This window comes from Roseicyclus amphidinii (genome assembly GCF_030163755.1).
Taxonomy (GTDB): domain Bacteria; phylum Pseudomonadota; class Alphaproteobacteria; order Rhodobacterales; family Rhodobacteraceae; genus Roseicyclus; species Roseicyclus amphidinii.
Genome location: NZ_JASJOE010000005.1, coordinates 56045 through 109398 on the forward strand (window position 1 = coordinate 56045; position 53354 = coordinate 109398).

Here is a 53354-nt window from a genome sequence, read left to right on the forward strand (position 1 = left end):
GTGCCGCCGGGTTTGCGCAAAAGCCCCGCCATCAGGGGGCCCGCCGTGCCGCATGCGCGTCCAGCGCCACCTCGAAGGCCTCGGCCGTCCAGCCCTCGGCGAGACCACGCGCCACAAGCGCGGCCTGCGTCTCGGGGGCCAGCCCGCCCACCGGCGGGTCGGTGTCGAGATTGGTGGGAAAGGAATACCCCTCCGCCCCCGCGGCGATCGCCGCCTCCAGAGCCGCCCCCGAAAGCACCCCCTCGGAGGTCAGCCGCGCCAGCGCCGGATAGAGCGCCCGGCACATCGCCATGCGGTCCACCGCCTCCATCGCCCGCCCGAAGGCCGAGGAGACCTGCAACAGGTTCGCCATGCGGTGAATGCCCTCCGACCGGTTCTCGCCCGCCGCGTGGTAAAGCGCGGGGTTGAAGAACACCGCATCCCCCTTCTGCAACGGCACCTGCACCGCGTGTTCCGCGAAATACGCCGCCACATCCGCCCGGCGATAGGCCATGTAGCCCCCCGGCACGAGCTGCGAATAAGGCAACAGCATCGTCGGCCCACTTTCGACCGGCATGTCGCAATGCGCGACCGCCCCTTGCAGCGTCATCACCGCCGAGAGCGCATGCACATGCGCGGGGAAGCGCGCGGCGACATCGGCCGTCTGGAAGCCGAGATGATAATCCCGGTGCGCGCTCTGCGGCTTGCCGCCCGGACGCACCAGGTTCACCTGCGCCGTCATCTGGGAAAACGGCCCCAGCCACGCCTCGCAAACGGCGGCAATGACGGGGTTCCCGTAATACAGGGCGAACCCCTCCGGATCGGCAAGGCACTGTTTCTGCAGGCTGTTCCAGATCCGGTCATTCGCCCCCGCGGCGGCGAAATGATCGCCCTTGCCCTGCCCGGTGGCCTTTTCCTCGGCGATGATGCGCAGAAACACCTCGGTCGCGCGGTCCACCGGCCCGGTATCGGCATAGGCCGATTTCAGCACCAAGACCCCCGGCCCCTGCCCCAGCACCCATGCCCATTCCGCCATCAGCGCCTGCCGCGCCCCGGCCTCCTCCAGCCGCCCGCGCAGCGCGCCCATGTCGTAAAGCGGCACGTTCTTCACAACCCCGTCCGCATGGGCCAGCGCGCCCGCCTCCAGCACCCGGCCCGTCAGCGCCGCCAGCTCCTCGAGCGTGCCGCTCTCCTGATCGAAATATCCCTGGTCGAGCATCCTTGCCCCTCCCGTTCAAACGGTCCCGCCGAGCGAGCCTTCCAGTTCCACCATCTCCTGCCCGCCGGCCATCAGGTCCTGCAGCTCCTCGGGCGTGATCTGCCCGCGCTGCGCGGTGCCCAGCGTGCGGCCCCGGTTGAGCACCGTGAACCGGTCGCCCACCGCCAGCGCGTGCCGCACGTTATGGGTGATGAAGACGATCCCGATGCCCGTCTTGCGCACCTTGTCGATGGTCGCCAACACGTTCGCCGTCTGCCGCACGCCCAGCGCGCTGGTCGGCTCGTCCAGGATCAGCACCTTGGCCCCGAAATGCACCGCGCGCGCAATCGCCACCGTCTGCCGCTCCCCGCCCGACAGCGTGCCGACCGCCTGGTCGGGCGAGCGCAGGTTGATGCCCATCTTGCGCATCTCCTCCATCGTCACGGCGTTGGCGGTCTTGAAATCCATGAACTTGAACGGCCCGACGCGGCGGATCGGCTCCCGCCCCATCCAGAAGTTGCGCGTCACGCTCATCAGCGGGATCATCGCAAGATCCTGGTAAACCGTGGCGATCCCCGCCTCCATGGCATCCCTCGGACTGTCGAAGGACATCGGCCGCCCCTCGAACAGGATCTCGCCGCGGGTGGGCTTGTGAACGCCCGACATCGTCTTGATGAAGGTCGATTTCCCCGCCCCGTTGTCGCCCAACAGGCAATGGCACTCGCCGGGCCGGATATCGAAACTTACCCCGTTCAGCGCGATGACCGGGCCGAAATGCTTCTCGATGCCGCGCATCTCGACGATGGGATCGTGATCGAAACCGGACATCAGCGTTCCCCCGTGATGATGCGGCGAATGTAGGTGTTCAGGATGACGGCAAAGAGCAGGATCACCCCCAGGAACACCCGGAACAGGCTCGACTCGACCCCGGCAAAGAACAGCCCCTGCTGCACCACCCCGAAGATCAGCGCGCCCAAGGCCGCCCCGATGACCGAGCCATAGCCACCGGTCAGCAAAGCCCCCCCGATCACCACCGCGATGATCGCCTCGAATTCCTTGAGCAGCCCGCGGTCCGCCCCCGCCGAGCCGAACTCCATCACCTGGCAGGTGGCGAAGACACAGGCGCAGAACGCCGTGAACATGAACATCAGGATCTTCACCCGGTTCACCGGCACGCCCACGTAACGCGCCGCCTGCGCGTCGCCGCCCGCGGCGAAGACCCAGTTGCCGAACTGCGTCCGCGTCAGGATCACATGCGCCACCGCGACCAGCGCCAACGCCCAGACGATCAGCATCGGGATACCGTCCACGATGGGCTCGCCCGCCCGCGTGCCGCGCTCGAAGACCGCGATCATCTCCATCTCGGCCAGCCAGTCGAAGACGAAGCCGAGGATCTTGCCCCCGAAGACCGGCGCAAGCCAATCGCCCTCCGCCGCGTCCGAGATGCCGCCGATGATGGTCTGCCGCTCGATCAGCTGCGGGAAGAAGATGGTGAAGCCGCGCAGGATGAAGAGGAAGGCCAGCGTCACGATGAAACTGGGAAGGCCCGTGCGCACCACGATCACCCCGTTCAGCGCCCCCACCGCGACGCACAGAACGAAGGTCAGCAGGATGGCGATCCAGACCGGCCATTGCAGCGTGACCGAGATCAGCGCGATGGACATGCCCGCGAAGCCGATCATCGAGCCGACCGACAGGTCGAACTCGCCCGCGATCATCAGCATGCAGGCACCGACCGCGATGATCATGAACTGCGCCGAGACCGTCGACCAGTTGAGGATGCCCTGCGCGTTGAACATGCCGCTGTCGGCGGCAAAGGCGATGAAGAAGACGAAAACCGCGATCGTGCCCACGATGGCGCCCAGCTCGGGCCGGATCAGGGCGCGGCGCAGCCCCGAGATCTCCTTGACGCGTTCGTCCTTTGCCGGGGCCAAAGCCGCCCCCTGCCCTGCCTCGGACATGGCCGTTCCTCCCTCGAGTGTCACACGGGTAAAGGGGGGCGGGCGCGCCCGTCGCGCACCCGCCCGTCAGATCAGCGGTATTCGCCCGCGAACTGCTCCACCATCTCCAGCCCGTCGGCGGTCACGAAACCGGGGCCCGAGTTGATGTTGTTGCCCGGCAGAACGCCGAAGCGGTGGTAGTTGGCCATCACGATGATCGGCAGGTAGGCCTGCAGGTAGGGCTGCTGGTCGATGCCCCACTGGATCACGCCGTCGCGGATGCCCTGCACGATGTTCTCGCCCAGGTCGAAGGTGCCGAAGTAGATGTCACCGGCAAGGCCCATCTCTTCCAGCGCCAGGATCGTCGGGTCGGCACTGGTCGGGCCCAGCGTCAGAACCGCGTCGGTGTCGGGGTTGGCGTTCAGGTAGGCCATCACCCGGTTCTGGATCTCGCTCGGGTCCTGCCCGCTGTCGATCATCTGGTTGCCCAGATCCACGCCCAGGCCATCGGCGAAGCCCTGGCAGCGCTCGGTCGACGAGGGCGAGGAGATGTAGTGGTTCACGCACAGGAAGCTGCCCACGCCATCCCCCGCGGCCCGCAGACCGGCGGCATAGCCCGCGTCATATTCCGGCTGGCCCACATACATCAGCGCACCCACCTCGCGCGCCTGGTCCGGCGTGCCCGAGTTGATGATGATCACGTCGATGCCCGAATCCACCGCGGCCCGGATCGGGCCGGACAGCACGTCGGGGTCGGCCAGCGTGGTGATGATCCCGTCCGGCCCGCTCGCCGCGGCCTGCTCGATGATGCGTGCCATGTCGGCAAGGTCACCGGTCGGCGGGTTGCGGTATTCCACCGTCACGCCCATCTGCTCGCCGGCCAGCGCCAGGCCGTTCTTGATCGTGTTCCACCAGCTGTCGCTGTCGGGCGCGTGGCTGACCAGCACGTAACGCTCGCCCTCCGCCTGCGCGACCGTGGCGCCCATCAGCGCCGAGGCCGCAACGGCCGTCGCCGCCATCGTCTTCCAGAATGCGTTCATGAGTTCCTCCCTAGATGTCCTGGCTGCATGCGGAACGCTCACCGCCACGCCATGCGGGGGACGTTAGACCCGAATCAAGCATTTTGCAACCGGTTGCAATAATCCGTCGAAACGGCACTATCCGGGGCGCTCCGGGCGTGTATAACTCACCCCGTATCAGTACGAGACGGAGGCCATATGGCAGTGACCCTCAGGGATGTCGCGGATCGCGCGGGGGTGTCGCGCTCGGCCGTGTCGCGCACCTTCACCGAGGGGGCCTCGGTCTCGCCCAAGACGCGGGCCAAGGTCGAAAAGGCCGCCCTCGAACTGGGCTACAGCCCGAACGCGCTGGCCTCGTCGCTCACCACGGGCCGGACCAAGCTGATCGGGCTCGTGTCCAACAACTTCCACAACCCGCTTTTCCTCGAGGTCTTCGACCTCTTCACCCGCGGCTTGCAGGACCGGGGCCTTCGCCCGCTGCTGGTCAATCTCAGCAATGAAACCGATCCCCAGAACTCCGTCCGGATGCTCCGGCAATATTCCGTGGACGGGGTGATCGTCGCCTCCTCCACCCTGCCCCCCAGCTTCGCCGAGGCCTTCAAGCAGGCGGGCGTCCCGGTCGTCCATTCCTTCGGCCGCTTCTCCACCTCGCCCAATGTCCATGTCGTCGGCATCGACAACGTCGCCTGCGGGCGCATGGCGGCCGAGGCGCTGATCGCCCGCGGCTACCGAAAGGTCGCCTTCCTCGGCGGTCCCGAAAAGGCGACCTCGACCCAGGACCGCGCGCTCGGCTTCTTCGGCGCGCTGCGCGAACACCCCGAGATCGAGGTCTCGATCAGCTACGCCTCCGCCTATTCCTTCGACGCGGGCCGGGTCGAGATGACCCGCCTCCTGATGCAGGACCCGGCGCAGGCGTATTTCTGCGGCGACGACGTGCTCTCGATCGGCGCGCTTTCGGCCATCGAGGAGGCGGGCCTGAGCTGCCCCGAGGATATCGGCATCATCGGGCTGAACGACATGGACATGGCGCGCTGGCAGAACATCGACCTGACCACGATCCGCCAACCCATCGCCGAGATCATCGGCGCCTCCATCGACCTCGTGGTCGGCACCATCGAACGCCCCGACCGCCACCCCGAGACGCGGCTCTTCCCCTGCCGGGTGGTGGAACGCGGCACGCTGCGCCCCGTGCATCAGGGCGCAGCATAAGGCAATATTACCCGAAACGGTGCGCAAACCGCGTATGCACGCGGTGTGCACGCCCTGTGTACGCGGTGTGACGTGGCCCTAACGGAACATCGGCGGCCTTGCGTCGGTCCACGCACCATCCGCCCTGGCCGAGGCGACCGAGGCGTAAACGGCGGCCATCGACCGCACCCCGTCCTCCGCCGTGGGCAGCGCGCCATGCGCCTCCCCCCGGATCGCGGCGGCAAGGTCCACGTAGATATTCGCCACCGCCAGCGGGAACCCCTCGGGATGCGCAATGGCCACGCGAGACAGCCGCGCCGCCTCGTCCGACAGCCCGCTTTCGCCCTTCTCCATGATCTGCGTCCGCCCGCCCACGGGCGTGTAGAACACCTGGTTCGGCTGCTCCGACGCCCAGCGCATCCCACCGGTTTCCCCGAAGATCTGGATGTCGAACCCGTGCTGCCGCCCGATGGCGACGGAGGAGGTCCAGAGCCGCCCGACGGTGCCGCCGGACATGCGGAAATTGACCATCGCGTCATCTTCCAGCACGCGGGACGGGATCGTCGAGGCGAAATCGGCCGAGACCTTATCCACCTGATCCCCAACGATAAAACTTGCCATATGCAGCGCGTGGATGCCGCAATCGGCGAACTGCCCCGAGACACCCGCCATCGCCGGATCGTAGCGCCAGCGCACCCGCGGATTGTCCGCGTCCGTCGCATCGCCGTGGTGGCCGTGGCTGAAATTCGTGACCACCAGCCGCACTTTCCCGACCTGCCCCGTGGCCACCATGTGCCGCATCTCGCGCACCATCGGATAGGCGGAATAACAGTAATTGACCGCGCAGATGCGCCCCGTGGCGCGGGCCACGCGGACGATCTCCTCCCCCTCCTCGACCGTCATGGTCATGGGCTTTTCGCAGAGCACGTGAAAGCCCGCCTCGAGAAACGCCTTGGTGATCTCGAAATGCGTGGAGTTCGGCGTCGCCACCGTCACGAGATCGACGCGATCCGCGCGCCCCCGCTCCCCCTCCAGCATCTCGCGCCAGTCGCCATAGGCCCGATCCGCCGCCACGCCCAGCCGCTGCGCATAGGCTCGGCCCTTCTCAGCGTCGGCGTCCAATGCCCCGGCAACCAAGGAAAAATTCCCGTCCGCCTGCGCGCCAAGCCGGTGCGCCGGCCCGATCTGGCTGCCTTCGCCGCCGCCGATCATGCCCCAGTTGAGTTTCATCGCCTGACCCCCTCAGAACCCGATGCTGTGCAGGTAGTCGCGGTTCGCCCGCGCGTCGTCGATGGGCGAGACATCCAGCGTCGGATCGCAATCCTGCTCGACCGTGCACCACCCTTCGAATCCCGCATCCAGCAGGATCTGCCGCACGGCGGGGAAATCCACGTCGCCCTGCCCGAGGTTGCAGAAAATCCCCTGCCCGCAGGCGTCGTAGAAGCCAGTCCCCTTGGCGATGGCGTCAGCCTTCACGACAGGGTCGATATCCTTGAAATGCATGTAGGAAATGCGGTCGATGTGGCGCCGCATGAAGGCCACGGGGTCAAAGCCCGCGTAGGAATGATGGCCGGTGTCGAAGCAGATCTTAAGGATATCTTCGGGAATCTCGTTCAAAAGGCGTTCAAGCTCCGGCTCGAAATCCATGAATCCCGCCGCATGCGCATGGATGCCGACCGTCAGACCGTAGTCTTCCGCGCCCATCTTCGCCACATGGGCGATCCGGTCGCGGAACGCCGCCCATTCGGCGGCCTCCATCTGCTCGGCATCGCCGGGCCGCCCCGCCGTCGGCGCGCGCCGCGGCGAGATACTGTCGATCAGCACAAGGTGCTGCGCGCCATGGGCAACCAGCGCCTTGCAGGTGCGCACGGCCCCGTCCAGCACGTCATCCCATTGATCCGGATCGTGAAACGCCCGGAACACCACGCCCCCGATCAGCTCCAGCCCATGCTCGTCCAGCGCCTCGGCCAGCACGGCGGGATCCTCGGGCATGAAGCCCACCGGCCCCAGCTCGATGCCGGTATAGCCCGCCTCGGCGCAGTCCTTCAGGACCGACCGCCAGGGCGGGTTGCGCGGGTCATTGGCGAATTCGACGCCCCAGGAACAGGGGGCATTGCCGATGCGGATCGTCATGGAAGCGGAACCTTTCAGGCTGCGGGAACGGGATGCCAGCGGCCATCCTCGGCCGAGGCGAAAGCGGTGTCGATGACGCGGGCCACGGCCAGCCCCTCGCGGAAGGTGGGCCAGACCGGTTCGCCGGACTGGATCGCCTGCAGGAAATCCCGCGCCTCGATGATGATCTGGTCCTGGTAGCCGGTGCCATGCCCCGGCCCCTGGCAGAAGGGCAGGTAATCGGGATGCGCGGGCCCGGTCAGGATGCGGGTGAAGCCGCGCGTGGCCTCCGGCCCTTCGGCGCGGTAGAGGTGGACGGCGTTCTGATCCTCCTGGTCGAAGCGGATCGCGCCTTTTGTGCCATGGATTTCATAGGCATAGCCCATCTTGCGCCCCGTCGCCGCGCGGCTGAAATAGAGGTGCCCCATCGCTCCGCCGGCGAAGCGCACCATCATCTGCCCGTGGTCGTCATTGTCGACCGCGACACCGCCGCGGGTGGGGTGGATCGTCTCGACCCGCGCCGACAGCTCGGCGATGGGCCCCATCAGCGCCAGCGCGCAATTGACCATGTGCGGCGAGAGATCGCCCATGCAGCCCGCCGCCCGCCCGAAACAGCGCCAGTTCGCGGGCGCCTCGGGATCGCCGAGGAAATCCTCGGTATGCTCGCCCCGGAACCACGTCACCTGACCTATCGCCCCTTCGGCCAACAGCTGCCGGACGAACTGCGTCGCGGGCGTGCGGACGTAGTTGAAGCCGATCATGTTGGGCAGACCCGACGCCTCGGCGGCGGCGACCATCGCCTCGGCATCCGCCAGCGAGGCGCCCAGCGGTTTCTCGCAAAACACCGGTTTCCCGGCGGCAAAGGCCGCCTCGGCAATCGCGCGATGCGTCGCTTGCGGGGCGGCGATCACCACCGCCTCGACGCGCGGATCGGCCACCACCTCCTGCCAGTCGCGGCCCGCGCGCGCGAAGCCATAGGCGGCGCGGTAGCGCTCGGAGGAGGCCGGCGAGGAGGCCGCCACCATCTCAAGCCGCGGGCGCAGGGGCGTGTCGAAAACCGCCCCCACCGCGGCCATCGCCACGGCATGCGCCTTGCCCATGTAGCCGCCGCCGATCAGGCCGATGCCGATCTCGGTCATGCGCTCCCCTCCCCCTTGCACGTGGCCGGTTGCAACCGGTTGCAAAATTCGTATCCTGAGTCGGCGCGGCACGCAACGGGCAAACCGGAAAGGCCCGCGCAAGGGAGGGACAGGATGAGCGACGCGGGCACCACCATCAGGCTCACGACGGCGCAGGCCATCGTGCGGTATCTCATGAACCAGTTCATCGAGATCGACGGCGTCGAGACGCGGATCTGCGGCGGCGGTTTCGGGATTTTCGGGCATGGCAACGTCCCCTGCCTGGGCGAGGCGCTGTATCCGGTGCAGGACGCGCTGCCGCTTTATCGCGGGCAGAACGAGCAGAGCATGGGCTTTGCCGCGGCGGCCTACGCGAAATACCACCTGCGGCGGCGCTTCATGTTCTGCACGGCCAGCGCCGGGCCGGGCACGGCGAACCTGTTGACGGCCGCGGCCTTGGCCCATGCCAACCGCCTGCCGATGCTGATGCTGTGCGGCGACACCTTCCTGACCCGCCTGCCCGACCCGGTGCTGCAACAGCTGGAGCATTTCGGCAACCCGACGCTGGGCGTGAACGATGCGTTCAAAGCCGTCTCCCGCTTCTGGGACCGCATCACGCATCCCGCGCAGGTGATCCAGTCGCTGCCCGCGGCGCTGGCCACGATGCTCGACCCCGCCGATTGCGGACCTGCCTTCCTCGGCCTGCCGCAGGATGTGCAGGGCTGGGCCTATGACTACCCGGTGGAGTTCTTCGCCCGCCGCGTTCACCGCATCCGGCGGCAGGCCCCCGATGCGGCCGAAATCGCGGATGCGGCGGCGCTGCTGGCCCAAGCGAAACGGCCGATGATCATCGCGGGCGGCGGCGTGCAATATTCCGGCGCGGTGGCCGAGCTGACCGCGCTGGCCGAGGCGCATGGCATCCCCGTGGTCGAGACCATCGCGGGGCGCGCCAACATGCTGGCGACCCACCCGCTCAACATCGGCCCCATCGGCGTCACGGGGTCGGACAGCGCCAACACCATCGCGGAGGAGGCCGACGTGATCCTTGCCGTGGGCACGCGGCTGCAGGATTTCACGACCGGCTCCTGGACGGCCTTCGCCCGCGACGCGCGTCTGATCGGGTTGAACGTGGGCCGCCATGACGCGATGAAACACCTGTCGCTGCCGGTGGTGGGCGACGCGAAACTGGCGCTTTCCGCCTTGGGCGCGGCGATGGAGGGCTACAGCGCACCGGCGGAGTGGACGGAAAAGGCGCAGGTCGAACGCAAGTCGTGGGACGCCTATGTCGAGGCCAATGTCGCCCACGGCAACCGCCCCAACTCCTACGCGCAGGCCATCGGCGTGGTGAACGCGCTCTGCGATGCCCGCGACCGGGTGGTGACGGCGGCAGGCGGCCTTCCGGCCGAGGTCACGGCGAACTGGCGCACGCTCGATATCGGGACTGTGGATGTCGAGTTCGGCTTCTCCTGCATGGGCTACGAGATCGCCGGCGGCTGGGGCGCACGCATCGCGCAATCCGAGGTGGAGCCGGAGCGCGACACCATCGTCTTCGTCGGCGACGGCAGTTACCTGTTGATGAATTCCGACCTCTATTCCTCTGTTCTCACGCGGAAAAAGCTGATCGTGCTGGTGCTGGACAACGGCGGTTTCGCGGTCATCAACAAGCTGCAGAACAACACCGGGCAGGAGAGCTTCAACAATCTTATAAAAGATTGCCCCACGGTGCCCGAACCCTTCGCGGTGGATTTCGAGGCGCATGCCCGCTCCATGGGCTGCGACGCCGTCACCGTCTCGAACCCCGCCGAGCTGGGCGAGGCCTTTGCCCGCGCCAAGGCATCCGACAAGACCAGCGTGATCGTGATGCAGGTCGACCCCTACGAGGGCTGGACGACCCAAGGCCACGCCTGGTGGGAGGTCGGCACGGCGCAGGTTTCCGACAGCGAAAGCGTGAACGAGAAACACGCCGAGATCGAGGCCACCCGCGCCCGCCAGCGGCAGGGGGTGTGAGATGCGTCTGAGCGGCAATCGTTTCGTCATCATCGGGCGTGCGGGGATGGATTTCTACCCCGACCCGCCCGGCACCAAGACCGAGCACGCGACGCAATTCTTTGCCTGTCTCGGCGGGTCTTCGGCCAATATCGGCGTGGCCATCGTCAAGCTGGGCGGCAGCGCCGATCTGGTGACCTGCGTGTCCGACGACGCCATCGGGCGTTTCGCGTTGAACGAGCTGGATCGCTACGGCGTGGGCCGCGCCCATGTCCGCAGCGTCGGCGGCGAGGCGCGCAATTCGCTGGCCGTGGTGGAAACGACGATAGAGGACCACCAGTCGGTCATCTACCGCAACGGGGCCGCCGATTTCGAGATGACGGCGGCCGATGTCGAGGGCGTGGATTACGCCGCCTATGACGCGCTGATCACCACGGGCACGGTCTTTGCCGCCGAGCCGTCGCGCAGCGCCGCCTTCCGCGGCTTCGAGCTGGCGAAAGCGGCGGGGCTGCCCCTGATCTTCGACATCGACTACCGCCCCTACTCCTGGCCCTCTCCGCAAGTCGCCGCCGAGGTCTATTCCCGCGCGGGCGCGATGTGCGACGTGATCGTCGGCAATGACGTGGAATTCGGCTTCATGGCCGGTGACTATGACCGCGGCCTCGACAAGGCGCGGGAGCTGGTGGCGCGGGGCGCGCGCCTCGCCGTCTACAAGATGGGCGAGAAAGGGGCGGTGACGATCACCCCCGAGGGCGAGATCACCACCGGCATCTACCGCACCGATGCGCTGAAACCCACCGGCGCGGGCGACAGTTTCATGGGCGGTTTCGTCTCGGGCCTCGCCGCCGGGCTGCCGGTGCGCGACGCCGTGCTGCAAGGCTCTGCCGCCGCCGCGATGGTGGTGGCGCGGGTGGGCTGCGCGCCCGCGATGCCGACCCGTGCGGAACTCGATCACTTCCTCAGCGCGCCGGCCGCGCCGGTCCCCGCCTGAAAGGACACGCCATGCATATCGCCCCCTATGACAACCGGAACCAGCCCATCGTCGACGTGAACGACCCGCTGGTGCCGCTAACCTATTTCAACATCGTGAAGCTGAAGGCGGGCGAGTATTTCGACTACCGCGTGCCGGGCTACGAGACCTGCGTGGTGCCCGCGACCGGGACGGTGACGGTCGAGACCGCGGGCGAGAGTTTCGCCGAGATCGGCAACCGCGGCGCGGATGTCTGGGATGGCGAGCCCGAGGGGGTCTATGTGCCCACCGACACGGCCGCGCGGATCACCGCGCTGACCGATACCGAGACCTTCATCGCGGGCGCGCAATACGCCGAGACGCTGAAACCTTTCGCCGTGCGCAGCGCCGATCTGGACCTCGTGCAATACGGGTCGGACGACACCAAGACGCATCGCAAGATCAAGCATATCCTCGGCGCGGGACATCACGACCGGGTCGGGCGGCTTCTTGTATCAGAACTGTTCACCGTCGGCGCGGGGGGCTGGTCGGGGTTTCCGTCGCACAAGCACGACACGGACAGGTTGCCGGAGGAAACCCGGCACGACGAATGCTACAACTTCCGCTTCAAGCCCGATTACGGATCGGGTCTGCAGATGCTGCAGCGCGTGGATAACGAGCCGGGCGACGCTTATCACATCGTCAACGGCTCGACGGTGCTGATCGACAAGGGGTATCACCCCTGCTGCGTGCTGCCGGGCTACGAGATGTATTACTTCACCATCCTCGGCGGTCTCTCGCAGCGCAGCCTGAAGCAGTATTTCCAGCCCACCCATGCCGAGCAATTGCACACGATCCCCGGTATCATGGACATGGTGGCGAAGTTCAAATGACGCTGGCCACGCTTTCGCAGGTCCTGCAGCCCGCGCTGCGCGACGGCTACGCGGTGCCCGGCCTTGTCTGCCTCGGCTGGGAGGACATGCGCGCCTTTGCCATGGCGGCCGAGGCCGAGCGCGCGCCGGTGATCCTTCAGGCCGGGCCGAGCTGCCGGGCGCATACCCCCCTGCCCGTTCTGGGCGCGATGTTCCGGCACCTGGCGGACAGCGTGGACGTCCCCATCGTCGCCCATCTCGACCATGGCTACACGCTGGAGGAATGCCGCGAGGCGCTGGAAAGCGGCTTTACCTCGCTGATGTATGACGGCTCGCGCAAGCCGCTGGCGCAGAATATCGAGGAGACCGCCGCGGTGGCCCGGATGGCGCATGACGCCGGCATCTCCTGCGAGGGGGAGATCGGTTTCGTCGGCTATTCGGGCGGCGAGGGCTCGGCGGGCACCGACCCCGAGGAGGCCGCGATCTTCGCGCGCGAGACGGGCGTCGATGCCATGGCGATCAGCGTGGGCAACGTGCATCTGCAGACCGACCACGAGGGCGGTCTGGACGCGGCGCGCATCCGCGCGATCGAGGCGGTGACGGAGGTTCCGCTGGTCATCCACGGCGGCTCGGGCGTGCCCTATGCGCAGCGCCTGTCGCTGGCCACCGGCTCGCGCATCGCCAAGTTCAACATCGGCACCGAGTTGCGCATGGCCTTTGGCGCGGCGCTGCGCGAGGCTGTCACCGCCGACCCGGCGCGCTTCGACCGGGTGGCGATCCTGAAAGAGACACACGCCCCGGTGATGGAGGCCGCACGGGCGGTCATCCGCGGGCTGGGCGCAAGCGGAAGGGCATGAGATGCTGAGGATCGGTTTGTTGGGCTGCGGGCGGATCGGGCAGGTCCATGCCCGCTCCATCGGGGCGCTTGGCGAGGCGCGCGTGACGGCGGTGGCCGACGCGATGCCCGCGGCGGCGGGGGCCTTGGCGGCCAGCACCGGGGCCGAGGTGCGGGACGTCGAGGCGATCCTGACCGCGCCCGACATCGACGCGGTGGTGATCGGCACGCCGACCGACAGCCATTTCGGGCAGATCATGGGCGCGGCCAAGGCCGGCAAGGCGATCTTCTGCGAAAAGCCGGTCGACATGTCCGTCGACAACATCCGCGCCTGCATGGAGGCCGTATCAGCGGCGGGCGTCCCCTTCCTGACCGGGTTCAACCGCCGTTTCGACCCGAATTTCGCGGCGCTCCGCGCGCGGCTGAGGCAGGGGGCCATCGGCGCGGTGGAGCTTGTCTCCATCACCTCGCGCGACCCCGCGCCGCCGCCGGTCTCCTATATCGAACGCTCGGGCGGGCTGTTCAGGGACATGATGATCCATGATTTCGACATGGCGCGCTTCCTGATGGGCGAGGAATTCGTGCGGCTGCACGCCATGGGCTCGGCCCTTGTCGACCCCGCCATCGGCGCGGCGGGCGACGTGGACACCGCCGCGGTGATCCTGACCACGGCAAGCGGCAGGATCTGCCAGATCTCCAACTCGCGCCGCGCGGCCTATGGCTATGACCAGCGGATCGAGGTGCATGGGGTCAAGGGCATGTTGCGCGCCGAGAACCAGCTCGAGACGACCGTGGAACTGGCGACCGAGGCGGGTTTCGCCCGCGACCCGGCGCAGCATTTCTTCCTCGAACGTTACGAGGCCGCCTATCTCGCCGAAATGCGCGCCTTCGTCGAGGCGGTCAGCGCAGGCACACAGCCCGATCCGGGGATCGAGGACGGGCTGCGCGCGCAGATGCTGGCCGATGCGGCGACGCAGTCGCGCCAGACGGGGCAGCCGGTGGACCTGCCTTCGGGTTAATCCTCGCCCTCGGGACGATGGGCGATGACCAGGTTCCACGCCAGGTAGCCGCCGATGGCGGCGAAGAGATAGGCCCAGACCGTGTTGCCCGCGCTCCATTCCACGCCTGCCCATGCAAAGGGTGCCGCAACCACGAGGTAGCGGCGCCAAGCGGGCCGGAAGAACGGGTGTGACGGGTCGATCAGGCGCATCGGCATGGGTCCTTTCGCCCGGCCACTGTGCAGAGATGCGCCGGGCTGGCAAGCCCGCCCGCCGCTGTCCAAGCCCTGTCAGGGCAAAAGCATGTCGCGCAGATCGCGGCTGCTGTCGCCCGCGTCGCGGAAATCGAGCGCGGTGTGGATGTCCACCAGATGCGAGCGCATCAGCGTCTCGGCCTCGTCGGGCTTGGCGGCGGCGATGGCGTCGATCAGCCGCTCGTGGCACTGGCTGTCGCAGCGCGCCCGCTCGCGGTGCCAATAAAGCGCGATGATGAGCGCCGAGCGCGAGACCAGTTGATCGACGAAGCCCAGAAGCGTCTTCTGGCCCGAGATGCGGGCAATCTCGGTATGGAACAGCCCCGACAACCTGAGCGAGCGTCCGTAATCGCGCGCCTCGAGCGCCTTGTGTTCCTCGGCGCTGTGGCGGCGCAGCAGCTCGATATCGGCGGGCGTGGCGCGGCGCGCGGCCTCGCGCGCGGTGCGCGGCTCGATCAGTTCGCGCGCCTCGAACACCTCCTGCGCGTCGGAGGGGGTGGGCTTAGCGACGCTGGCGCCGCGGTTGGGCACCAGCGTGACCAGCTGGCTGTGGGTCAGCGCCTGCAGGCCCGCGCGCACGATGGTGCGCGAGACGCCGTAGATCTCGCACAGCTCCGCCTCGGCCAGCCGCGTGCCCGGCGGCAGGCGGTGCTCGTGGATCGCGCGTTCGACGCCGACGAAGACCGGGTTGGACCGGCTGTCATGGCGGTCGCGCGCCTCGTCGAAGCGCGGGTCATGTTTCATGGTCCCGATATGGTGCCACCTGAGATTGTATGCAATCCGAATCTCCGCACGCCACGCCAAATGGGCCGATTTCGCCACGCTCTTGGGCCCCTCGCGTCACGGGACCGATGCGATATCAAGCGCAGCGCCCGTTTTTTTGCCCGATTTTCAGGCAGCGTATGCAAACAGCTCATAAATTGTATACGATATCGAGATTGATGGTCGCCGAACCGCCTCCTGCGCCCTCTTGTGTCCGCAGCACTCCGGTTGCCGCCGGTGGGCCCATCGACACCAACAGGAGCATCCCATGCGCACCTCCCTTCTGAGAACGACGGCAGCCGCGGCCCTTGCCGCGACGATGACGCTTGCCGGCCCCGCCCTGGCCGAAACGACCCTGACCATCGGCATGACCGCCGCAGACATCCCGCGCACCAGCGGCCAGCCCGACCAGGGCTTCGAGGGCAACCGCTTCACCGGCATCCCGATGTATGACGCGCTGACCCATTGGGACCTGTCGTCGGAAACCGACCCCAGCGTCGTGATCCCCGGCCTTGCGACCGAATGGGTGGTGAACCCCGAGGACCCGACGCGCTGGACCTTCACCCTGCGCGAAGGCGTGACCTTCCACGACGGCTCGCCCTTCAACGCCGAGGCGGTGGTCTGGAACGTCGAGAAGGTGCTGAACGACGCAGCCCCCCATTTCGCCCCCGACCAGGTCGGCGCGACGACCTCGCGGATGCCGACGCTGCGCTCGGCCAGCGTGATCGACGAGTATACCGTCGAGCTGGTCACCTCGCAGCCCGACGCCTTCCTGCCGCTCAACATGACGATGCTCTTCATGGCCTCGCCGACCCATTGGCAGGCGCTTTACGACGCGGTCGACGCCTCGGTCACCGACCCGGCCGAGCGTGCCGCGGCGGCCTGGACGGCATTCGCCTCGGACCCCTCGGGCACCGGCCCCTTCATGGGCGACCTTCTGGTGCCGCGCGAGCGGTTCGAGATGGTGCGCAACCCCAACTACTGGGACCCCGCCCGCACGCCCACGATCGACCGCGTGGTCCTCGTGCCGCTGCCCGACGCCAACGCGCGCACCGCGGCCCTGCTGTCGGGTCAGGTCGACTGGATCGAGGCCCCCGCCCCCGACGCGATCCCGCGGATCGTGGCCGAAGGCAACGTGATCTACTCCAACCCGCAGCCCCATGTCTGGCCCTGGCAGTTCTCCTTCACCGAGGATTCTCCGTGGCTCGACCGCCGCGTGCGCCATGCCGCGAACCTGTGTGTGAACCGCGAGGAGTTGCAGGTTCTGCTGGGCGGCTACATGGGCATCCCGCAGGGCACCGTGAACGAGGGGCATCCGTGGTGGGGCAACCCCGGCTTCGAGATCACCTATGACCCCGACGCCGCCCGCGCGCTGATGGCCGAGGCCGGTTTCGGCCCCGACAACCCGCTGGAAGTGACGGTGCAGACCTCGGCCTCGGGTTCGGGGCAGATGCAGCCGGTCACGATGAACGAGTATGTGCAGCAAAGCCTGTCGGATTGCTTCTTCGACGTGACGCTGGACGTGATCGAGTGGAACACGCTCTTCACCAACTGGCGTCAGGGCGCGCTGTCGGACGGCTCGCGCGGGGCGGATGCGATCAACGTCAGCTTCGCCACGATGGATCCGTTCTTCGCCATGGTGCGCTTCGTCTCGACCCAGACCTTCCCGCCGGTGTCGAACAACTGGGGCTACTTCGGCAATGACGAGTTCGACGCGCTCATCGCCGAGGCGCGGACCTCCTTCGACGGGGCCGAGCGGGATGCCGCACTCGCCCGCCTGCACGCCCGCGTGGTCGAAGAGGCGCCCTTCCTCTGGGTCGCCAATGACGTCGGCCCGCGCGCCATGTCGCCCGCCGTGGGCGGCGTGGTCCAGCCGAAGAGCTGGTTCATCGACATCGCGCCGATGACGATGGCCGAATAAGGCCATTGCCCCGACCGGCCGCCGCGTCCCTTCCCGCGGCGGCCGGTTCCCTTGCCACACGGACCCCGAGGGTGTCATGCTGATCTTCACGGCGCGCCGCATCGCCTACACCATCCCGATCATGCTGGGCGTGTCGCTCGTGTGTTTCGCGCTGGTCCATATCTCGCCCGGCGATCCGCTGGTCTCGATCCTGCCGCCCGACGCCTCGGTCGAGCTGCAGGAGCAGCTGATGGCGATCTACGGCTTCGACCGGTCCTATCCCGAACAATTCTTCCGCTGGCTCGGCCGCGCGTTGCAGGGCGATCTGGGCAATTCCATCGCCACCGGGCGGCCCGTCACCTCCGAGGTGATGAACGCGGTCGGCAACACGCTGATCCTGGCCGTCACCGCCACGATCATCGGCTTCACGCTGGGCGGGCTTTTCGGCTTCGTCGCGGGCTTCTTCCGCGACAGCTGGATCGACAAGCTGGCCTCGACGCTGGCGGTCGTGGGCGTCTCGGTGCCGCATTACTGGCTGGGGATGGTGCTGGTCATCATCTTCTCGGTGGAACTGGGCTGGTTCCCCGCCACGGGCGCAGGCCCCGGCGGGTCGAGCCAATGGGCCTGGGACTGGGAGCATATGAGCCACCTTGTTCTGCCTGCCGTCACCATGTCGGTGATCCCGATGGGCATCGTGGCCCGCACCGTGCGGGCGCTGGTGGCCGATATCCTGCAACAGGAATTCGTGACCGGCCTGCGCGCAAAGGGCCTTCTGGACCGGGGCGTTCTGGCCCATGTCATCAAGAATGCCGCGCCCACCGCGCTGGCGGTGATGGGGTTGCAGCTGGGCTACCTTCTGGGCGGCTCGATCCTGATCGAGACGGTTTTCTCGTGGCCCGGCACCGGGTTCCTGCTGGGGCAGGCGATCTTCCAGCGCGACCTGCCGCTTCTGCAGGGCACCATCCTGGTGCTGGCGATGTTCTTCGTGATCCTGAACCTCGTCGTCGACGTGGTGCAATCGGCGCTCGACCCGCGCCTGCAGAGGGGCTGAGCCATGGCCGTCGCACAGACCGACATCGAAACGCTGGCCACCGCCGACAAGCCCCGCGGCTACTGGAGCGGCGTGGGTCGCCGCTTCCTGAAGGACAAGGTCGCCGTCGCCGCGGGCTGCGTCGCGGGGGGCCTCATCCTGATGGCGATCTTCGCGCCATGGGTCGCGCCGCAGGACCCGTTCGACGGCACCATGATCCGCCGCCTCTCGCCCATCGGGACCGAGGGCTACCCGCTGGGCGCCGACGAGCTGGGCCGCGACATGCTGAGCCGGCTGATCTACGGCGCGCGGCTGTCGCTCTTCATGGGGGTGACGCCGGTGCTGATCGCTTTCGTGATCGGCTCGGCCATCGGGATTGCCGCGGGCTACGCGGGGGGCTGGGTGAACTCGATCACCATGCGGGTGCTCGATGTCTTCTACGCCTTCCCCTCGGTGCTCTTGGCCATCGCCATCTCGGGCGCGCTGGGGGCGGGCATCCTGAACGGGCTGCTGTCGCTGACGGTGGTCTTCATCCCGCCCATCGCGCGGGTGGCCGAAAGCGTCACCACCGCCGTGCGCAAGCTGGAGTATATCGAGGCCGCGCGGGCCAGCGGCGCCAGCGCCTTCACCATCGTGCGCGCGCATGTGCTGGGCAACGTGCTGGGGCCGATCTTCGTCTATGCGACCAGCCTGATCTCGGTCTCGATGATCCTTGCCGCCGGGCTGTCGTTCCTCGGGCTGGGCGTCAGCCCGCCCAACCCCGAATGGGGGCTGATGCTGAACACGCTGCGCAACGCGATCTACGTGCAGCCCTGGCTGGCCGCCCTTCCCGGCGTGATGATCTTCCTCACCTCGATCTCGTTCAACATGCTCAGCGACGGGCTGCGCTCGGCAATGGATATCAAGCAATGAGCGACGCGATCCTTTCGGCGCACAACCTCGTCAAGCATTTCAACGCGGGCGGCTGGGGCGCGGCCCGCAAGGTGGTGCGCGCGGTCGATGACGTCAGCTTCGACGTCGCCCCCGGCGAGACGCTGGGCGTGGTCGGCGAAAGCGGCTGCGGCAAGTCCACCACCGCGCGGCTTCTGACGCATCTACTGCCCTCGGACCGGGGCGAGGTGCGCTTTCGCGGCCGCGTGGCGGGCACCGAGGTGCCGCTCAAGGAGTTCCGCCGCCATGTGCAGATGGTGTTCCAGGACAGCTACGCCTCGCTCAACCCGCGGATGACGATGCTGGACGCGGTGGCCTTCGGCCCCACGGTGCATGGCGTGGACCAGCCCGAGGCGCGGCGGCGCGCGGGCGCGCTGCTGGAGCGTGTGGGCCTTGACCCCGCGCGCTTCGGGCCGCGCTATCCGCACGAGATTTCCGGCGGGCAGCGCCAGCGGGTGAACATCGCCCGCGCGCTGGCCTTCGACCCTGACGTGATCGTGCTGGACGAGGCGGTGTCGGCGCTCGACAAATCGGTCGAGGCGCAGGTGCTGAACCTGCTGACGGAACTGCGCCGCGAACGCGGGCTGACCTATATCTTCATCAGCCACGACCTGAACGTGGTGCGCCACATCTCGGACCGGGTGATGGTGATGTATCTCGGCGAGGTGGTCGAGATCGGGCCGACGGCCGATCTCTATACCGCGCCCCGCCACCCCTATACCGAGGCGCTTCTAGCCGCGATGCCCTCGCTCGATCCCGACCGGCGCACGATGGAGGCCCCGCTTCAGGGCGATCCGCCCAACCCCATCGACCCGCCGCCCGGATGCCGCTTCCACACCCGCTGCGCGCGTGCCTTCGGCCCGTGCCCCGGCACGGCCCCGGTGCCTGCGCTGGTGGGCCGCAGGCATCTTGCATCCTGTCATCTCAACACCGTCAAGGAGGCCGCGGAATGACCCAGCCGCTTGTCGAGGTCAGCGACCTGACCGTGACCTTCCAGGGCACGCCGCCGGTTCATGCGGTCAACGGCGTGTCCTTCACGCTGGCGCAGGGCGAGGTGCTGGGCATCCTGGGCGAAAGCGGCTCGGGCAAAAGCGTGACGCTGAAGACGCTGCTCAGGCTTCTGCCCGAGCGCCGCACGCGGATCGGCGGCAAGGTCGCCGTCGAGGGGCGCGACGTGCTGGCGCTGGAGGGCCGCGCGCTGGCCGATCACCGGGGCGGCGTGGTCTCGATGATCTTCCAGGACCCCGGCCTTGCGCTCGACCCGGTCTACACCATCGGCCGCCAGATCGCCGAGACCGTGATCCGCCACGAGGGCGTGAGCCGCAGCACCGCCATGGCCCGCGCGCTCGAGATGCTGGAGCTGGTGCGCATCCCCTCGGCCAAGCGGCGGTTGTCGAACTACCCGCACGAGATGTCGGGCGGCATGCGGCAGCGCGCGATGATCGCGCTGGCGCTGGCCTGCAAGCCGAAACTCCTGCTCGCCGACGAGCCGACCACGGCGCTGGATGCGACCGTGCAGATCCAGATCCTGCTCTTGCTGCGCGAGTTGCAGCGCGAGATGGGGATGGGGGTGATCTTCGTCACGCATGACATCGGCGTCGCGGTCGAGGTCTCGGACAAGCTCGCCGTGATGTATGCCGGCAGTTTCGTCGAGACCGGCAGCGTGGCCGAGATCATCCGCGACGCGCGCCACCCCTATTCGCAGGGGCTGCTGGCCGCGAACCTTGTGGGCGCCGAGCCCGGTGCGCTGCTGAAGGCGATCCCCGGCGCGCCGCCCGCGCTGCATGCGCCGCCCGTGGGCTGCGCCTTCGCGCCGCGCTGCGAGCTGGCCGGGCCGCGTTGCGGTGCCGATCCCCTGCCCCTCTGGCAGGCGCGCGGCGACCGCTGGGCGCGCTGCGTCGCCGCCGCCGAGGCCGCGGTCCCCAGTCACGCGGAGCCATGATGCGCATCGCCATCCTGAACCCCAATTCCACCGACGCGATGACGCAGGACATGGCGGATATCGCCCGCACGGCCCTGCCCGCGGGCAGCACGGTCATCGCCCTGACCAACGCGGCAGGCCCGCCCGCCATCCAGGGCGAGGCCGATGCCATCGCCTGCCTGCCGGGGCTTCTGGCCCTTGCCCGCGGCCCCATGGCGGCCGAGGCCGAGGCCATCGTCATCGGCTGTTTCGACGACACCGGGCTGGCCGAGATGCGCGCGACCTTGAGGCGGCCCGTGGTGGGCCTGGGCGAGGCGGGGATAATCGCCGCCACGCTTGCCGCGCCGCGCTTCGCGGTGCTGACCACGACCGAGGGCTCGGTCCCCGTCATCGCCGCCAATATCGAGGCGATGGGCCTTGGCCCGCGCTGCGACGGGGTGCGGGCGGCGGGCATACCGGTGCTGGAATTGCAGGACCGGGTGCCCGATCTGCGCAGCGCCCTTGCCGCGCTGGCCGCAGATACGGGCAGCGGGGCGATCGTGCTGGGTTGCGCGGGCATGGGGCGGCTTGCGGGCGAGCTTGCCCGGCCGGACCTGCCGGTCCTGATCGACCCGGTGCGCGCCTCGGTCAGCCTTGCCGCCGCGGTGCTGCGCGCGGGGATCAGGTCAGGGCCCGAGGCGATGGCCCATCCCTAACTCCCCCTTGCGCAGCGGCCCGTCGCGCGATCTGGCGGAGGATCGGGACAAGAGGCGTCAAACCCGGCCCTTGCGGCCCTCCGGCAGGCAGGCCTCAGCCGATGGCGGATTGCACGTTGCGCAGCGCCGGATAGAGCGCGCGATACCCGGCAAGCCGCGGCTTGAGCGCGGCAGCGCGGGTCGCGTCGGGGGTGAACCAGCGGCGGACGGCGGGCTTGGTCATCACCTCGGCGATGGCGCGGTCGCCCGCCGCGACGCAGGCCAGCCGCGCGGCACCCAGCGCCGGGCCGACATCGGCCCCGTCGCTGCGGCCCAGGCTGCAGCCGGTGACATCGGCGATGGTCTGCATCAGGAAATCGCTGCGCGTGCCGCCGCCGATGGCCAACAGCCGGTCGGGCACCGGCCCCGCCGCGGAGAGCGCCGCGATGGCGTCGGCAAAACTGAAGGCCACGGCCTCGACCACCGCGCGCATCAGCGCGCCCTGCGTCGTCGTCTCGCCCAGACGCGAGAAACCGCCACGGATCTCGGTGTCGCCATGCGGCGTCCTTTCGCCCGTCAGGTAGGGCAGGAAGATCGGGCCGGGCTCGGCCGCCTCGGCCTCGGCCAGAAGCGCCTCGATCGGGCGGCCGAGCAGACCGGCCAGCCAGGCGATGGGCCGCGCGCCGTTCAGCATGGCGGCCATCTGGAACCAGTGGCCCGGCAGGGTGTGGGCATAGGCGTGGATGCGGCTTTCGGGGTTGGGACGGTAGCTGTCGGTGGTGACGAACAGCTGCCCCGAGGTGCCGAGCGAGATGAAGCCGTCGCCATCGGCGACCGCGCCGATCCCCACCGCGCCCGCCGCCGCGTCCCCCGCCCCCGCCGCGACCGGCAGGCCGGGGGGCAGGCCAAGTTCCTCGGCCACCTCGGGCAGCAGGTGGCCCGCGATCTCGGTGCCGTGGCGCACCGCGGGCAGCCATGCGGGATCGGTCGCGCTGATCTCGCAGAGCCGCGGCGACCAGCGCCGCGCAGCCTGGTCGAACCACGAGGTGCCCGCCGCGTCCGACGGGTCGGTGACGCAGGCCCCGTGCAGGCGCAGGCCGATGTAATCCTTGGGCAAGAGCACATGGGCGATGCGGGCATGGGTCTCCGGCTCGTGCCGCGACAGCCACCTGAGCTTGGGCGCGGTGAAGCCCGCCATCGGCGGCACGCCCGACAGTTGGCCGACGGCTGGCTCGGCCGCTTCCATCTCGGCGCAATCGGCGGTCGCGCGGGCGTCGTTCCACAGGATCACGGGCCGCACCGGGCGCAGGTCGCCATCGAGGAGGACAGCGCCATGCATCTGCCCCGACAAGCCGATCGCCCTGAGCCCCGCGCGCAGGCCGGGGTCGAGCGCGCGCACCGCCGCGCAGACCGCTGCCCACCATGCGGCGCAATCCTGTTCGCTTGCGCCCTCGAACGGGTGCGACACCGCGAGCGGCGCCGACGTGGTGGCCAGCACCTCGCCGCCTGGGCCGAGGATGCAGGTCTTGACCGCCGAGGTTCCCAGATCGAGCCCGAGATACATGTCCATTTCCCTTTCCGGTGTCGGACGGGCCCGACACGGTTCCGCCCGCAGCATTTCGCCCCTATGAAGCCGGGGCGCATCTTGCCCGGCACCCAAGCGGCACGCCAGCGGAAGCGCAAGAAAATTCTTTACTCGCGTCATGTTTTGCGGGTTCAGTCGCGGGGTCACATGAAGAACGGAGTCGCAGCCGGAGGGCCGGACCAGCCAGCACGACAGGACAAGAGCGCAGGATGAGTGACCAGAAAATCCGCAACATGGAAGAATTCGCCGCCCTGAGCGGCCTGTCGCGGCCCACGGTCTCGAAGTATTTCCACGACCCCGCCAGCGTGCGCGCCACCACCCGCGCCCGGATCGAGGAGGCGCTGGAGCGTTACGAGTTCCGCCCCAACATCTACGCGATGAACCAGAACCGCAGCCTGACGAAGAACGTGGGCATCGTGGTCCCCTACCTCGCCGACCCGTTCTTCGCCGAGATCGCGCGCACCATCGAGCGGCGCTGCATCGAGGCGGGGTTTTCGCCCATCCTCTACAGCGCGCATGGCGACCAGAAGCTCGAGACCGAAATCCTCGAAGGGCTGACGGCGCTGAAGCCCGCGGGCGTCTTCCTGGCGCCGCTGGGGCGGCTGTCGGACCGCGGCGCGATCGAGCGGTTCTGCCGCGACGTGCCCACGGTGCTGTTCGACAGTAACCTCGAGGACATGGGCGAAGCCTTTGTCGGATCAGACAATTACAGCTTCGTGCAGCAGACGGTCGAGTATCTTTGCCGCACCGGCGCACCGCCCTGTTTCTTCGAGATGCGCAACCCCGCCAACCCCAACGCGAACAAGCGGCGCAAAGCCTACCTGCAGATCATGGATGCCGCGGGACTGGAGCCGCATGTCATCAAGGTCGACGGCGAGGGCTGGGGCTTCGAAGAGATCGGGCGCCGCGGCGCGCATGAGGTCATCGCCTCGGGCCGACTGCCCACGGACACGGTGCTGTGCTCGAACGACCGACTCGCCATCGGGTTTCTCTCGGCCTGCTACGAGCGGGGCTTGCGCGTGGGCCGCGGCGAGGGTTGCGCGCTGCGCGTCGCCTCGCATGACGACCACCCGTTCTCGCGCTTCACCTGCCCTTCGCTGACGACGGCTGCGCACGAGTACGAGGCGGTGGCCGACAAATGCATGAACACCTTGTTTTCGCTGATCGAAGCGGGCGGACGCTTCGCCGCGCGGGAGGAGACGCTGATCCCCGCACGGCTGATCCTGCGCGCCTCTGCCTGATCATTATTTAACGCGCGTAAAGTTTTTTGTTGACGCGCGGAAGACTCGGCGCGTAGCTTGCACCCACATAACATCCAAACCAGGGAGGATACGGATGTCTCGCAATACCGTGCTTCGCACGTCGAGCGCCCTTGCGCTCTGCATCGCCGCCAACGCGGCCTTCGCCGACGCCCACAGCACCACCATCACCATCGCCACCGTGAACAACGGCGACATGATCCGCATGCAGGGCTACACCGACCTGTTCACGGAACAGACCGGCATCGCCGTGGAATGGGTGACGCTGGAAGAGAACGTGCTGCGTCAGCGCGTCACCACCGACATCACCACCAACGGTGGCCAGTTCGACATCATGACCATCGGCATGTACGAGGCGCCGATCTGGGGGGCGAACGGCTGGCTCGTGCCGCTCGACGGCCTGTCCGAGGACTACAACGTCGACGACATCCTGCCCGCCATGCGCGCGGGCCTGAGCCATGACGGCACGCTCTACGCGGCACCGTTCTACGGCGAGAGCTCGATGGTGATGTACCGCACCGACCTGATGGAGGCCGCCGGCCTCGAGATGCCCGCCGCCCCCACCTGGGATTTCATCCGTGAAGCGGCCGCCGCCATGGACAACCCCGAAACCGGCGTCAACGGCATCTGCCTGCGCGGCAAGCCGGGCTGGGGCGAAGGCGGTGCCTTCATCAACGTGACCGCCAACTCCTTCGGCGCGCGCGTCGTGGACGAGAACTGGCAGGCGCAGCTCGACAGCGAGGAATGGGCCAACGCGCTCAACTTCTTCGTCAACCTGATGAACGACTACGGCCCCGACGGCTACGCCACCAACGGCTTCAACGAGAACCTCTCGCTGTTCCAGCAGGGCCTCTGCGGCATGTGGATCGACGCCACGGTTGCGGCGTCCTTCGTGACCAACCCCAACGACTCGGAAGTGGCCGACAGCGTCGGCTTCGCGCTGGCCCCCGACAACGGTCTGGGCGTTCGGTCGAACTGGCTCTGGGCCTGGGCGCTGGCGATCCCCGCGGGCACGCAGCAGTCCGACGCGGCGCTTCAGTTCATCGAATGGGCCACCTCGGCCGATTACATCGAGCTGGTCGCAGAGAACGAAGGCTGGGCCAACGTGCCGCCCGGCGCGCGCACCTCGCTCTACGAGAACCCCAACTACGCCGAGGTTCCCTTCGCGCAGATGACGCTCGACTCGATCCTCGCGGCTGATCCCAACAGCCCGACGGTCGATCCGGTCCCCTACACCGGCATCCAGTTCATGGCGATCCCGGAATGGGCCGGCTTCTGGACCGAGGTCAGCCAGGAGTTCTCGAACGCCTACGCCGGTCAGCAGACCGTCGAAGAGGCACTGGCCCGCGCGCAGGACATCGTCAACGAGGCGATGGAAGCCGCCGGCTACCAGTAAGCCGCAGGCCAAAGACCGGAGGGCGGCGCGCGCCGCCGCCTTCCACACCCCCCGATTTCACTCCAGCATCACGGTATCGGTTCACCGGGCGCGCGCGCCCGAACCCGGAGGAATTGCGCCATGGCCACCCAATCTTCGCGTTCGGCGGCCCGCATCATGATGGCCCCCGCGGTGTTCCTGCTTCTGGTGTGGATGCTGGTGCCGCTGTGCATGACGCTGTGGTTCTCGCTCCGCGACTACCGCCCGCTGCGCGGCGGCGACCTGGGCTTCGTCGGGCTCGAGAATTTCGCGCGCTTCGTCTCGTCGTCCTCCTTCTGGCCCGCCGTCTTCACCACGGTTCTGATCGTGGGCGGCGTGCTTCTGGTCTCCATCGTCTTCGGCGTGTTGCTGGCGATGCTGCTGGACCAGCCGATGTGGGGACAGGGCGTTGTCCGGATCCTCGTGATCGCGCCCTTCTTCGTGATGCCCACCGTCTCGGCGCTGGTGTGGAAGAACATGTTCATGGACCCCACGAACGGCGTCTTCGCCCATATCTGGCGCGCCTTCGGGGCGGACCCCGTGGTCTGGCTGACGGATGTTCCGATCCTGTCGCTGATCCTGATCATCTCGTGGCAGTGGCTGCCTTTTGCCACGCTGATCCTGCTGACCGCGTTCCAGTCGCTCGACAGCGAGCAGCTCGAGGCCGCCGAGATGGACGGCGCGAACCCGCTGGCGCGCTTCTTCTTCATCGCGCTGCCGCACCTGAGCCGCGCCATCACCATCGTGATCCTGATCCAGACGATCTTTCTTCTGGCCGTCTTCGCCGAGATCTTCGTCACCACCGGCGGCGCCTTCGGGACGCGGACGCTCACCTACCTGATCTACCAGCGCGTTCTGGAAAGCCAGAATGTCGGGCTGGGGTCTGCGGGCGGTGTCTACGCCATCATCCTTGCCAATATCGTCGCGCTCTTCCTGATGCGCATCGTCGGCAAGAACCTGGACCGCTGAGGAGGGACCGGCCATGGCACGCGCCGTCACGACACAACGCAAGGCCCTGAACACCGCCATCGCCTGGACGGTCGGGTTCCTGATCTTCTTCCCGATCCTCTGGACGATCCTGACCAGCTTCAAGACCGAGGCCGAGGCGATCGCCAACCCGCCGGTGATCCTGTTCTTCGACTGGACGCTGGAAAACTACGGCGTGGTGCAGGAACGCTCCAACTACATGCGGTTCCTGTGGAACTCGATCATCATCGCGGGCGGCTCCACCCTTCTGGGCATCCTGATCGCCGTGCCCGCGGCCTGGTCCATGGCCTTCGTCCCCTCCCGGCGGACCAAGGACATCCTGTTGTGGATGCTCTCGACCAAGATGTTGCCCGCGGTCGGCGTGCTTTATCCCATTTACCTGCTGTGCATCCAGCTGGGCGTTCTGGACAACCGCATCGCGCTGGTGGTGATCCTGATGCTGATCAACCTGCCGATCATCGTCTGGATGCTCTACACCTATTTCAAGGAAATCCCCGGCGAGATCCTCGAGGCCGCGCGGATGGACGGTGCGGGGCTGAAGGAAGAGCTTCTCTACGTGCTTACGCCCATGGCAATCCCCGGCATCGCCTCCACGATCCTGCTGAACTTCATCCTCGCGTGGAACGAGGCGTTCTGGACGCTGAACCTGACCTCGGTCGATGCCGCGCCGCTGACCGCCTTCATCGCCAGCTACTCCAGCCCCGAGGGCCTGTTCTTCGCCAAGCTCTCGGCGGCCTCGACCATGGCCATCGCGCCGATCCTCATCCTTGGCTGGTTCAGCCAGAAGCAACTCGTCCGCGGCCTGACCTTCGGCGCTGTCAAATAAGGAGCCCTCACCATGGGACGCATCACGCTCGACAAGGTTCGCAAGGCGTTCGGCGATGTCGAAGTCATCCCGCCGCTGGACCTGACCATCGAGGACGGGGAATTCGTGGTCTTCGTCGGCCCCTCGGGCTGCGGCAAGTCCACCCTTCTGCGCCTGATCGCGGGGCTCGAGGATGTCTCGGGCGGCGAGATCCGCATCGACGGGCAGGACGCCACGATGGTGCCCCCCGCCAAGCGCGGCCTTGCGATGGTGTTCCAGTCCTACGCGCTTTACCCGCACATGAGCGTGCGCAAGAACATCGCCTTTCCGCTGCGCATGGCAGGTCTGGACCGCGCCGAGCAGGAGCGCCGCGTAAAGGCCGCCGCCGAGGTGCTGAACCTGACCGACTACCTCGACCGTCGGCCCGGCCAGCTGTCGGGCGGCCAGCGCCAGCGCGTCGCCATCGGCCGCGCCATCGTGCGCGAGCCCGCCGCCTTCCTCTTCGACGAGCCACTCTCGAACCTTGACGCGGCGCTGCGCGTGGGGATGCGGCTGGAGATCAGCGAGCTGCACAAGCGGCTGAAGACCACGATGATCTACGTCACCCACGACCAGGTCGAAGCGATGACCATGGCCGACAAGATCGTGGTGCTGCGCGCAGGCAATATCGAGCAGGTCGGCAGCCCGCTGGAGCTGTACCGCGCACCCCGGAACACCTTCGTCGCGGGCTTCATCGGCAGCCCGAAAATGAACCTGATCACCGGTCCCGTCGCCGCCCAGCATGACGCCACCACCATCGGCATCCGCCCCGAGCACATCCGCGTCACCGAAGGCGCAGGCGATTGGCAAGGAACGGTGGGTGTCTCCGAACATCTCGGCTCCGACACCTTCTTCCACGTCACCTGCGCGGGCATCGCCGAGCCGCTGACCGTCCGCGTCGGCGGCGAGGTCGACCTGCGCTACGGCGACACCGTCCACCTCACCCCCGACCCCGAGCACCTGCACCGCTTCGACGCACAGGGACTGCGCATCGCATGACACGCCTTTCCGGGAAATCCGCCCTGATCACCGGGGCCGCCCGCGGCATCGGCCGCGCCTTCGCCGAGGCCTATGTCCGCGAGGGCGCGCGCGTCGCCATCGCCGACATCGACATCGCGCGGGCACGCCAAACCGCGGCCGAGATCGGCGAAGCCGCCATCGCGGTCGAGCTGGACGTCACGAAACAGGAGAGCATCGACGCCGCCGTCGTCGAGACGGTCGCAGCCTTCGGCCAGATCGACATCCTGATCAACAACGCGGCCATCTTCAGCGCCGCCCCCATCGTCGAGATCGACCGCGCCGATTACAGCCGCGTCTTCGACATCAACGTCGCGGGCACGCTTTTCACGCTACAGGCGGTTGCCCGCCACATGATTGATCGCGGCATCAAGGGCCGGATCATCAACATGGCCTCCCAGGCCGGGCGGCGGGGCGAAAGCCTCGTCGCCACCTATTGCGCCACCAAGGCGGCGGTCATCAGCCTGACCCAATCCGCGGGGCTGAACCTGATCGCGCATGGCATCAACGTCAACGCCATCGCGCCCGGCGTGGTCGATGGCGAGCACTGGGACGGGGTCGACGCCTTTTTCGCGCGCTACGAGGGCAAAGCGCCGGGCCAGAAGAAACGCGAGGTCGGCGAGGCCGTCCCCTATGGCCGCATGGGCCGGGCCGAGGACCTGACCGGGATGGCGGTGTTCCTCGCCTCGGACGAGGCGGAGTATATCGTCGCGCAATGCTACAACGTCGACGGCGGACAATGGATGAGCTGATGAAGGATATGTCCGCGGGGCCCCTGCCCCTTTCGAATGCCACGCTGGCCGAGCTGCCCGAGGGCATCGCCCGCCCGACCTATGACCGTGCGCGGCTCACGCCCGGCATCGTCCATATCGGGCTGGGCAATTTCCACCGCGCCCACCAGGCGTGGTATACCCATCGCCTGATGCAGGCGGGCGCGGCGCAGGATTGGGCGATCCTTGGCGCAGGCGTGCGGCCCTATGATGCGGCGATGCGCGACCGGCTGAAGGCGCAGGATTGCCTGACCACGCTGATCGAGCTTGCCCCCGACCACCGCAGCGCCGAGGTGACCGGCGCGATGATCGACTACCTGCCGATCGAGGAGGGCAACGGCGCGCTCATCCGCGCCATGGCCGACCCCGCCATCCGCATCGTCGGGATGACCGTGACCGAGGGCGGCTATTACATCGACGCCGCGACCGGGGGCCTCGATACCTCGCACCCCGACATCGCCCATGACGCCGCCCACCCCGACGCGCCCCGCACCGCCTTCGGCGCGATGGTCGCGGCGTTGAAGCTTCGGCGCGCGGCGGGCCACGGCCCCTTCACCGGGCTCTGCTGCGACAACCTGCGCGGCAATGGCGCGATCCTGCGACAGACGGTGGTGGGGCTTGCGCGCCTCTCCGATCCTGCACTGGCCGGTTGGATCGAGGCGAAGGCGAGTTTCCCCAACTCCATGGTCGACAGCATCGTCCCCGCCACCGGCCCCGCCGAGCTGGAGCTGGTCCGCGAGCTGGGCATCGACGACAAGGCCCCGGTTACGCACGAGAATTTCCGCCAATGGGTGATCGAGGATGACTTCTGCGCGGGCCGTCCGGACTGGGACCGCGCGGGCGCGACCTTTACCGATGACGTGCATGCCTACGAGATGATGAAGATCCGCATCCTGAACGCGGGCCATCAGGTTCTCGCCAACGCGGGCGAGCTGTTGTCGGTGCCGACCATCGCCGATTGCATGGCGCATCCCGCCATCGCGGCGCTGTTCCGCAAGGTCCAGACCGAGGAGATCCTGCCGCAGGTGGACCCTGTCCCCGGCATGACGCCCGCCGAGTACCTGGCCCTCATCGAGCGCCGCTTCGCCAACCCCGCGATCCGCGACACCACGCGGCGCGTGGCCTTCGACGGCTCGTCGCGGCACAGCGGCTTCCTTCTGCCGATCCTGCGCGAGCGGCTGGCAGCGGGCACCGGCGTCAGCGGTCTTGCCCTGGTCGAGGCGCTCTGGGCGCGCATGTGCGAAGGCACCCGCGAGGACGGCAGCGCGATCGAGGCCAACGATCCCAACTGGGACGCCCTGACCGAGGCGGCCGGGGCCGCACGGGACCGCCCGCGGGCATGGCTGGAACAGCGCACGCTCTACGGCGATCTGGCCGGGGCCGCGGGTTTTGCCGATGCCTTCGAGGGCTGGCTCGCGCTGATCTGGCGCGAGGGGACCGAGGCCGCGCTGCGGCGCTACGCCGGGGGCTGACCCTCAGGGTCGCCCCTCCAACAGCGCCTTCAAAGCGCGCAGGCTGCGGCGGTGCGCGCCGCGGTGGCGGTTCTTCAGATGCACCGCCGCATGGACCGGCTGCGGGATCACCGGGGCGCGCGCGACCCGCCGCGCCTGCCCCAGCCGCTCCATCTCCAACGCGGTCTGGCGCAGGACGTAGGCGCTGCCGCCAAGCGCCACCAGAAGGCCCCGGATCACCGCGTTCTGCCCGCTCGACACCGCGCCGACCGACAGCATCGGCAGGCGCTCGGCATGGGTGGTGGAAAAGGCGGGCGCGTAATTGGCGAGGATGTAGCTTTCGGGGCGCACCCCCGACAGCGCCTCGGCCTCGGTCGAGACCATGACATAGGACATCTCGCCCAGGCTTTCGAAATGCAGGTCCGGGTGCGGCTTGGGCGTATAGTGAATCGCCAGATCCAGCGCCCCGTCGCGCACGTCGGCGCACATCTGGGCCGAGTAATCGGCCTCCACGTAAAGCGCCGTGTCGGGCACCGCGCCCTGAAGGGCGGCCACCCAATCGGCCACGCGGTCGCCCAGCAGGTCATGCTGGATGCCGATCCGCATCGTCACCGCCTGCCCGCCCGTGCCCCGCACCGCCTGCCCCGCAGCGGTCCAGGCAAGGCGCAGCGCGCGGGCATGCGGCTCGAACCGCAGCCCTTCGGTGGTCAGCTCGGTGCCCGCGCGGCTGCGCTCGAGCAACCGGCACCCCAGCGCCTGTTCCAGCGCCCGCACCCGGCCCGAGACGGTGGATTGTGTCACCCCCAGCCGCCCCGCCGTGCGGTTGAAACTCCGCGTCTCGCACAGGTCGAGAAAGGTCTCGATCCACTCGGTGTTCATGGCAGCACCCCTGATCGGTTTTACCGATCAAATCACATGCGTGACAGGAATTGAACAGGGATCGGACGGCGGGAATACTCAGGGCGAGAGAACAAGGGAGGATCGCCATGGCGGAGATGCCGGGCCACGCGCGGGTCGTGATCATCGGCGGCGGGGTTGTGGGCGTTTCCGCCCTCTATCACCTCGCCAGGGCGGGCTGGACGGACTGCGTCCTGCTTGAGAAGAACGAGCTGACGGCCGGGTCCACCTGGCATGCGGCGGGCAATGTGCCGACCTTCTCGACCTCCTGGTCGATCATGAACATGCAGCGCTATTCGACCGAGCTTTACCGGGGCCTCGGCGACGCGGTCGATTACCCACTGAACTACCATGTCACCGGCTCGATCCGGCTGGCGCATTCCGACGAGCGGATGCAGGAGTTCGCCCGCGCCCGCGGCATGGGCCTGCACCAGGGGATGAACCTCGAGATCCTCTCGCCCGACGAGATCAAGGCGAAATACCCCTTCATCGAGACCCATGACCTCAAGGGCGCGCTCTACGATCCGGCGGATGGCGACATCGACCCCGCCCAGCTGACGCAGGCGCTGGCCAAGGGCGCGCGCGACATGGGCGCCACGATCCTGCGCTTCTGCCCCGCCACCGGCGTCAGCCGCGAGGGAGACGAGTGGATCGTCCACACCGAGAAGGGCGACATCCGCTGCGAGATCGTGGTGAACGCCGCCGGCTATTACGCGCAGCGCGTGGGCGAATGGTTCAAGCCCTACGGCGGGCGCACCGTGCCGATGATGGTCATGGCGCATCAATACCTGATCTTCGACGAAGTGCCCGAGGTGCGCGACTGGTCGGCGCAGGCGGGCCACAAGCTGCCGCTTCTGCGCGATGTCGATGTCTCCTACTACCTCAGGCAGGAGAAGACCGGCTTCAACCTCGGCCCCTATGAGCGGCCCTGTCAGGCGCATTGGGCCGACCCGTCCGATCCGATGCCCGAGGATTTCAGCTTTCAGCTTTATCCCGACGCGCTCGACCGGCTGTCGGTGCAGATCGAGTCGGCGATGGAGCGCGTGCCGGTGCTGGCCGAGGCGGGGCTGGCCAAGGTCATCAACGGCCCGATCCCCTACGCGCCTGACGGCAACCCGCTGATCGGCCCGATGCCGGGCGTGCCCAACGCGTTCGAGGCCTGCGTCTTCACCTTCGGCATCGCGCAGGGCGGCGGCGCGGGCAAGGTGCTGGCCGAATGGATCACCGAAGGCGCGACCGAATGGGACATGTGGTCCTGCGACCCGCGCCGCTTCACCGATTACACCGATCACGACTACTGCGTGCAGAAGGGGATGGAGGTTTACGGCCACGAATACGCCATGCATTTCCCCTGGCACCGCTGGCCCGCCGCGCCTGACAGGAAGGTGTCGCCGGTCCATGACCGGGTGAAGGCGCTTGGCGGCCAGATGGGGGCCTATGCCGGGTGGGAACGCGCCAACTGGTTTGCGCATCCGGGCGACGACACGTCGGAGGCCGCGACGCATACATGGAACCGCACCGGCCCGTGGGAGGCGCGCATCCGCGAAGAATGCGAGGCGGTGCGCGATAGTGTCGGCGTTCTGGACCTGCCGGGCTTCTCGCGCTTCCGCCTGACGGGGGCCGGGGCCGCGGATTGGCTTCTGGGCAAGATCGCGGGCGGGTTGCCGAAACCGGGACGGCTGACGCTCGCCTATTTCCCCGATGCGCGGGGCCGCATCGTGACCGAAATGTCGGTCGCCTGTCACGGCGAGGATGACTTTACCCTGATCACCGCGGCCACGGCGCAATGGCATGATTACGAATGGCTCGCCCGCGACCTCGGGCCGGGGCTGTCGCTTGTGGACCGAAGCCGCGAGGCTTCCACGCTCATCGTCACCGGCCCCGAGGCGCGCGCGCTGATGGAGGCCGTCGGCACCGAGGCCGACCTGCAGCTGCCGTGGCTGAGCCACCAGAAGGGGGTCGTCGCAGGCCGCGACTGCTGGCTGGCGCGGGTGTCCTTCGCGGGGGAGCTGGGCTGGGAGGTTCATGCAGAAAATGACGCGATTCCGGTTATTTACGATGCGATCTTGAAGCATCACGCGAAGCCCTTCGGGATGTGGGCGCTGAATTCCTTGCGCATCGAAAAGGGCTACCGCGCGTGGAAAGGGGATTTATCCACGGATTACAGCCTGTTGCAGGGCGGTCTTGAGCGGTTCATCCGCTTCGACAAACCACAGGATTTCCCCGGCAAACAGGCGCTTCTGGCCGAGAAACAAGCGGGCGTGGCCAAACGCTTCGTCACCCTGACGGTCGACGCGGGCGCGGCGGATGCGCCCTACATGTCGACGATCTGGCACGACGGCACCGTGGTGGGCGAGACGACCAGCGGCGCATGGGGGTATCGATGCGGAAAATCCATTGCGCTCGCCATGTTGCGGGCCGATCTTCATGCACCCGGAACCGAGCTCGAGATCGACATCTACGGCGACCGCCGGGCGTGCATCGTCCAACCCGACGCGCCCCTCTGGGACCCGTCGAACGCGCGGCTGAGGGCCTGAGCCATGACGCTTCCCACCCATGCCCGCGCGGTGATCATCGGCGGCGGCGTCTCGGGCTGCTCGGTCGCCTATCACCTGTCGAAACTGGGCTGGACGGACATCGTCCTGCTCGAGCGCAAGCAGCTCACCTGCGGCACGACATGGCATGCGGCGGGCCTTGTGGGCCAGTTGCGCGCCAGCCAGAACATGACGCGGCTGGCGAAATATTCCGCCGATCTCTACCTCAAGCTCGAGGAGGAAACCGGCATCGCCACCGGCATGCGGCAGGTGGGCTCGATCTCGCTCGGCCTGACCGAGGACCGGCGGCAGGAGCTGCTCAGGCAGGCCACGCTGGCCCGCGCCTTCGACGTCGAGGTCCAGGAGATCACGCTGGCCGAGGTCAAGGCGATGTATCCGCATGTGCATATCGACGATGTCACCTGCGCCGTCCACCTGCCCGGCGACGGGCAATGCGACCCCGCCAACATCGCCATGGCGCTGGCCAAGGGCGCGCGGATGCGCGGCGCGCGGATCGTCGAAGGCGTGCGCGTCACGCGCGTGACCGATGATGGCGCACGGGTGACGGGGGTCGATTGGGACACGGGCGACGAGCAGGGCCATATCGCCGCCGATGTCGTCATCAACTGCGGCGGCATGTGGGGCCGCGACCTGGCGGCGCAATCCGGCGTCACCCTGCCCCTGCATGCCTGCGAGCACTTTTACCTCGTCACGGAACCCATTGACGGCCTTGGGCATTTGCCAGTCCTGCGGGTGCCCGACGAATGCGCCTATTACAAGTCCGACGCGGGCAAGATGATGCTGGGGGCGTTCGAGCCGCGCGCGAAACCCTGGGGCATGGGCGGCATCCCCGAGGATTTCTGCTTCGACGCCCTGCCCGAGGATTTCGACCATTTCGCGCCGATCCTCGAGAAAGCCACCGCGCGGATGCCGATGTTCGAAACCGCGGGCATCCACACCTTCTTCAACGGCCCCGAAAGCTTTACGCCCGACGACCGCTACTACCTCGGCGAAGCGCCCGAGCTGAAAGGCTACTGGGTGGCGGCGGGCTACAACTCCATCGGCATCGTCTCCTCCGGCGGGGCCGGAATGGCGCTGGCCCATTGGATCGCCGAGGGCGAGGCGCCCTTCGACCTGTGGGAGGTCGATATCCGCCGCGCCCAGCCCTTCCAGCGCAACCGCCGCTACCTGCGCGACCGGGTGACCGAAACCCTAGGCCTGCTCTACGCCGATCACTGGCCCTACCGGCAGGTCGAAACCGCCCGCGGCGTCAGGCGCTCGCCGGTGCATGAGCACCTGAAACAGGCAGGCGCGGTTTTCGGCGAGGTCGCGGGGTGGGAGCGCGCGAACTGGTTCGCCCTGCCCGGACAGTCGCGCGAATACCGCTACGACTGGCACCGGCAGAACTGGTTCGACAACCAGCGCGCGGAACACATGGCGGTGCGGACCGGCGTGGGCCTGTTCGACATGACCTCCTTCGGCAAGATCCGGGTGGAGGGGCGCGAGGCCTGCGGGTTCCTGAACCACCTTTGCGCGAATGAAGTCGACGTGCCCGCAGGCCGCGTGGTCTACACGCAGATGCTGAACGCCAAGGGCGGGATCGAAAGCGACCTGACGGTCACGCGGCTGTCGGAAACCGCTTATCTGCTGGTCGTCCCCGGCGCGACGCTGCAACGCGATCTTGCGTGGCTGCGCGCCCATGCGGGCGATCGGGCGGTGGCGATCACGGACATGACCGCTTCCGAGGCGGTGTTTTGCCTGATGGGCCCGAAATCGCGCGAGATGCTCCAAGCGGTCAGCCCGGCGGCGCTTGACAACGAGGCGTTCCCCTTCGGCACCGCGCAGGAGATCGAACTGGGCTATGGCCTCGCCCGCGCCCATCGCATCTCCTACGTGGGCGAGCTGGGGTGGGAGCTGTATGTCTCCACCGACATGGCCGCCCATGTCTTCGAGACGTTGCGCGAGGCGGGCGCGGATCACGGGCTGAAGCTCTGCGGGCTGCACGCGCTCGACTCGTGCCGCATCGAAAAGGCCTTCCGCCATTTCGGCCATGACATCACCGATGAGGACCACGTGCTCGAGGCCGGCCTCGGCTTCGCCGTCCGCACCGTGAAGCCCGATTTCATCGGCCGCGACGCCGTGCTCAGGAAGCGCGAGGCGGGGCTTGCCCGCCGGATGCTGCAGTTCCGGCTCGACGACCCCGAGCCGATGCTGTTCCACAACGAGGCCGTGGTGCGCGACGGCAGGATCGTGTCGATCCTGACCTCCGGCAATTACGGCCACGCCCTCGGCGGCCCCATCGGCATGGGCTACGTGCCCTGCGCGGGCGAGAGCGCCGAGGATGTCCTGTCTTCCAGCTACGAGATCGAAATCGCGGGCACCCGGCACCGCGCGCAGGCCAGCCTTGCGCCGATGTACGACCCGCAGTCCGAAAGGGTGCGCCAATGAGCGTGGACTCCGCAGAAAAACGTCCCTCCCGCCGCGGCGGTGGCCGGGCTGCACGGGTGGCCGTGCGCTCTGCCCCGCTGGCCGACGACCTGCGCCCGGTGCGCGCGGGTCTGACGGGCGGGCAATACAACCCCCTGACCGAGGCGGGCGTCGCGCGCATCCACGAGGCCGCGCTGGACGCGCTGGAGCAGGTGGGCCTGTCACAGGCCCCGCCCACCGGGGCCGCCGCGATGGTGGCGGCGGGCGCGATCCAGGGCGAGGACGGCCGCCTCCGCTTTCCCCGCGCGCTGGTCGAGGACATGCTGGCGAAAGCGGCGCGCGGCATCACGCTGTACGGGCGCGATCCGCGCCATCACCTCGACCTGTCGGGCAGCCGCGTGCATTACGGCACGGCGGGGGCCGCGGTGAACCTTGTCGATGCGGTGACGGGCGATTATCGCCCCTCCATCGCGCGCGACCTGCATGACAGCGCGCGACTGGCCCATCACCTCGACAACCTGCATTTCTTCCAGCGCACCATGGTCTGTTGCGACGTGCCGAACCTCGTCGAGATGGACATGAACACGCTCTACGCCTGCCTTGCAGGCACCACGAAGCATGTCGGCACCTCCTTCTCCGACCCCGCCAGCGTCGCGCCGGGGATGGAGCTGATCCACATGGTCGCGGGCGGCGATGAGGCATGGCGCGAGATGCCCTTCGTGTCGCTGTCCAACTGTTTCGTCGTGCCGCCGATGAAATTCGCCACCGAAAGCTGCGAAACGATGGAGGCCTGCATCCGCGCGGGCATGCCCATCCTGCTGCTCTCCGCGGGCCAAGCCGGGGCCACCGCCCCTGCCCCGGTCGCGGCTGCGATCGTGCAGGCGGTGGCCGAGTGCCTGGCCGGTGTCGTCTACGTCAATTCCATCGCGCCGGGGCATCCGGCGGTCTTCGGGACATGGCCCTTCGTCTCGGACCTGCGGACGGGCGCGATGTCGGGCGGCTCGGCGGAACAGGCGCTTCTGTCGGCGGGCTGCGCGCAGATGCACCGCTTCTACGGGCTGCCCGGCGGGGCCGCGGCGGGGATGACGGATGCCAAGGTGCCCGACATGCAGGCCGGGTGGGAACAGGGCATCACCAACGTGATGGCGGGGCTGTCGGGGCTGAACATGGTCTACGAATCCGTCGGCATGTATGCCTCGCTGCTGGGTTTCTGCCCCGAGGGGATGGTGCTGGGCAACGACCTGATCGGGCAGGCGCAGCGCTGCGTGCGGGGCATCGACGTGACCGAGGATGCGGTATCGCTCGACGTGATGAAGGCGGTTTGCCTTGACGGGGGGCCGGGCCATTACCTCGGCTCCGACCAGACGCTTGCGCTGATGCAGACGGAATACCTGTATCCCGAGGTCGCCAACCGCCTCACGCCGAAGGATTGGGAGGAAGCGGGCCGCCCCGACCTGATCGCCGCGGCGCGCAGGCGGAAGGAGTCGATCCTCCAGATGGCGCCGCTGCAAGTCCCCCACGAGGTCGACCGGGCGGTGCGCGCGCGTTTCGACATCCGCTTCTGAGCCTTCGAAAGGATAGAACATGAAGGTCGGTTTCATCGGTCTGGGCAATGTCGGCGGCAAGCTCGCCGGTAGCCTGCTGCGCAACGGGATGGACCTGTCGGTCCATGACCTCGACGACGGCCTCGTCGCGGGCTTCGTCGCGCGCGGCGCGAAGGCGGGCGGCAGCCCCGCGGCCATGATGCGCGCCTGCGACGTGGTCATCACCTGCCTGCCCTCGCCCGCGGCTTCCGCCGCCGTGGTCGAGGCGATGCTGCCCGAGATGGGGCCGGGCAAGACATGGATGGAGATGTCCACGACCGACGCCGACGAGGTGCTGCGCCTTGGCGCGCGGGTGGCGGAAACCGGCGGTCTGGCCGTCGAATGCCCCGTCTCGGGCGGCTGTCACCGCGCGGACACCGGCAATATCGCCATCTTCGCAGGCGGCCCGCGCGCCGCGGTCGAGCATGTGATGCCGCTTCTGGTGCATCTGGGTCGGCAGATCCTGCACACGGGCGAGCTTGGCTCGGCCTCGAAGCTGAAGGTCATGACCAACTACCTCGCCACCGTGAACCTGCTGTCGCTCTGCGAGGCGCTGACGACGATGAAAGCGGCGGGCCTCGATCTGGCGACCACCTACGAGGCGATCCGGATTTCCTCGGGCAATTCCTTTGTCCACGAGACGGAAAGCCAGCTGATCCTGTCGGGCTCGCGCGACGTGAATTTCACGATGGACCTTGTCCAGAAGGACATCGGCCTGTTCCAGAAGCTTGCGACGGATGCCGGCGTGCCCCTCGAAATATCGCCGCTCATCATCGACATCATGTCGGACGGCCAGCGTCGCTACGGCACCCGCGCGCAATCGGACCGGATCATCGAGCGGCTGGAAGAGGCGACGGGCCTCAGCATCCTCGCCGACGGCTTCCCGACCGAACTGGTCGACACCGAGCCCGAGGGGCTGGGGGCCGAGGTGATCCGCAGCCGCTAATCCGTGAAAGCCTCGAGCAGCCAGTCGCGGAACAGAAGCGCCTCGGGGCGCGGTGCGCCTTGCGCGGGCAGAAGGACGTAATGCGCCTGCGCATGGTTCAGCGTCAGGCCGGGGGCGACCGTCACCCGGCCCGCCCGCGCGAAGGGCGCGGTCAGGTCCGGCGAGATCAGGGCGACCCCGAGGCCCGCGGCCACCATTTCCAGCGCGGCAAGCGAGCTGTCCGTGCTGACGCCCCGCCCGACCGCGGCGGGGTCGATCCCGTGGGCCGCGGCAAAGCCGTCCCAGAAGCTTTCGCAGCCGATGATATGCACCGCGCGGCCCAGAAGCGGGGCCACGGCGGCCAGCGGGTCCGCGCCGAACTCCGTGCCCGGCGGGCAGACCAGCACCGAGCCGGGCGCGCTCAGCCGCCGCGCATCCTCGACCGGCCAACGGCCATCGCCGTAGCGGATATCGACGTCGATGCCGCCCTCGGGCGCGGTCTCGGCCCATGTGGCGCTGCACAGCCGCACCGGTATGCCGGGATGGGCGGCGCGGAACTGGGCCACCAGCGGCGCAAGGCAGAGCGCCATGAAACTGGGCGGCGCGCGCAGCACCAGCGGCCTGCCGCCCGTCACGCCGAAGAGCCCCGCCGTGGCGCTGGCCAGCTCGTCGAAGGCGCGGCGCACCGCCGGAAGGTAGGATTGCCCCAGCTCGGTCAGCTCCACCCCGCGCGGCAGGCGCCGGAACAGCCGGTAGCCCAGCCGCGCCTCCAGCGCGCGAACCTGCTGGCTGACGGCGGCGGGCGTCAGGCCCAGCTCGTCGGCGGCGGCGGTGAAGCCGCCAAGGCGCGCCGCGGCCTCGAAGGTCTTGAGCCAGACGGGCGGCGGCAGGTTGCGCATGGATTGACCCCATTCCGGTTTACCCTTTCCCCCGTTTTCCATTGTTTGTCCGGGGTCAGCAAGCCTGCAATCCTGAACCCTCGCGGGAGGGGCGACATGGACGTTTTCGATTACATCATCGTCGGCGCAGGCTCGGCGGGCTGCGTTCTGGCCGAGCGGCTGAGTGCCGATCCGAACACCCGCGTCCTGCTGCTCGAGGCGGGCGGCAGCGACCGGCGTGCGCAGATCCGGGTGCCGATCGGCTACGGCATGTCCTACCACGACCCGAAGGTAAACTGGCGCTTCCACGCCGAGCCCGACGCGCAGCTCGACAACCGCCGCATGTATTGGCCGCGCGGCAAGGTTCTGGGCGGCTCGAGCGCCATCAACGCGATGGTCTACGCCCGCGGCCTGCCGCAGGATTACGACGACTGGGAAGCGGCGGGAAACCCCGGCTGGAACGCCGCGAGCACCGCCGAGACCTATGCCCGCGTCGAGCGGCGCATCGGGCCGGAGGGGGCAGCGGGCGACGGGCCGCTGCATGTCACCGATTGCAGCAATGACTATCACCCGATGGGGCGGCACTACCTGACGGCGGCGCGCGAGATGGGGCTGCCCGAGGGCGACACCGTCACCGGTGAGGGGGTCGGCCCCTATTGCACCACGACCAAGGGCGGCTGGCGCAACTCGGCGGCCGATGCCTTCCTGCGGCCTGCGCTGCGGCGGCGGAACCTGAAGCTCGTCACCGGGGCCGAGGTGCTGCGCATCGAGATGCGAGGGCGCCGCGCGACGGGGGTGCAGTATCGCCGGGGCGGACAGACCCTGAGCGCCGCCTGCCGGGGCGAGGTGATCCTGTCGGCGGGCGCGGTGAAGTCGCCGCAGCTGTTGCAGCTCTCGGGCATAGGCCCCGGCGCGCTGCTGCGGTCGTTCGGCATCGCTGTGCATATCGACGCCCCCGGCGTCGGCGGGGCGCTGCAGGATCACCTGTCGATGACCTACGCCTTCCGCTGCACGGAACCCACGCTGAACCAGACGCTCGGGCGGCTTACCGGCCAGATCGGCGCGGCGCTGCGCTACCTGTTGCGGCGCGACGGGCCGCTCAGCCTGAGCGTGAACCAGATGGGCGGGCTTGTCCGCTCGCGCCCCGGTCTCTCGCGGCCCGACACGCAGCTCTATTGCAACCCGCTCTCCTATTCGACGGTCTACCGCGACAAGCGCCCGCTTCTGAAGCCCGACCCCTGGCCGGGTTTCATCCTCGGCTTCAACCCCTGCCGCCCGACCAGCACGGGGCGCATCGACATCGCCAGCGCCGATCCCGCGGCGGCACCGCGGATCATGCCGAACTCGCTGACCACCAACAGCGACATCGCCGACATGATCGCGGGCGCGCGGCTGGTGGAGCGGATGCTGCAGACCCCCGCCATGCAGGGCCTGATCGCGGGGCCCAACGGCTTCAGCCCCGTGGGGGCCGATGACGACACGCTGCTGGCCGATGTGCGGGCGCGGGCCTCGACCGTGTTTCACCCCTGCGGCACCTGCCGCATGGCCCCGGAGGAGGCGGGCGGCGTGGTCGATCCCGCGCTGCGCGTCTGGGGCGCGGAGGGGCTGCGCGTGGTCGATGCCTCGGTCTTTCCCAACATCACCTCGGCCAACACCAACGCGCCGACGATCATGACGGCGATGCGGGCGGCCGACCTTATCCTTGCAGGGGCGTGAAACATGGACCGGATCGCACGGATCGACAGCTTCACCACCCGCGACGTGGGTTTCGTGCGCGTCACGATGGAGGACGGCGCGCAGGGCTGGGGGCAGGTCTCGACCTATCACGCCGACATCACCTGCACCGTGCTGCACCGGCAGGTTGCGCCCTGGGTGCTGGGGCGCGATGCGACCGACCTCGACGACCTGATGGACTGGGTGACCGAGCGCGAGCACAAGTTCCCCGGCTCCTACCTGCGGCGCGCGATGGGGGGCGTTGACACCGCGATCTGGGACATGCGCGGGAAACGCGCGGGGCTGCCGGTGGCGTCGCTGATCGGCGGGTCGCCGGGGCGGGTGCGGGCCTATGCCTCCTCCATGCGGCGCGACATCACGCCCGAGGACGAGGCCGAGCGGCTGACGCGGCTGGCCGGTGAACACGGCTACACCGCCTTCAAGGTGCGCGCGGGCTCCGAGGTGGGGCGCGACCGCGACGAGTGGCCGGGCCGGACCGAGGCGGTGATCCCCGCGATGCGCCGCGCCCTGCCGGAGGCCGACCTGCTGATCGACGCCAATTCCTGCTACTCCGTCCCCCGCGCGATCGAGGTGGGCCGGATGCTGGAAGACAACGGCTTCTGCCATTACGAGGAACCCTGCCCCTACTGGGACCTCGACGCGACCAAGGCCGTGACGGACGCGCTGGACATCGACGTCACGGGCGGCGAGCAGGATTGCCAGCTGTCCACCTGGAACCGCATGATCGACATGCGCGCGGTCGACGTGGTGCAGCCCGACATCATGTATCTGGGCGGCCTCTCGCGCACCCTGCGCGTGGCCCGCATGGCCGAGGCGGCAGGCCTGCCCGTGACGCCCCATTGCGCTAACCTGTCGATGGTGACGCTTTTCACGCTGCACCTGATGCGCGCCATTCCCAACGCGGGCAGATACCTCGAGTTCGCCATCGAGGGGCCGGAGTATTACCCGTGGCAATACGACCTGTTCACGGCCTCACCCTACCGGATCGAGGACGGCCACGCGATCCTGTCGGACGCGCCCGGCTGGGGGGGGGAGATCAACCCGGAGTGGCTGTCGCGGGCCGAGGCGCGAAGCAGCGCATGGCCGCAGGACGCGGCGCATTGGCCCGGAGAGGAGGGCTGAAAAAGGCAAAAAGCGGGGTTTCGGGGCAATTCAAGGCTTTGTCACACAGCCCTTCTATGTATGATCCGCCCATCAAGACCCGGACGGCACGCGGGGAAACCCGTGACCGATGCCGGGCTCCAACGGGAAAACCGGACAATTACAGGCCCGCGCACATCGCGGCAATGGGCCAACCAACGGGAGAGAGACCGACCATGAAGACACCCAGAATCCCCGCCATGCCGATGACGCGTCGCGGCGTCATGCAAAGCGCCGCCGCCGTCACCGCCGCGGGCCTGATCCTGCCCCACAGCGCCATGCCCGCCCGCGCCCAGACCCGCGGCGGCACGTTCCGCGTGGGCATCGGCCACGGCTCGACCACCGACAGCCTCGATCCCGGCCTGTGGGAAAACCTCTACGTGCAGACCTTCGCGGCCTGCCGCCACAACTACCTGATCGAGGTCGGCTCGGACGGGCAGCTTGTCCCCGAGATCGCCGAGAGCTGGGACACCACGGACGGCTCGACCTGGGTCTTCACGATCCGGCAGGGCGTCACCTTCCACTCGGGCAAGGACGTGACCGCCGAGGACGTGGTCGCCTCGATCAACCATCACCGCGGCGATGACTCGACATCGGTCGTCAAGCCGCTGCTGGCGGCGATCACCGACGTGCGCGCGGACGGCAACACCGTCGTCGTCACGCTGGAGGCGCCGAACGCCGACCTGCCCTACCTGATGACGGATTACCACATCCCGGTCATGCCGGGCATGGACGGGCGCATCGACCCGGCCTCGACCGATGGCTGCGGCGGCTACATCGTCGAAAGCTTCGAGCATGGCGTGCAGTCGACCGTCACCCGCAACCCGAACTACTGGAAGTCGGACCGCGCGTGGTTCGACCGCGTCGAGCTGGTCTCGATCCTCGACCCCGCCGCGCGCCTGAACGCGCTGATCACCGGCGAGGTCCACCTGATCGACCAGGTCGATCCGGCCACCATCGGCATGCTGGAAAGCCGCGGCGTCGCGCGCATCCTGTCGATCCCCGGCAACGCGCATTACGGCTTCCCGATGGACAGCCGGCAGGCGCCCTATGACGACAACAACGTGCGTCTGGCGCTGAAATACGCGCTCGACCGCGAGGCGATGGTCGACGTCATCCTCGGCGGCCATGGCGCGGTGTCGAACGACAACCCGATCGGGCCTGCGAACCGCTACTTCAACACCGAGATGGAGATGAAGACCTACGATCCCGACCGCGCGCGCTTCCACCTGCGCGAGGCCGGGCTCGACAGTCTCGATGTCACCATCGCGGTGGCCGACGCGGCCTTCTCGGGCGCGGTCGACGCGGGCGCGATGTTCTCGGAAACCGCACGGGCTGCGGGCATCAACCTCGAGGTCAACCGCGTGCCGAACGACGGCTACTGGTCGAACGTCTGGCTCAATCCCAACGGCGACACGCCCTTCTGCGCGACCTACTGGGGCGGCCGCGCGGTCGAGGATCACATGTTCACCACCGCCTATGCCGCCGGTGCGGACTGGAACGAGGGCCATTGGAGCAACGACCGCTTCAACGAACTTCTCGTCGCCGCCCGTTCGGAGGTGGACGAAAGCCTGCGCCGCGAGATGTACATGGAGATGCAGCAGATCGTGTCCTTCGAAGGCTCGACCATCATCCCGATGTACAACAACTACGTGATGGCGGTCGCCAACGACATCGCCACGCCCGAGCAGATCTCGGCCAACTGGAACTTCGACGGCTTCCGCTGCGTCGAGCGCTGGTGGATGGCCTGACCTGACCCCTCGCCCCCGGCGCGCAGCCCGCGCCGGGGGTCTTTCTGACCCGCGAGGGAGGACGGACCCCTGCCCAACGTGATCCGCATGATCGCCCTGCGCCTTGCGCTGGGGATCGGACTGCTCTTCATCGTGTCGCTGATCATCTTCGGCGCCACGGAGCTTCTGCCCGGAGACCTGGCGCAGCAGATCCTCGGCCAGGGCGCCACGCCCGAGACGCTGGCCGCGCTGCGCGAGCAGCTGGGCCTGAACGACCCCGCCCCGGTGCGCTACTGGAACTGGCTTTCGGGTGCGTTGACCGGCGATTTCGGCGTCTCGCTCTCGAACGGCCGCCCGATTTCCGAGCTGATCGGCGCGCGGCTGGGCAACACCGTCTTCCTCGCGCTCTATGCCGCGGCGCTGGCCGTGCCGATCTCGCTGATCCTCGGCATCCTTGCAGCCCTCTGGCGCAACTCGATCTTCGACCGCGCCGCCAATGCGGGCGCGCTGACCGCGATTTCCTTCCCGGAATTCTTCGTCGCCTACATCCTCGTGCTGTGGCTGGCGCAGACCGGGCTCTTCCCCTCGATGGTGCGGATCAATCCGACAACCACCTTCGGCGACCGGATCTACATGACCTTCCTGCCCGCGTTGACCCTGACCCTTGTCGTCACCGCCCACATGATGCGCATGACGCGGGCCGCGATCATCAACCTCATGGCCTCTCCCTATATCGAGATGGCGCGGCTCAAGGGCCTGTCGCCGCTGCGCATCGTGCTGCGCCACGCGCTGCCCAATGCGCTGGCCCCGATCATCAACGTGATCGCGCTGAACCTCGCCTATCTCATCACCGGCGTCGTGGTGGTCGAGGTGGTCTTCGTCTACCCCGGCCTCGGGCAGCTGATGGTCGACGCCGTGTCGAACCGCGACATCGCGGTGGTGCAGGCGGTCGCGCTGATCTTCGCCGGGGCCTATGTCGCCCTCAACCTCATCGCGGACGTGCTCTCGACGATCACGAACCCGCGCCTGATGCACCGGAGGTAGCGCCATGGGTTTCGCCACCTCCGTCCTCCTCGGGCTTGCGGGCCTTTTCGCCCTCGCATGGGTGCTGCGCGCAGGCGCGCGGTCCATTCTGACGGGCCAGTCCCGCAGCATCGCCAACGACATCCCCCTGACAGCGGCCTTCGGCCTGCTGGTCATCGCCATCTACGCCGCCGTCGCCATCGCGGCCCCCGCACTTGCCCCCTTCCCCGAGCGCGAGATCGTGGGCGGGCAATTCCAGGCCTGGTCCGCCGAGCATCTGCTGGGCACCGACCGGATCGGGCGCGACATGCTCTCGCGCCTGATCTACGGCGCGCGCAACACCGTGGGCATCGCCTTCGCCACCACCGCGCTGGCCTTTGTCGTGGGCTCCATCCTCGGGCTTTGGGCCGCGCTGACAGGCGGCTGGCTCGACCAGGTGCTGTCGCGCTTCGTCGACGCGCTCATGTCGATCCCGGCGCTGATCTTCTCGCTCTTGCTGCTGACGATCTTCGGCACCTCCGTGCTGACCCTGATCCTCGTCATCGCGGCGGTCGATGCCACCCGCGTCTTCCGCCTGGCCCGCGCGGTGGCCCAAGGCATCGTCGTGATGGACTACATCGAGGCGGCAAAGCTGCGCGGCGAAGGGGCGTGGTTCCTGATCCGGCGCGAGATCCTGCCCAACGCCATGGCGCCGCTGGTGGCCGAGTTCGGGCTGCGCTTCTGCTTCGTCTTCCTGACGATTTCCTCGCTCAGCTTCCTTGGCCTCGGCATCAAGCCGCCCACCGCCGACTGGGGCAGCATGGTGCGCGACAACGCCACGCTGATCACCTTCGGCGATGTCACGCCGCTTCTGCCCGCGGGCTGCATCGCGCTGCTGACGGTGGCGGTGAACTTCGTGGTGGACTGGCAGCTGCACCGCGCCTCCGGCCTGAAGGAGTCCTGATCATGAGCCGCGACGTGCTTCTGAAGATCGAAGGCCTCAGGATCGAGGGCCGCTCGGGCGATACCTGGACCGAGATCGTCAAGGGCGTGGACCTGACGCTGCACAAGGGCGAGGTGCTGGGCCTGATCGGCGAGTCTGGCGCGGGCAAATCCACCGTGGGCCTTGCCGCCATGGGCTTCGCGCGCGACGGCTGCCGGATCACCGGCGGCACCATCGACTTCGACGGGATCGACCTGCGCAAGGCGTCCGAGAAGGTGAAACGCGACCTGAAGGGCGCGCGCATCGCCTATGTCGCGCAATCGGCGGCGGCCAGCTTCAACCCCGCGCATCGGCTGATCGACCAGTATTGCGAGGCGCCCGTCGTCCATGACGTGATGTCCCGCGACGAAGCCGAGCGCGACGCCATCGACCTCTATCGCCGGATGCAGCTGCCCGACCCCGACGGCATCGGCTTTCGCTACCCGCACCAGGTCTCGGGCGGCCAGTTGCAGCGCGCGATGACGGCGATGGCCATGTCCTGCCGGCCCGACCTGATCATCTTCGACGAGCCCACGACCGCGCTCGACGTGACGACCCAGATCGAGGTTTTGGCCGCTATCCGCGACATCGTCCGGCAGTTCGACACGGCGGCGATCTACATCACCCATGACCTCGCCGTGGTGGCGCAGGCCGCCGACCGCATCAAGGTTCTCCTCCGCGGCGAAGAGGTGGAAGAGGCCGAGACGCGCCGGATGCTCGACGCGCCGCGCGAGGACTACACCAAAAGCCTTTGGGCCGTGCGCAGCTTCGCCCGCCCGGAACAACCCGCGCCGAGCGGGCAGCCGATCCTGTCGGTCAAGGATGTCACCGCCGCCTATGGCACGGTCAATGTGCTGGAGGACGTGAGCTTCGACATCCACGCGGGCCGCACCGTCGCCGTGGTCGGCGAAAGCGGCTCGGGCAAGTCCACGACCGCCCGCGTGATCACCGGGCTTCTGCCGCCCAAGCGGGGCGAGGTCCTGTTCGAGGGCAGCCCCCTGCCCCCGGCGCTCAAGGGCCGCACGCGCGAGCAGCTCAGGCAGGTCCAGATGATCTACCAGATGGCCGACACCGCGCTGAACCCCAAGCTCAAGCTCCGCGAGCTGATCGGGCGGCCCGCGCAGATGTATCTCGGCCTGCAAGGCCGCGCGCTGACCGAGCGGGTCCGCGACCTGCTGCACCTGATCGAGCTGGACCCCGATACCTATATCGACCGCCTGCCCGGCGAGCTGTCGGGCGGCCAGAAACAGCGCATCGGCATCGCCCGCGCGCTTGCCGCCGAGCCGAAGCTGATCATCTGCGACGAGGTCACATCGGCCCTCGACCAGATCGTGCAGGAGGGCATCCTGAAGCTGCTCGACCGGCTCCAGCGCGAGTTCGGGCTGGCCTACATGTTCATCACCCATGACCTTGCGACGGTGCGCGCCATCGCCGACGACGTGGTGGTGATGCAACGCGGCCGCGTGATCGAACAGGGCCCCAAGGCCGAGATGTTCGCGCCCCCGCACGAGCCCTACACCGAGCTTCTCCTGTCCTCGGTCCCCGAGATGGACCCCGACTGGCTCACCCGCCTTCTCGCCGCGCGCGAGGCCGGGCAGACACCGGCAACCGCCTGACCCGTCCGACGGTCAGGCGCGCGCCCCTGCCTTCATCTTCCCAAAAATACGGAATCCCATCGGTGACGCCCGCCCGACCCGTCAAGGACCGGGCGCGCGCCGTTGACGGATCACCCCCGCGGCTGGTTCAGCACGAGCCTGTCGGGTTTCGGGTGATCCGCATGCGCCGCGACATAGGCCGCGGCGCGCTCGGCCACCACGCCCTCGGGTGCCGTCACCCGCCGGGTGGCGAGGTCCACGTGCAACAGCAGCGTCTCGACCGTCGCTGCAGGCGTCTCGCCCCCGGTCCAGAGCTTGTTCAGCAGGTGCAGCTTGCGCCCGTCGCCGCCCAGCGCCTGTGTCGTCACCGTGATCCGGTCGCCGATGTCGATCTCGGCGAAGTAGCGGATGTGGTTCTCGGCGGTGAAATAGCTCTGGCCGCCCGCGATATAGGCGGCATCGGCGCCGATCATCTCCATGAACCGGTCCGAGGCGCGGGCCGAGACCTCCATGTAGGGGGCCTCGTTCATGTGGCCGTTATAGTCCACGAAAGACGTCGGCACCTGCATCTCGACCGTCACCGGCAGCCCGTCCGGCCCCGCCTCGGCGCGCGGCAGCCGCGCCTCGTGCGCCGTGATGACCCCGCCCGCGCCCGAGCCGGTGCGCTTGAGCGCCCGCATCATGGCGACAAGGTTGTCGTCGCGCAGCCGCTCCAGCTCGCGGATCGAACGGTGGCCCGATTGCGCATCGGACTGGCCCGCGATCAGGTCGACCAGCTCGTCGTTGAACTCGGGCACGTCCATCAACTTGGTCCAGGGCCAGGTCAGGCACGGCCCGAACTGCGCGAGGAAATGGCGCATCCCCGCCTCGCCGCCCGCGATGCGGTAGGTCTCGAACAGGCCCATCTGCGCCCATCTGAGGCCGAAGCCCATGCGGATCGCCTCGTCGATCTCCTCAGTGGTGGCGATGCCGTCCTTCACCAGCCACAGCGCCTCGCGCCAGACCGCCTCGAGGAAGCGGTCGGCGATATGGGCGTCGATCTCCTTGCGGACGGTCAGGGGGAACATGCCTATCCCGCGCAGGGTCTCGGCGGCTTTCGCGGTCTGCTCGCTTGCCCCCACCAGTTCCACCAGCGGCAGCAGGTAGACCGGGTTGAACGGATGCGCCACCACGGCGCGCGCGCCTTGCGCGTTCAGTTCCGAGGGTTTGAAGCCCGAGGTGGACGAGCCGATGACCGTCTCGGCCGGTGCCGCCTCCATCACCTGCGCCAGCACCTTGTGCTTGAGCTCCAACCGCTCGGGCACGCTTTCCTGCACCCAGTCCGCGCCGGCCACGGCCTCGGCGAGGTCCGCGTGGTAGCGCAACGCCCCCTCGGGCGGCAACGCGCGCTCGTAAAGGCCCGGCAGGGACCGGCGCGCGTTGGCCAGCACCTCGGATATCTTCCGCTCCGCTTCCGGATCGGGGTCGAAGACCGCCACGTCCCAGCCGTTGAGCAGGAAGCGCGCGGCCCAGCCGCCGCCGATGACGCCCCCCCCGATGATCGCCGCCTTCCGTCCCATCATGTCGTCCTTTCGGTATGTCCATCCACCGCGAGCGCCTGCCCGCTGATCGCCGCCGCCCCCGGCGAGGCCAGGAAGAGCGCCATCGCCGCGACCTCCTCGGCGGTCACGAAACGGCGCAGCGCCACGCCCTCGGTGAAGCCCGCGCGCACCGCATCCTCGGGGATGCCGCGGCCCGCGGCCTCCATGGCGATGACCCGCTCCATCCGCGGCCCCTCGACCGCGCCGGGGCAGATCGCGTTGACGCGCACCCCGTGTGGCCCCAGCTCGGAAGCGAGCGCCTTGGTCAGCCCCACGATCCCCCATTTCGCCGCGACATAGGGCGTGCGGCCCGGAAAGCCGAAGAGCCCCGAGACCGAGCTGGTCAAAAGGATCAGCCCCGCGCCCTGCGCCTTCATCACCCGTGCCGCCCATCGGCAGGTCAGGAAAGCCCCGTCGAGGTTCACCGACAGGCAGCGTTGCCAGTCGGCGAACTCCAGCGTCTCGAGCGGCCCTGCCGGCCCGCCGATCCCGGCGTTGGAGATGACCACGTCGGCCCCGCCCCAATCGGCCTCGATCCCGGCCAGAAAGCCGTCCATCGCGCCCGCGTTGGTCACATCCGCCACCTCGGCGCGCAGGCCTTCGGGCACGGCTTTCACCGCCGCGGGGTCCGTGTCGCAGACGGCGACGCGGTCGCCCTGCCCCATGAAGGCCTCGGCCATGGCAAGGCCCAGCCCAGACGCGCCGCCGGTGATGACGACCCGTCGGGTCATTGCTTTGAATGTCCGTATGTGCCCGCCTTCAACAAGGGCCACGCTTCGGAATAAGGCATGATATCATCGTGCCGTGCCTTCCAGTGTGCATCAATGCCGTCCCATCCGTTGCCCTTGAAGGTGTGCCCGCACTCCGGGCAAACCTTCTTGGCCAAAGCTTCGCCGGGCGCCCGCTTCACCAGCCCCAGCTTCTCGCGCACCTCCTGCGGGGTCATCACCCGCGCGCCCATGCGCTCGACGATGCCCACGGCGCGCTCGACCAGCTGCGCATTGGTCGCCAGCACGCCCTTGTCGAGCCACAGGTTGTCTTCCAAACCCACGCGCACATGACCGCCCGCGAGAACGGCGGCAGCGGCATAGGCCATCTGGTTGCGGCCCAGCGAAAAGGCCGAGAACGTCCAGTCCTCGGGCACGTTGTTGACCATCGCCATGAAGGTGTTGAGGTCATCCGGCGCGCCCCAGGGCACGCCCATGCAGAGCTGCACCAGCGCGGGCGCGTCCAGCACGTCCTCCTTCACCAGTTCCTTGGCGAACCACAGGTGGCCGGTGTCGAAGGCCTCGATCTCGGGTTTCACGCCCAGTTCGGTCATCATCCGACCCATGGCGCGCAACATGCCGGGCGTGTTGGTCATGACGTAATCGGCTTCGGCGAAATTCATCGTGCCGCAGTCGAGCGTGCAGATCTCGGGCAGGCATTGGGCGACATGGGCGACGCGCTCCTCCGCGCCGACCATGTCGGTGCCGGGGGCGACGGGAAGCGGGCTGTCGGTGCCGCCGAAGACGATGTCGCCGCCCATGCCCGCGGTCAGGTTCAGCACCACGTCGACCTCGGCCTCGCGGATGCGGTCGGTCACCTCGCGGTAAAGCTCCAACCGGCGCGAGGGCGCGCCCGTCTCGGGGTCGCGGACATGGCAATGGACGATGGCGGCCCCGGCCTTGGCGGCGTCGATCGCGCTGTCGGCGATCTGTTTCGGGCTGCGCGGCACATGGGGGCTGCGGTCCTGCGTGCCGCCCGATCCGGTCACGGCGCAGGTGATGAAGACCTCTCGGCTCATGGTCAGGGGCATGTCGGTTCTCCTTCCTTTCCCGATTTTTCGTACGAAAAATCGCTATATGCGGATTTTCGTACGAAAATCCGTCAGCGCCCGGTCCAGACCGGATCGCGTTTCTCGGCGAAGGCGCGCGCGCCTTCTTTCTGATCGTCCGAGCGGTAGAGGCGTTCCACCGTCTCGAACTGGCTGCGCGTGATCCGGTTCAGCGCATCGTTGAACTTCATCGCCTCGGCCTCGCGCACGATCTCCTTGATCGCGGCGAAAACCAGCGGCGGACCCGCCGCAAGGTCATTGGCCATGGCGCGCGCCGCGTCCATCAGGTCGGCGGCGGGCAGCACATGGTTCACCAGCCCCCAATGCGCCGCCTCCTCGGCGTCGAACCAGCGCCCGGTGAACAGAAGCTCCATGGCGATATGGTAGGGAATGCGCTTGGGCAGCTTGATCGAGGCCGCATCGGCCACCGTCCCCGACCGGATTTCCGGCAGCGCGAATGTCGCGTGGTCGGCGGAAAGGATGATGTCGGCGCAGAGCGCCAGCTCCAGCCCGCCACCGCAAGCGATGCCGTTCACCGCGGCGATGACGGGTTTGTTCAGCCCCCGCAACTCCTGCAGCCCGCCGAAACCGCCGACGCCGTAGTCGGTATCGGGTGCCTCGCCCTCGGCGGCGGCCTTCAGGTCCCAGCCGGGGCAGAAGAACTTCTCGCCCGCCCCGGTGAGGATGGCGACGCGCAGCTCGGGGTCGTCGCGGAACGCGGTGAAGACCTCGCCCATGATCCGGCTGGTGGCGGCGTCGATGGCGTTGGCCTTGGGCCGGTCGAGCGTGACTTCCAGCACCGCGCCGCGGCGGGTGGTGCGGATGGGGGTGTCGGTCATGGCGTCTCTCCCAACTGGATCAGGGCATCGACCGCGACAGCGCGGTCGGGCGTGGCGATGAGCGGGTTGATCTCCAGCTCGATCAGGGTCTCGGCATGGGCCATGGCGCAATCCTGCACGGCATGGATGGCCGTGACCAGCGCCGCGCGGTCGGCGGCGGGCTTGCCGCGGTAGCCGCGCAGCAGCGGCGCGATGCGGAGGCGGTCGAGCGCCGCCTCGATCTGCGGCGCGTCGGCGGGCAGGAGGAGCGAGGCGGTGTCGGCCATGACCTCGGTCAGCACGCCGCCCGCGCCCAGCGTCAGCACGAAGCCATGCGCGGGGTCGCGCAGGATGCCGACCAGGATCTCGGCCACACCGCCCGGCACCATTTCTTCTACAAGAAATTCAGTAGCCCCCATGCGCCTCGCCTCGGCCTCGACCGCCCCGGCGTCGGAGAGGCCAAGCGCCACCGCCCCCGCTTCGGTCTTGTGGGCAACGCCGAGCGCCTTCAGCACCACCGGAAAGCCGATCTCCACGGCGCAGGCGGCGGCCTCGGCGGGCGTGGACGCCACCGCCCGGCGGGGCACCGGCACGCCATGGGCGGCTAGCAACGTCTTGCCCTCGGCCTCTGTCATCAGGCGCGGCGCGACCGGCGCGGGCCCCGGCACCAGCGGGGCGCAGCCCGCCACCCCCTGCCCCAGCCGCGCCGCGGCCTCCAGCG

Annotated in this window: 47 protein-coding genes and 1 pseudogene (1 of these 48 cut by a window edge); 29 read left to right on the forward strand and 19 right to left on the reverse strand. The window is 68.3% G+C overall.

Annotated features, from left to right (window positions below; translation table 11 throughout):
- From iolB to QQK83_RS03035, 5 genes are all read right to left on the reverse strand, one after another.
- A protein-coding gene (gene iolB, locus QQK83_RS03015; protein ID WP_284261570.1) for a 5-deoxy-glucuronate isomerase crosses the window boundary here: on the reverse strand, positions 1 to 32 show its 5' end (the start). The gene continues 766 nt to the left of window position 1, outside the view; the window shows 32 of its 798 coding nt (coding positions 1–32); it begins with the start codon at positions 30 to 32; its stop codon lies off the left edge, out of view.
- Complete coding sequence (locus QQK83_RS03020; protein ID WP_284261571.1) at positions 32 to 1198, reverse strand: phytanoyl-CoA dioxygenase family protein; 1167 nt, start codon at positions 1196 to 1198, stop codon at positions 32 to 34. The genes iolB and QQK83_RS03020 overlap by 1 nt, the downstream gene beginning before the upstream one ends.
- A 15-nt stretch (positions 1199 to 1213) precedes the next feature.
- Positions 1214 to 2005: an ATP-binding cassette domain-containing protein gene (locus tag QQK83_RS03025; protein ID WP_284261573.1), complete on the reverse strand. Its 792-nt coding sequence runs from the start codon at positions 2003 to 2005 to the stop codon at positions 1214 to 1216.
- Positions 2005 to 3138, reverse strand: a complete 1134-nt coding sequence (locus QQK83_RS03030) for an ABC transporter permease (protein WP_284261575.1) — start codon at positions 3136 to 3138, stop codon at positions 2005 to 2007. Before QQK83_RS03030 ends, QQK83_RS03025 begins: the two co-directional genes overlap by 1 nt.
- Positions 3139 to 3209: 71 nt before the next feature.
- Entirely contained in the window at positions 3210 to 4157 is a 948-nt protein-coding gene (locus QQK83_RS03035) for a sugar ABC transporter substrate-binding protein (protein WP_284261577.1), read from the reverse strand.
- Between the two features lie 177 nt (positions 4158 to 4334).
- Here QQK83_RS03035 and QQK83_RS03040 point away from each other — a divergent pair, with 177 nt between their 5' ends.
- Complete coding sequence (locus QQK83_RS03040) at positions 4335 to 5345, forward strand: LacI family DNA-binding transcriptional regulator (RefSeq protein WP_284261580.1); 1011 nt, start codon at positions 4335 to 4337, stop codon at positions 5343 to 5345.
- 78 nt (positions 5346 to 5423) lie between these two features.
- Here QQK83_RS03040 and QQK83_RS03045 read toward each other — a convergent pair whose 3' ends face one another.
- From QQK83_RS03045 to QQK83_RS03055, 3 genes are read right to left on the reverse strand one after another with little or no spacing between them, the layout of a single operon-like run.
- The gene (locus QQK83_RS03045; RefSeq protein WP_284261582.1) at positions 5424 to 6554 is read right to left on the reverse strand and encodes a Gfo/Idh/MocA family protein; all 1131 of its coding nucleotides are present in this window, start codon (positions 6552 to 6554) and stop codon (positions 5424 to 5426) included.
- Between the two features lie 12 nt (positions 6555 to 6566).
- Complete coding sequence (locus tag QQK83_RS03050) at positions 6567 to 7457, reverse strand: sugar phosphate isomerase/epimerase family protein (protein WP_284261584.1); 891 nt, start codon at positions 7455 to 7457, stop codon at positions 6567 to 6569.
- Between the two features lie 14 nt (positions 7458 to 7471).
- Positions 7472 to 8575: a Gfo/Idh/MocA family protein gene (locus QQK83_RS03055; protein WP_284261585.1), complete on the reverse strand. Its 1104-nt coding sequence runs from the start codon at positions 8573 to 8575 to the stop codon at positions 7472 to 7474.
- Between the two features lie 114 nt (positions 8576 to 8689).
- Between QQK83_RS03055 and iolD the strand changes: the two genes are divergently transcribed.
- Genes iolD through iolG form a run of 5 tightly spaced genes read left to right on the forward strand, consistent with a single transcriptional unit; the run spans position 8690 to position 14215 of the window.
- Positions 8690 to 10561, forward strand: a complete 1872-nt coding sequence (gene iolD, locus QQK83_RS03060; protein ID WP_284261587.1) for a 3D-(3,5/4)-trihydroxycyclohexane-1,2-dione acylhydrolase (decyclizing) — start codon at positions 8690 to 8692, stop codon at positions 10559 to 10561.
- 1 nt (position 10562) lies between these two features.
- Positions 10563 to 11531, forward strand: a complete 969-nt coding sequence (gene iolC / locus QQK83_RS03065) for a 5-dehydro-2-deoxygluconokinase (protein WP_284261589.1) — start codon at positions 10563 to 10565, stop codon at positions 11529 to 11531.
- 11 nt (positions 11532 to 11542) lie between these two features.
- A complete protein-coding gene (locus QQK83_RS03070) occupies positions 11543 to 12382 on the forward strand; it encodes a 5-deoxy-glucuronate isomerase (RefSeq protein WP_284261591.1) in 840 nt (279 codons plus the stop codon).
- Positions 12379 to 13218 carry a class II fructose-bisphosphate aldolase gene (locus tag QQK83_RS03075; protein ID WP_284261593.1) on the forward strand — a complete coding sequence of 280 codons (840 nt, stop codon included), beginning with the start codon at positions 12379 to 12381 and terminating at the stop codon, positions 13216 to 13218. The genes QQK83_RS03070 and QQK83_RS03075 overlap by 4 nt, the downstream gene beginning before the upstream one ends.
- A gap of 1 nt (position 13219) precedes the next feature.
- Positions 13220 to 14215, forward strand: a complete 996-nt coding sequence (gene iolG / locus QQK83_RS03080; RefSeq protein ID WP_284261595.1) for an inositol 2-dehydrogenase — start codon at positions 13220 to 13222, stop codon at positions 14213 to 14215.
- Here the strand turns inward: iolG and QQK83_RS03085 are convergent.
- Positions 14212 to 14406 (reverse strand): hypothetical protein, encoded by a 195-nt coding sequence (locus tag QQK83_RS03085; RefSeq protein ID WP_284261596.1) that lies wholly within the window; start codon positions 14404 to 14406, stop codon positions 14212 to 14214. The two genes, iolG and QQK83_RS03085, sit on opposite strands and share 4 nt — an antisense overlap.
- 78 nt (positions 14407 to 14484) lie before the next feature.
- A complete protein-coding gene (locus QQK83_RS03090; protein WP_284261597.1) occupies positions 14485 to 15192 on the reverse strand; it encodes a GntR family transcriptional regulator in 708 nt (235 codons plus the stop codon).
- Between the two features lie 286 nt (positions 15193 to 15478).
- Here QQK83_RS03090 and QQK83_RS03095 point away from each other — a divergent pair, with 286 nt between their 5' ends.
- The 3 genes from QQK83_RS03095 to QQK83_RS03105 all read left to right on the forward strand — a co-directional run bounded on the left by QQK83_RS03095 (position 15479) and on the right by QQK83_RS03105 (position 19052).
- The gene (locus tag QQK83_RS03095) at positions 15479 to 17131 is read left to right on the forward strand and encodes an ABC transporter substrate-binding protein (RefSeq protein WP_284261598.1); all 1653 of its coding nucleotides are present in this window, start codon (positions 15479 to 15481) and stop codon (positions 17129 to 17131) included.
- Between the two features lie 76 nt (positions 17132 to 17207).
- A complete protein-coding gene (locus QQK83_RS03100) occupies positions 17208 to 18161 on the forward strand; it encodes an ABC transporter permease (RefSeq protein WP_284261602.1) in 954 nt (317 codons plus the stop codon).
- Positions 18162 to 18164: 3 nt separating this feature from the next.
- Complete coding sequence (locus QQK83_RS03105; RefSeq protein ID WP_284261604.1) at positions 18165 to 19052, forward strand: ABC transporter permease; 888 nt, start codon at positions 18165 to 18167, stop codon at positions 19050 to 19052.
- On the opposite strand, the gene QQK83_RS19360 is transcribed toward QQK83_RS03105, so the two are convergent.
- Complete coding sequence (locus QQK83_RS19360; protein ID WP_349816212.1) at positions 18941 to 19234, reverse strand: NAD(P)-binding protein; 294 nt, start codon at positions 19232 to 19234, stop codon at positions 18941 to 18943. The genes QQK83_RS03105 and QQK83_RS19360 overlap by 112 nt on opposite strands.
- Between QQK83_RS19360 and QQK83_RS03110 the strand changes: the two genes are divergently transcribed.
- The 3 genes from QQK83_RS03110 to QQK83_RS03120 are packed head-to-tail and all read left to right on the forward strand — an operon-like array spanning position 19127 to position 21686.
- Positions 19127 to 20023 (forward strand): ABC transporter ATP-binding protein, encoded by an 897-nt coding sequence (locus tag QQK83_RS03110; protein ID WP_349816213.1) that lies wholly within the window; start codon positions 19127 to 19129, stop codon positions 20021 to 20023. The two genes, QQK83_RS19360 and QQK83_RS03110, sit on opposite strands and share 108 nt — an antisense overlap.
- A complete protein-coding gene (locus QQK83_RS03115) occupies positions 20020 to 21012 on the forward strand; it encodes an ABC transporter ATP-binding protein (RefSeq protein ID WP_284261608.1) in 993 nt (330 codons plus the stop codon). Before QQK83_RS03110 ends, QQK83_RS03115 begins: the two co-directional genes overlap by 4 nt.
- On the forward strand, positions 21012 to 21686 hold the full coding sequence (locus QQK83_RS03120) for an aspartate/glutamate racemase family protein (protein ID WP_284261610.1): 675 nt from the start codon (positions 21012 to 21014) through the stop codon (positions 21684 to 21686). Before QQK83_RS03115 ends, QQK83_RS03120 begins: the two co-directional genes overlap by 1 nt.
- 94 nt (positions 21687 to 21780) lie before the next feature.
- On the opposite strand, the gene xylB is transcribed toward QQK83_RS03120, so the two are convergent.
- Positions 21781 to 23229 carry a xylulokinase gene (gene xylB, locus QQK83_RS03125; RefSeq protein ID WP_284261612.1) on the reverse strand — a complete coding sequence of 483 codons (1449 nt, stop codon included), beginning with the start codon at positions 23227 to 23229 and terminating at the stop codon, positions 21781 to 21783.
- Positions 23230 to 23459: 230 nt separating this feature from the next.
- Here xylB and QQK83_RS03130 point away from each other — a divergent pair, with 230 nt between their 5' ends.
- The 7 genes from QQK83_RS03130 to QQK83_RS03160 all read left to right on the forward strand — a co-directional run bounded on the left by QQK83_RS03130 (position 23460) and on the right by QQK83_RS03160 (position 31013).
- A complete protein-coding gene (locus QQK83_RS03130; RefSeq protein ID WP_284261614.1) occupies positions 23460 to 24491 on the forward strand; it encodes a LacI family DNA-binding transcriptional regulator in 1032 nt (343 codons plus the stop codon).
- A gap of 94 nt (positions 24492 to 24585) precedes the next feature.
- On the forward strand, positions 24586 to 25905 hold the full coding sequence (locus QQK83_RS03135) for an ABC transporter substrate-binding protein (RefSeq protein ID WP_284261617.1): 1320 nt from the start codon (positions 24586 to 24588) through the stop codon (positions 25903 to 25905).
- Positions 25906 to 26025: 120 nt separating this feature from the next.
- Positions 26026 to 26892 carry a carbohydrate ABC transporter permease gene (locus QQK83_RS03140; RefSeq protein WP_284261618.1) on the forward strand — a complete coding sequence of 289 codons (867 nt, stop codon included), beginning with the start codon at positions 26026 to 26028 and terminating at the stop codon, positions 26890 to 26892.
- 13 nt (positions 26893 to 26905) lie between these two features.
- Entirely contained in the window at positions 26906 to 27736 is an 831-nt protein-coding gene (locus QQK83_RS03145) for a carbohydrate ABC transporter permease (protein WP_284261620.1), read from the forward strand.
- A 12-nt stretch (positions 27737 to 27748) separates the two neighbouring features.
- A complete protein-coding gene (locus tag QQK83_RS03150) occupies positions 27749 to 28753 on the forward strand; it encodes an ABC transporter ATP-binding protein (RefSeq protein WP_284261622.1) in 1005 nt (334 codons plus the stop codon).
- Complete coding sequence (locus QQK83_RS03155; RefSeq protein ID WP_284261624.1) at positions 28750 to 29523, forward strand: L-iditol 2-dehydrogenase; 774 nt, start codon at positions 28750 to 28752, stop codon at positions 29521 to 29523. The genes QQK83_RS03150 and QQK83_RS03155 overlap by 4 nt, the downstream gene beginning before the upstream one ends.
- Positions 29511 to 31013, forward strand: a complete 1503-nt coding sequence (locus QQK83_RS03160; protein ID WP_465250983.1) for a mannitol dehydrogenase family protein — start codon at positions 29511 to 29513, stop codon at positions 31011 to 31013. The genes QQK83_RS03155 and QQK83_RS03160 overlap by 13 nt, the downstream gene beginning before the upstream one ends.
- Before the next feature lie 3 nt (positions 31014 to 31016).
- On the opposite strand, the gene QQK83_RS03165 is transcribed toward QQK83_RS03160, so the two are convergent.
- A complete protein-coding gene (locus tag QQK83_RS03165; RefSeq protein WP_284261628.1) occupies positions 31017 to 31871 on the reverse strand; it encodes a LysR family transcriptional regulator in 855 nt (284 codons plus the stop codon).
- A gap of 107 nt (positions 31872 to 31978) precedes the next feature.
- On the opposite strand from QQK83_RS03165, the gene QQK83_RS03170 reads away from it, so the two are divergent.
- From QQK83_RS03170 to QQK83_RS03185, 4 genes are read left to right on the forward strand one after another with little or no spacing between them, the layout of a single operon-like run.
- Positions 31979 to 34426 carry a GcvT family protein gene (locus QQK83_RS03170; RefSeq protein WP_284261630.1) on the forward strand — a complete coding sequence of 816 codons (2448 nt, stop codon included), beginning with the start codon at positions 31979 to 31981 and terminating at the stop codon, positions 34424 to 34426.
- A 3-nt stretch (positions 34427 to 34429) separates the two neighbouring features.
- Complete coding sequence (locus QQK83_RS03175) at positions 34430 to 36871, forward strand: GcvT family protein (RefSeq protein WP_284261631.1); 2442 nt, start codon at positions 34430 to 34432, stop codon at positions 36869 to 36871.
- Positions 36868 to 38415, forward strand: coding sequence for a trimethylamine methyltransferase family protein (locus QQK83_RS03180; protein WP_284261632.1), 1548 nt, complete (start codon positions 36868 to 36870; stop codon positions 38413 to 38415). Before QQK83_RS03175 ends, QQK83_RS03180 begins: the two co-directional genes overlap by 4 nt.
- Positions 38416 to 38434: 19 nt before the next feature.
- On the forward strand, positions 38435 to 39379 hold the full coding sequence (locus QQK83_RS03185; protein ID WP_284261633.1) for an NAD(P)-dependent oxidoreductase: 945 nt from the start codon (positions 38435 to 38437) through the stop codon (positions 39377 to 39379).
- Here QQK83_RS03185 and QQK83_RS03190 read toward each other — a convergent pair.
- Positions 39376 to 40257 (reverse strand): LysR substrate-binding domain-containing protein, encoded by an 882-nt coding sequence (locus QQK83_RS03190; RefSeq protein WP_284261635.1) that lies wholly within the window; start codon positions 40255 to 40257, stop codon positions 39376 to 39378. The genes QQK83_RS03185 and QQK83_RS03190 overlap by 4 nt on opposite strands.
- A gap of 96 nt (positions 40258 to 40353) precedes the next feature.
- Between QQK83_RS03190 and QQK83_RS03195 the strand changes: the two genes are divergently transcribed.
- From QQK83_RS03195 to QQK83_RS03220, 6 genes are all read left to right on the forward strand, one after another.
- The gene (locus QQK83_RS03195; RefSeq protein ID WP_284261637.1) at positions 40354 to 41952 is read left to right on the forward strand and encodes a GMC family oxidoreductase; all 1599 of its coding nucleotides are present in this window, start codon (positions 40354 to 40356) and stop codon (positions 41950 to 41952) included.
- Between the two features lie 3 nt (positions 41953 to 41955).
- On the forward strand, positions 41956 to 43092 hold the full coding sequence (locus tag QQK83_RS03200) for a mandelate racemase/muconate lactonizing enzyme family protein (protein WP_284261638.1): 1137 nt from the start codon (positions 41956 to 41958) through the stop codon (positions 43090 to 43092).
- 194 nt (positions 43093 to 43286) lie between these two features.
- Positions 43287 to 44861: an ABC transporter substrate-binding protein gene (locus QQK83_RS03205; protein WP_284261640.1), complete on the forward strand. Its 1575-nt coding sequence runs from the start codon at positions 43287 to 43289 to the stop codon at positions 44859 to 44861.
- A gap of 69 nt (positions 44862 to 44930) precedes the next feature.
- Positions 44931 to 45884: an ABC transporter permease gene (locus tag QQK83_RS03210; protein ID WP_284261650.1), complete on the forward strand. Its 954-nt coding sequence runs from the start codon at positions 44931 to 44933 to the stop codon at positions 45882 to 45884.
- Between the two features lie 4 nt (positions 45885 to 45888).
- Positions 45889 to 46806 carry an ABC transporter permease gene (locus QQK83_RS03215; RefSeq protein ID WP_284261641.1) on the forward strand — a complete coding sequence of 306 codons (918 nt, stop codon included), beginning with the start codon at positions 45889 to 45891 and terminating at the stop codon, positions 46804 to 46806.
- A gap of 2 nt (positions 46807 to 46808) precedes the next feature.
- Positions 46809 to 48440 carry an ABC transporter ATP-binding protein gene (locus tag QQK83_RS03220; protein ID WP_284261642.1) on the forward strand — a complete coding sequence of 544 codons (1632 nt, stop codon included), beginning with the start codon at positions 46809 to 46811 and terminating at the stop codon, positions 48438 to 48440.
- A gap of 110 nt (positions 48441 to 48550) precedes the next feature.
- Here the strand turns inward: QQK83_RS03220 and QQK83_RS03225 are convergent, their stop codons facing one another.
- From QQK83_RS03225 to QQK83_RS03245, 5 genes and pseudogenes are all read right to left on the reverse strand, one after another.
- Positions 48551 to 49978, reverse strand: coding sequence for a carnitine 3-dehydrogenase (locus tag QQK83_RS03225; protein ID WP_284261651.1), 1428 nt, complete (start codon positions 49976 to 49978; stop codon positions 48551 to 48553).
- The gene (locus QQK83_RS03230) at positions 49978 to 50730 is read right to left on the reverse strand and encodes an SDR family oxidoreductase (protein WP_284261643.1); all 753 of its coding nucleotides are present in this window, start codon (positions 50728 to 50730) and stop codon (positions 49978 to 49980) included. Before QQK83_RS03230 ends, QQK83_RS03225 begins: the two co-directional genes overlap by 1 nt.
- Positions 50731 to 50894: 164 nt before the next feature.
- A pseudogene (locus tag QQK83_RS03235) lies at positions 50895 to 51797 on the reverse strand (beta-keto acid cleavage family enzyme); the annotation flags it as partial.
- A gap of 71 nt (positions 51798 to 51868) precedes the next feature.
- Entirely contained in the window at positions 51869 to 52654 is a 786-nt protein-coding gene (locus QQK83_RS03240) for a carnitinyl-CoA dehydratase (protein ID WP_284261644.1), read from the reverse strand.
- A partial coding sequence (locus tag QQK83_RS03245; protein ID WP_284261646.1) for an acetate--CoA ligase family protein occupies positions 52651 to 53354 on the reverse strand: 704 nt, incomplete at its 5' end. The genes QQK83_RS03240 and QQK83_RS03245, both read right to left, overlap by 4 nt.

Coding starts and splice junctions, on each gene's coding strand:
- QQK83_RS03020 (WP_284261571.1), bottom strand. CDS start 1,198: ATGCTCGACCAGGGATATTTCGATCAGGAGAGCGGCACGCTCGAGGAG.
- QQK83_RS03025 (WP_284261573.1), bottom strand. CDS start 2,005: ATGTCCGGTTTCGATCACGATCCCATCGTCGAGATGCGCGGCATCGAG.
- QQK83_RS03030 (WP_284261575.1), bottom strand. CDS start 3,138: ATGTCCGAGGCAGGGCAGGGGGCGGCTTTGGCCCCGGCAAAGGACGAA.
- QQK83_RS03035 (WP_284261577.1), bottom strand. CDS start 4,157: ATGAACGCATTCTGGAAGACGATGGCGGCGACGGCCGTTGCGGCCTCG.
- QQK83_RS03040 (WP_284261580.1), top strand. CDS start 4,335: ATGGCAGTGACCCTCAGGGATGTCGCGGATCGCGCGGGGGTGTCGCGC.
- QQK83_RS03045 (WP_284261582.1), bottom strand. CDS start 6,554: ATGAAACTCAACTGGGGCATGATCGGCGGCGGCGAAGGCAGCCAGATC.
- QQK83_RS03050 (WP_284261584.1), bottom strand. CDS start 7,457: ATGACGATCCGCATCGGCAATGCCCCCTGTTCCTGGGGCGTCGAATTC.
- QQK83_RS03055 (WP_284261585.1), bottom strand. CDS start 8,575: ATGACCGAGATCGGCATCGGCCTGATCGGCGGCGGCTACATGGGCAAG.
- iolD (WP_284261587.1), top strand. CDS start 8,690: ATGAGCGACGCGGGCACCACCATCAGGCTCACGACGGCGCAGGCCATC.
- iolC (WP_284261589.1), top strand. CDS start 10,563: ATGCGTCTGAGCGGCAATCGTTTCGTCATCATCGGGCGTGCGGGGATG.
- QQK83_RS03070 (WP_284261591.1), top strand. CDS start 11,543: ATGCATATCGCCCCCTATGACAACCGGAACCAGCCCATCGTCGACGTG.
- QQK83_RS03075 (WP_284261593.1), top strand. CDS start 12,379: ATGACGCTGGCCACGCTTTCGCAGGTCCTGCAGCCCGCGCTGCGCGAC.
- iolG (WP_284261595.1), top strand. CDS start 13,220: ATGCTGAGGATCGGTTTGTTGGGCTGCGGGCGGATCGGGCAGGTCCAT.
- QQK83_RS03085 (WP_284261596.1), bottom strand. CDS start 14,406: ATGCGCCTGATCGACCCGTCACACCCGTTCTTCCGGCCCGCTTGGCGC.
- QQK83_RS03090 (WP_284261597.1), bottom strand. CDS start 15,192: ATGAAACATGACCCGCGCTTCGACGAGGCGCGCGACCGCCATGACAGC.
- QQK83_RS03095 (WP_284261598.1), top strand. CDS start 15,479: ATGCGCACCTCCCTTCTGAGAACGACGGCAGCCGCGGCCCTTGCCGCG.
- QQK83_RS03100 (WP_284261602.1), top strand. CDS start 17,208: ATGCTGATCTTCACGGCGCGCCGCATCGCCTACACCATCCCGATCATG.
- QQK83_RS03105 (WP_284261604.1), top strand. CDS start 18,165: ATGGCCGTCGCACAGACCGACATCGAAACGCTGGCCACCGCCGACAAG.
- QQK83_RS19360 (WP_349816212.1), bottom strand. CDS start 19,234: ATGCGTCAGAAGCCGCGCGGTGGTGGACTTGCCGCAGCCGCTTTCGCC.
- QQK83_RS03115 (WP_284261608.1), top strand. CDS start 20,020: ATGACCCAGCCGCTTGTCGAGGTCAGCGACCTGACCGTGACCTTCCAG.
- QQK83_RS03120 (WP_284261610.1), top strand. CDS start 21,012: ATGCGCATCGCCATCCTGAACCCCAATTCCACCGACGCGATGACGCAG.
- xylB (WP_284261612.1), bottom strand. CDS start 23,229: ATGTATCTCGGGCTCGATCTGGGAACCTCGGCGGTCAAGACCTGCATC.
- QQK83_RS03130 (WP_284261614.1), top strand. CDS start 23,460: ATGAGTGACCAGAAAATCCGCAACATGGAAGAATTCGCCGCCCTGAGC.
- QQK83_RS03135 (WP_284261617.1), top strand. CDS start 24,586: ATGTCTCGCAATACCGTGCTTCGCACGTCGAGCGCCCTTGCGCTCTGC.
- QQK83_RS03140 (WP_284261618.1), top strand. CDS start 26,026: ATGGCCACCCAATCTTCGCGTTCGGCGGCCCGCATCATGATGGCCCCC.
- QQK83_RS03145 (WP_284261620.1), top strand. CDS start 26,906: ATGGCACGCGCCGTCACGACACAACGCAAGGCCCTGAACACCGCCATC.
- QQK83_RS03150 (WP_284261622.1), top strand. CDS start 27,749: ATGGGACGCATCACGCTCGACAAGGTTCGCAAGGCGTTCGGCGATGTC.
- QQK83_RS03155 (WP_284261624.1), top strand. CDS start 28,750: ATGACACGCCTTTCCGGGAAATCCGCCCTGATCACCGGGGCCGCCCGC.
- QQK83_RS03160 (WP_465250983.1), top strand. CDS start 29,511: ATGGATGAGCTGATGAAGGATATGTCCGCGGGGCCCCTGCCCCTTTCG.
- QQK83_RS03165 (WP_284261628.1), bottom strand. CDS start 31,871: ATGAACACCGAGTGGATCGAGACCTTTCTCGACCTGTGCGAGACGCGG.
- QQK83_RS03170 (WP_284261630.1), top strand. CDS start 31,979: ATGGCGGAGATGCCGGGCCACGCGCGGGTCGTGATCATCGGCGGCGGG.
- QQK83_RS03175 (WP_284261631.1), top strand. CDS start 34,430: ATGACGCTTCCCACCCATGCCCGCGCGGTGATCATCGGCGGCGGCGTC.
- QQK83_RS03180 (WP_284261632.1), top strand. CDS start 36,868: ATGAGCGTGGACTCCGCAGAAAAACGTCCCTCCCGCCGCGGCGGTGGC.
- QQK83_RS03185 (WP_284261633.1), top strand. CDS start 38,435: ATGAAGGTCGGTTTCATCGGTCTGGGCAATGTCGGCGGCAAGCTCGCC.
- QQK83_RS03190 (WP_284261635.1), bottom strand. CDS start 40,257: ATGCGCAACCTGCCGCCGCCCGTCTGGCTCAAGACCTTCGAGGCCGCG.
- QQK83_RS03195 (WP_284261637.1), top strand. CDS start 40,354: ATGGACGTTTTCGATTACATCATCGTCGGCGCAGGCTCGGCGGGCTGC.
- QQK83_RS03200 (WP_284261638.1), top strand. CDS start 41,956: ATGGACCGGATCGCACGGATCGACAGCTTCACCACCCGCGACGTGGGT.
- QQK83_RS03205 (WP_284261640.1), top strand. CDS start 43,287: ATGAAGACACCCAGAATCCCCGCCATGCCGATGACGCGTCGCGGCGTC.
- QQK83_RS03215 (WP_284261641.1), top strand. CDS start 45,889: ATGGGTTTCGCCACCTCCGTCCTCCTCGGGCTTGCGGGCCTTTTCGCC.
- QQK83_RS03220 (WP_284261642.1), top strand. CDS start 46,809: ATGAGCCGCGACGTGCTTCTGAAGATCGAAGGCCTCAGGATCGAGGGC.
- QQK83_RS03225 (WP_284261651.1), bottom strand. CDS start 49,978: ATGGGACGGAAGGCGGCGATCATCGGGGGGGGCGTCATCGGCGGCGGC.
- QQK83_RS03230 (WP_284261643.1), bottom strand. CDS start 50,730: ATGACCCGACGGGTCGTCATCACCGGCGGCGCGTCTGGGCTGGGCCTT.
- QQK83_RS03240 (WP_284261644.1), bottom strand. CDS start 52,654: ATGACCGACACCCCCATCCGCACCACCCGCCGCGGCGCGGTGCTGGAA.